This is a genomic window from Spirillospora sp. CA-108201 (assembly GCF_050936235.1).
Classification (GTDB): domain Bacteria; phylum Actinomycetota; class Actinomycetes; order Streptosporangiales; family Streptosporangiaceae; genus Spirillospora.
In genome coordinates, this window is the sequence record NZ_JBNJNE010000001.1 from 1,574,563 (window position 1) to 1,627,254 (window position 52,692).

A 52,692-nucleotide genomic window follows, 5' to 3' on the forward strand; every position below is an offset into this window, starting at 1 on the left:
ACGCGGAACGTGCGGATCTCCCCGCTGCGGTGGTCGTGGCCCGTGACGTACCAGCGTCCGGAGTGGAAGACCAGGCCGTAGGGGTCCAGGTCCCGCTCGGTCTCGGCGCCCTGCCAGGACCGGTAGCGCATCCGGACGCGGCGTTTCTCCCTGGCCGCCGCCGCGAGAGTCAGGACGGCGCCGGTGTCGGGCGCGGCGGAGTCCCGGGCGGCGAGAGTGAACCCGAGCGTGTCCCGCAGCGCCTGGACGCGTTCGCGCAGGGCCGCGGGCAGGACGCGCTGCACCTTGGCCAGCGCGCTCTCGGTGGCCTGCCCGGGCAGCCCCAGCCGCCGTCCGGCCAGCAGCCCCAGCACCACGGCGGTGGCCTCGTCGTCGGTGAGCATGAGCGGCGGCAGCTTGTAGCCGGGCATGAGCCGGTAGCCGCCGTAGCGGCCGCGTTCGGCGACGACGGGGACGCCGAGATCGTCCAGGCGGGCGGCGTAGCGGCGGACGGTCCGCTCGTCCACGCCGAGACGCCGCGCCAGCTCCGCCCCGCCCATGCGGGGGTTGGCCTGCAGCAGCTCCAGCATGGCCAGGACGCGGGTCGTCGGATGGGACGGCGCGGGGTGTGGCACGGGTCACTCGCTTAATCCGGGCGGTTCCTGTCCGGTATCGACCCTAGCGTGGGATCACATCCACCGAGAGGACGGCTGAACATGGCAGCTGGCAAGGCGACGTTCGTACTGGTCCCGGGGCACTGGCTCGGCGCCTGGGCGTGGGACGAGGTGGCGGCCGACCTTCGGGCCGCGGGCCACGAGGTGCGCGCGGTGACGCCGGCCGGGCAGGCCGAGCGGGCCGTCGAAGCCGCGCCCGGGACCGACGTCGGCGCGCAGGTCGACGACCTGGTGCGGCTCATCGAGGACGACGACCTGACCGGAGTCGTGCTCGTCGCGCACAGCGGCGCGAACATGGCGGTCACCGGCGCCGCCGACCGGATCCCCGAGCGCGTCGCCCGGATCGTCTATGTCGACACCGGCCCGATGCCGTCCGGCCTGGCCGGCATCGACTTCCACGACCCCGCCTCGCGCGAGGAACTGGAGAATGCCGTCGCCGAGCACGGCGACGGCTGGACGATCCCGGTGCCGGCGTTCGACCCGGATCAGGACCCGGCCAACCTCGCCGGCCTGAACGAAGAGCACCTGGCCGCGATGCGCGAGCGCGGGACGCCCCAGCCGTTCGGCACCGTGACGCAGGCGCTCACCCGCCCCGACCCGGTGCCCGCCACGCCCCGGACGCTCATCGCCTCCACGATCCCGCTGGCCGCGGTCAGGCGGATGGGCGAAGGCGGGCACCCGGTGTTCTCGATGATGACCGGGCCCGGCTGGACCTACCACGAACTGCCCACCGGGCACTGGCCGATGCTCTCCCGCCCCCGCGATCTGGCCGCGCTGCTGGCCGGAACCGCCGCCGGCGGGGCGTGAATCACTCACTTCCCCACAGCCGCGCGGTGAAATCTTGTCACCGGCCCACGTAGATCATTTCAGTGGGGACGAGGACACTCTGCGGAAGTCGCACGGCCGCGGGGGTCGGGCCTGAGCCGCGAGGTGAGCCTTGCACACGACACCGACCGTCCGCCGCCGGCCGCACCGGGTGACCTGGCGGCGCTCGCTGGCCTCCGGGGCGATCACCGCCGTCCTGGCGGCCGGCCTCGGCGCGGTCGGCACCGGGCCCGCGCAGGCGCTCGCCGGGCCGGTCAGGGCGGACGACGGGGCGCGCATCACCGCGGAGAAGAAGATCGCCTCCAACGAGGTCGACATCGCGATCGACTCGCCCGCCCTGGGCAAGGCGGTCAAGACCCGCATCCTGCTGCCGAAGAACTGGACGCGGAACGCGACGGCGACGTGGCCGGTGCTGTACGCTTTCCACGGCGGCCAGGACAACTACACGTCCTGGACGCGCAACACCGACATCGAGGCGTGGGCGGCCAAGTACAACGTCATCGTCGTCATGCCGGAGGGCGCGGACGGCTCCTACACCGACTGGTACAACTACGGCAAGGGCGGGACCCCCAAGTGGGAGACCTTCCACACCGCCGAGGTGCGCCAGCTGATGGAGCGCAACTACCACGCGGGCGCGCTGCGCGCGGTGATCGGCAACTCCTCCGGCGGCGCCGGCGCGATGTCGTACGCGGCGCGTCACCCGGGGATGTTCAAGTACGCGGCGTCGCTGAGCGGGATCGTGTCGATGCGCTCGATCGGGATGCCGGCGCTGCTGATGTTCACCAACGCGGGCAACGGGCAGGACCCGTTCGCGATCTGGGGCGTCCCGTGGTCCGACGACGCCAACTGGGCGGCGCACGACCCGTACTCGCTGGCGCCCAAGCTGCGCGGCACCGGCCTGTTCTTCTCCGCCGGCACGTCCGGGCGGCCCGGCCCCGGCGACCCGGACGTGGCGCCGTGGGACATCGGCCTGCTCAGCGAGATCGCGGTCGGCGCGAACAACAAGGACTTCCAGAAGCGTCTCGACCAGCTGAACATCCCCTACACCGCCCACATCTACGGCGACGGCCGGCACAACTGGCCGGCGTGGGTGCGTGAGGCGGGCGCGGTGTGGCCGACGCTGATGAAGTCGGTCGGCGCCCGCAGGGTCTGACGCGCGCCCCCGCGTCCCTCGGCACGGATCCGGCCCGGTTCCGGTGCGGCTGCGGCTGCCGTCCCGGAACCGGGCCGCCGCGCGTGCGGCCCGGCGGGTCAGTACCCCAGGCCGTGCCCGAACGGGTAGAGGACGGTGCCCGGCTCGTCGCGGGCGGGGATGGCGACGGGCAGCCGCCCGCGCGGGTCCAGCTCGCCGAACAGGACCTTGGCGGCCGACCGCAGCGCCTCGCTCGTGTAGGAGTAGGTCGCCAGGTAGGTGGTCGTCTCGGGGAACCAGGCGATGTCGTAGGGGTCCCGGACGGCGACGACGACGACCGGCCTGCCGGTGGCGACCAGCGCCTTCACGAGGTTCATCTGCCCGGGCCCGTTGTGGCCGGGTTCCTGCTTGACGTCCCAGGCGCGGTTGGTGACGGCGACGACCAGGTCCTGCTCCCGGGCGGCGGCCACGGCCTCGTCGATCTGGGCCTGGGCGGGGCTGATGCCGGTCTGCCGGATGGTGGCGGTGGCGCCGCGGCGGGCGATCTCCGTGCCGAGGGACGCGGTGGTGGACACGCCCCACCCGGTGACCAGGACCCTGCGGGCGCCCGGGCGCAGCGGCAGGACGCCGGCGCCGTTCCTGACCAGGGTGGTGGTGCGGTCGGCGGCGCGCTGCGCGGCGGCCAGGTGGCCGGGGGTCCCGACGACCCGGCCGATCCTCGACTCGTCGGCGTAGGGGTCGCGGAACAGGCCGCGGCGCTGCTTCAGCTCCAGGATCCGGTAGACCGACTCGTCGATGCGCTGCTCGGTCAGCTCGCCGGACTTGACGGCGTTGACGACGGCGGCGAGCTGGCGGGGGAACACGCCGTCGCCCTGGGCGTCGGCGGGCGGCTTCAGCAGGACGTCCACGCCGGCCTTGAGGGCCAGGACGGGGATGTTCTCGTCGCCGTACTTGTCGCGGACGCCCTGCATGTCCAGGGCGTCGGTGACGACGACGCCGCGGTAGTGGAGGCGGTCGCGCAGGATGCCGGTGAGGATGGGCCGCGACAGGGTGGCGGGGTCGCCGGAGGGGTCCAGCGACGGCACGACGATGTGCGCGGTCATGATGGAGTCGACGCGCTGCTTGATCGCGGCGCGGAACGGGGGCAGGTCGAGCCGCTCCCACTCGGCGCGGGTGTGGCCGATCCGCGGGACGCCGGTGTGGCTGTCGGTGGTGGTGTCGCCGTGCCCGGGGAAGTGCTTGACGGTCGGGGTCACTCCCCCGGCCCGGTAGCCGCCGATCTGCGCGGTCACCATGTCCGACACCAGGGCGGGGTCGGAGCCGAAGGACCGGACGCCGATGACGGGGTTGGCCGGGTTGACGTTGACGTCGGCGTCGGGCGCGTAGTCCTGGTTGACGCCGACGGCGCGCAGCTCGCTCCCCGTGATGCGGGCGAGCTCGCGGGCGTCGGCGGGGCGGCGCCCGGCGGCCAGGGCCATGCTGCCGGGCGACTGCGTGGCGGGCGGCTGGACGCGGGCGACGATGCCGCCCTCCTGGTCGATGGCGATCGTGGCGGGGACGCGCAGCGGCTGCGCGGCGGCGGCGCGCTGGATGCCGTTGGAGAACGCGGCGAGCTGCCGCGGGTCGGTGACGTTGTCGCCGTAGTAGATGAAGCCGCCGGGGTGGTAGCGGGCGACGACCTGCGCGGCGTTGTCGACCCCGTACAGCCTGCGGTTGGCGGCGACGTCGGCCGGTTCCGCGGTGGTGGCGCTCTTGCCGTAGACCTGCAGGACGAACAGCTGCGCGGCCTTGTCCTGCAGCGACATCGACCGCAGGATCCGCGTCAGCCGCGGGTCCTTGCCGGCGTGCGGCGCGGCCTGCGCGGTGGACGCGTCCACGGCGCCGAGGCCGGTCACCGCGAGCGCTCCGGCCGCGAGGCCGGCGAGCCACCTGCGGCGGCGCGTGCGGGGACGGTACATGACGGCTCCCTCCCGCCCCCGAGCTGGTTGATGATCAAAGTTCCTCCCGGCACGGTAGCCGCGGGGCGCGGCCCCCGTCCACGGCAATGCTCGACGATCCGTCCTCGAACCGTCCCCGTTCCGGTAAAGCGTCACCCGCGGTGCAGCCACCGCCACCAGCGGCTCGGGGGCGTGTCCTGCTCGGTCAAAGGGTGCTCCTCCACCTCGTAGCGGCGCACGTAGGCGGAGACGAACGCCTGGAGGCTGGCGCCGAGCGGGATCGCCAGCAGGATCCCGACGGGCCCGGCGACGGCGGCGCCGGCCAGGACGAGCCCGAACGCGACCGCGGGGTGCATGTCCAGGGTCCGGGCGGTGATGCGCGGCTGCAGCAGATAGTTCTCCAGTTGCTGGTAGGCGATGATGAACAGCAGGATCCACAGGGCCGTGCTCGGCGACTTGGTGAGCGCGATGACCACCGGCACGGCGCCGGCCAGGTAGGTGCCGACGGCGGGGATGAACTGCGAGACCACTCCGACCCACAGCGCCAGGGCCGCCGCGTACGGGACGCCGAGCCCGGCCATGGCGGCGTAGTGGGCGATGCCGGAGATGAGGGCGAGCAGTCCCCGGGAGTAGATGTAGCCGCCGGTCTTGTCGACGGCGATCTCCCAGGCGCGCAGGACCTCGCGCTGGCGGTGCGGCGGGAGGAGGGAGCACACCGTCCGGCGGAACCGGGGGCCCTCGGCGGACAGGTAGAAGGTGAACAGCAGGACGCCGAGAGTGTTGAAGACGACGCCCAAGGCGGTGGTGCCGAACCCCCACACGTTCGCGGCGAGGTCCGACACGTGCCGTGACAGCGCGCCGGTGATGGTGGGGAGCCGCTGGAAGACGGTCCGCTCCGACAGGTGCGTCCCGAACGTGGAGTTCACCCATTCGACGAACCGGCGGACGTAGCCGGGGAATCCGCTGACCAGGTTGGTGGCCTGGGCGGCGAGCAGCGACCCGATGCCGCCGAGGAACCCGGCCAGCAGCAGCGCCACGACCACGAACATCGCCGCGGTCGCCAGGCCGCGGCGCCATCCGCGCGCGGCGAGCCAGTTCACGGCCGGTTCGATCGCGAAGGCCAGGAACAGCGAGATCAGCAGGAGCAGCAGCAGTTCCCGCAGCCGCTCCAGCAGCCACAGGCCCGCCAGGAACGCCAGCACGCTCCCCCCGGCGAGCGCGAACGCCTTGGGCAGCCACGGCGGCATCTGCCGCGACCGTCCGGCGTCCTGCCCGGGGGCGCCCGGCGGGACGCCGTCCGGTTCATCGGCGGGCGCGTCGCCGGGCGGCTCGCCGGGCGTCTGCGGCATTCCAGCACGTTAACGGCGTCCCGGTGGGCATTCCGGGCGTCCCGCACCGCCCAGGGCCAAGCTTTGCCGGGATTTCAGCCCCCGCCGCGTACGGTCCGGTGGCGCCGCCGGGCTTTGGCGGTCGGGTCGGTTGCCGGTCAGGGGGAAACGCCGACGGTAGACACCATGAACGCACAATCCAAAGAAATTGACCCGACGACTCCTGTGGACGTCGTCCTGACCGCGACCGGCAGCTGGGCACCGCACCAACTGGCCGAGCTGGCCCGCGAGCACGACCTGGTGGTGACCGAAGACGGCTACGACGTGCCGTCCCTGTTCCCGCACGGCGGCAGGGGCCACAAGATGCCGTGCACGCTCATCATCGGCACCGCCGTCCCCTACAGCATCGCGCGCCGCTTCGTGGACAAGTGGCGGGAGGTCGCGAGGGATCTGGGGCGAAACAGCTCGCTGCTGATCCTGCGTGACGGCCGCCCCCTCCGCCACGTCGCCATCATGACGTAGCCGGGAGGCCGCCACCACTCACCTGCCCCCGAGCGGGGCTCCGACCTGTCGGCGGCGCGGGATCTCCCGCGCCGCCGAACTCTTCTCCGCTCGATCGGGGGATGCCCGGCCCCCTAAGTGTTCGCTCTCAGGGGGCGAAGGCGCGGAGTGCGACGTCGACGAGCGCGTCGGCGTACTCGGGGGTGAGCGGCCCTGAGCGGTGCAGCCAGCGCTGGTAGAGCGGGGCGTACAGCACCTCCAGCACCAGGTCGAGGTCGGCGTCCTCGCGCAGCTGGCCCGCCTGCTGGGCGGTGCGCAGCCGTTCCTTCTTGGCCTGGTCGAGGGGGTCGGCCAGCTTCTCGCGGTACAGGGCGGCCAGGTCGGGGTCGTCGATGATCTGCGTGTTGAGCGCCCGGAGGGGCGCCTCGAACGCCGGGTCGGCGAACTCGGCGACCGTCGCCCGCATGACGGTCCTGAGGTCGGCCTCGACGTCGCCGGTGTCGGGCAGGCGGACGCCCTCCTCCCCCTCGCTGAGCGCCAGGAACGCATCGAAGATCACCGCCCCCTTGGACGGCCACCAGCGGTAGATCGTCTGCTTGCCGACGCCCGCCCGCGCGGCGACGGCCTCGATCGTGACCTTGGCGTACCCGAGTTCGGAGACCAGTTCGCGCGCGGCCGCGAGGACGGCCTGCCGGGATCGCTCGCTGCGCCGCGCGGGGTTCGGAGTTCCGGTGCTGGACACGGCACGGAGTATACCCCTAACGAGACGAGACGGTTCGTCTTGACTCAACGTCGGCGCACCCGCATACTCCTTCTCAACGAGACGAACCGTCTCGTCTCATATTTGGGGGTGTGTATGACGACCGCACGCGTATGGTTCATCACCGGCGCGTCCAGGGGCCTGGGCAGGGCGTTCGCCGAGGCGGCGCTCGCCGCCGGGGACCGCGTCGTGGCCGCCGCGCGCGATCTCGCCCCGCTCGACGGCCTGGCCGCCGGCCACCCGGACCGCCTCGCGCGCCTCACGCTGGACGTCCGCGACCGCGCCGCGGTGCGGACGGTGGTCGACCGGGCCGCGGCGGAGTTCGGGCGGCTGGACGTCGTGGTCAACAACGCCGGCGCCATGCTGCTCGGCATGGTGGAGGAGGCGACCGAGGACCAGGTCCGCGCCCAGTTCGACGTCAACTTCTTCGGCGCGGTCTGGGTGGCCCAGGCGGCGGTGCCGCACCTGCGCAGGCAGGGCTCCGGCCACATCCTGCAGGTCACCACGATGGGGACCGGCGGCGGTGTCGCGTCGGCCGGGTTCTACGCGGCGAGCAAGAGCGCGCTGGACTCGTTGAGCCAGGCGCTGGCGATGGAGGTGGCGCCTTTCGGGATCAAAGTGACGATCGTGCAGCCCGGCGGGTACGGAACGGACCTGTTCACGCGCGGCACCACCGCGACCAGGCCGCTCCCGGAGTACGGGCCGCTGCGCGTCCGGCTGGCCGAGATGTGGGGCGAGGACGCCGGCCCCGATCCGCGCACCGCCGCTCCGGTGGTCATGGAGCTCGCCGGTCTGGACGATCCGCCGCTGCGGCTGGTCGTCGGCTCCGCCTCCTACGACATGGTCCAGCAGATGGACCGGGCCCGCGCCGAGGAGTACCGGGCCTGGGAGCACCTCAGCCGCAAGGCCCCGGGCTGACCCGGGTCCCCGTCCGTATCGACGAGAAGGAGGTGGCGTTCTGCGCGCCCCTGCCCAACTGGCACTCGACCAGATCACCAAGCGTCACGGCGCCCGCGTCGTCCTGGACCGGGTCTCGCTCACCGTCAGGCCCGGCGAGCGGCTCGGTGTGATCGGCGACAACGGGTCCGGCAAGACCGGATTGTGACACTTCTTCCCCGTTGGGCTGACCTGCGCTGTTGTGGGGAGCCGGGTGCGGGCTTGGGTGGGGCGGCGGGCTGCTAGCCTCGCGCGGCTCCGGGCTGCCGCACGGCTGCCCACGTCAGGCCGGGGGCGGCCCGCCGGAGGGGTCCCCGCCCAAGCCCGCACCCGGCGTCCCGTCACCTGCCCCCGGTTCCATGGGTCTGCACGGGTGCCCACGTTGTCCAATTGGCGCGACGGCGGCTTAGCGCGCTGACCGGGGCGCACGCGCTCTTATGGGTAGAGCCCTACGCCGGAGGCGGGTCGTTGCAAGGGGTGGGGGTCGGGGTTGGTTGGGAACCGAAGAACCTGAACCTTGCGCTCCTGCTGGGGCGCTGAGCGGATGCCCGGGTATGTGCGGTCTGCCGACCGGTTAGCCGCCGGTAGCCCTCGCCCTACCGGCGTCACCGGAAACGGTTCCCTACGAGCCAGACGAGCAAGATCCACGGCCATCCGTGCTTGGGACGGCGTCGGCCGAACGACGGAGGGGCCCGACATGGCCGGGCCCCTCAGTGTGCCGTTCCGGTGGCCTACGCCTGGTGGCGGGTCACGGTTCCGGCGTCGGTGCGCAGTCGAGCGTTGCTCTCCGGCACGCCGTGCGTGGTGATGTCGCCGCCTTTGAGGCGGACGTTGATCTTGAGGTCGAGGGGGATCCTGAGGGTGACCGTCAGGTGGCCTTCGACCTTGGCCGGAGCCGGGGTAGCGTCTCCGATGTTGACTCGGCCGCCATCGAGCGTCACCGGGCCGTTGATGACGGCGGCGGCGATGCTGCTCTGGTCGGCTGAGATAGTGAAGTTGCCGTGCACGTTCAGGCCCGCCGGGAGCCCGCCGGAGCGGGTCACCATCGGGAAGAGCCCCAGTTCGAGTTCGTTCGCGCACGGGATCAGCTCGGCGCGGTTGGCCTCGGTCTCGAACTCGCTGCCGATGGCCTCGATGCGAGCTTCGAGGCCATCGCGGCCCTCTTCGGCGTGGACGACGACGTCGATGGCCTGGCCAAGCACCATCAGCAGGTCGATGCCGTCGAGTTCTGCGGTGAGGCGGCGTTCCATGGCGCGCTCCTTAGGGATCTAGTTTTCGCGTCTGTTCATGCCGACGTGCGACACATGGGAGACCGTCCCGGCGGCTCGCCTGTCTGCAAGTCGCGGGCAGCAAGTGTCGGCTGCGGCTTGCCGACCGGTTCGGGTGGGTGCCACCGGGTGTGGTCGGGGGCTGGTCCACGGGGAACGGGGTGTTCATGGCTCAGGTCCGGGTGACTTTCGAGGGTCCGCAGACCTTCGGTGCGATCACGGTGACGGACATGACGGTGGAAGCTGATCAGCTGGTGTTACTCAAGGGCGGTACTGCGGTGCTGAACGTGGCGGCCGATGTGGTCCGGTCGGCGGAGGGCGTCAACGGTGGACGGCTGGCGCAGTTGCGGGCGCGGCGGATCTGAGTGAGCATTTCGGGCGTAGTCGTGGGGCGGTGCGGTCGGCATTGCACCGGCTGGGCTTGGCGGAACGGGCCTCGGTGCCGCGTCAGGGCTGACCTGCGGTAGGGCGGCCGGGGCTGCTGAGCAGCCGGCGGCCGTGCTCGCGTGCCGGGGCTGAGGCTGATCGGGGTGAAAGCACGGCTGCCGGTCGCGGAACTTCGCGGGGTTCGCCGATGGGAGCGGGCCGGGGCGCGCTGGGTGGCGCGTGGCGGCGGACAGGTCGGCGGAAGGGCCGTCACGGCGTCGGCGGGCCGAGCCAAGCGGCCGAAGGCCGTCTTGGTCTCGTGCCCGCCCGCACGTCCGGTAATGGTCCCGACCCCGCCGGAACCTGTTCTGTCCCGTCAACGAGACCCGAGGCGATTCCGAACCGGCGTGCGTCGGCTCACCATGCGCGAAGGCGCGCGGCGACGGGCCGCGCGCCTTGACCTACGTAGGGACCTACGTAGGGAAAATCCTCACACACGAGGAATCCCGCCCCAGCGCTACGAGTAACAGAACCTCTACCAGAGATCGAAGGGGCGGACTCGCACTCCCTTGGTTTCCCACGGTTCTGGAGAGGTGCCAGACGAGAGACGGTCGAGCCATCGGAGTTGCTCGACGAAGTAGGCATGCGACGACGTGCCCTCGTTGAAAACGATCACGGGGCCGTGGGTCCCTCTCCGGCCGTGGCCGTACATCATCACCCGCACGACTTGGTCAACTTCCTCCATCGCAAAGGAGCACGGGAAGTTGAAGAGGTAGAGCCTGAGCCGTGGTGCCGAATCGGATGCCGCGCGGAGTGGGCGAAGGATCTCCCGCACGTAGCGTTCCGGGTCCTCCATCGCAGCATCCGCCGGTTCGATCCTGTACCTGTCCTTGCGGGACTCGCAGTAGGGGTCCATGACGTACACGTTGACGTCCATCGTCCGGGCCTTCTCCTGGAGGAGCCCTAGGACGGTGTCGCTTGCGTAGTAGGAACGCGTGAGACCGAAGAGATTGATCCGTTCGCGAGCTTGTGACAGCCGGTCGACCAAGTCCTGTTCGGATTCGTCGCTCGTGAATGGGAACGCGTCGATTATGCCTGCGCGCTGAAGATGGCTCACGTCTCCGGGGCTGTGGTCGTTTCCGAAGCCGAGCCGATCGGGCCTGGTCCTGTAGAGGCGGCAGAAGTAGTCGATCCGTTCGTCGCTTGGGCGGCGGTCTCCCAACTCCCAGCGGCACAGTACGGCCGCGTCTATGTGGGGCGGTTGGAGCCCATCCGCGACGTACAGAGCGTCGAGGCGCGCGGAGACCTCTGAGCGGTCGTAGCCGTTGGCGAGCCGCCACGCCTCTAGCGGGGTTACCTCCTGAATCTTCCGAATGATCCGCTCCGCTATGGCCTCGGTCGTCAACCCGCGACGGAAGCCATCCAATCGGATGTCGTTCGCTTCGCGTTCGAGCTTGCGACGGCGCTGTGCGTTTGCCCTGCTCGCAGCCATGCTCACCTCACCATTGCCGTTCAGCGGCAATCCAATTGCCGAGAAGGTCCATTGGATTGATTGTCGCTTGGCGACAACCTAGTACCGAGTCTAGGCGGTCACGCCAACGGAGGAAAGGAGCAGAACGTGTTGCGAGAAGTCGACCCACGCCTGAACGGCGCGATGGGTGAGCGTCGCCTGCATCTGGCTGCGTTGGACGCGGTGGTGTCGGAGTGGGGCGGGCCGCTGCGGTGCGGTCTGGTGAGCCGGGACGGCGTGCCGATGCTGCGTGTGGTGAGCACGGTGGATGAGTCGCGGTGGATGGATGTCGACTGCGAGCCGGTCGGCGGGGTGTGGTGGTTCCTGCGGGCGGGCTGCGGTGAGGGCATCGTGCCGGTGGCCGAGGTGGCGGACGCTCCTGCGGTGCTGGTGCGTGTGGTCAAGCGTCATGCGGGTGGCGCTGGCGGGTCGGGGGTGGGTCGGTGACGGCGCGGCGGCCTGAGGCGTCGGGTGGTGGGCCTGACGGCTGGGGTGGTGGTCCGGTGGATTCGGCGTTGGCGCGGATTCTGGCGGGTGAGGGGCTGGACGAGCCTGTCTACGGTGCGGACGGGGTGTGGGATCCGGGGGTGCCGTCTCCGGCGCGGATGTACGACGTGTTCCTGGGCGGCAAGGACAACGTGGAGGTTGACCGGCGGGCTGCTGAGCGGGTGGCGGCGGCTGCGCCGTCGATTCCGCAGGCCGCGCGGGACAACCGGGCGTTCATGCATCGGGTGGTGGAGTGGGCGGCGCGGCGCGGGATCGATCAGTTCGTGGATGTGGGGACCGGTATCCCGACCGAGCCGAACGCTCATGAGGTCGCGCGGAGGTTCCAGCCGGATGCGCTGGTGGTGGGGGTCGACAACGATCCGCTGGTTTTGGCGCATGACCGGGCGTTGCTGGAGGGGATGCCGATCGTGCGGGGGGACGCGCGTGAGGTGGACGCGCTGATCGGTGATCTGGACGCGTGGGTGGACTGGGACCGGCCGGTGGCGGTGCTGCTGATCGCGGTCCTGCACTTCGTGACCGATGACCATGACCCGGCCGGGATCGTGCGGGCGTTCACGGGTCGGATGGTGCCGGGGTCGGTGGTGGCGGTGTCGCACGTGTGCTCCGACGGTGCGGACCCGGTGGCGGTGGCGCAGGTGGAGGAGGTCTACCGGGGCGCTACCGAGCCGGGGGTGTTCCGCACTGGTGAACAGATCGCGGCGCTGTTCGGTCGGCGGCTGGAGGTGGCCGCGCCGGGGGTGGTTCCGGTGCAGCACTGGCCGGGTGTGTGCGGTGAGGTGACGCCGGTTCCGATCCTGGGCGGTGCCGGGGTGGTGCCCGATCCGCTGGCGGGCCCGGTGGCTGCCCCGGTGGCGGGTGGCCGGTGACCGGCGGCGGCAAGACCGCTTCTGACAGTCGAGAGAGCAGAGAGGGCAGGAAGCATTGAGCATCGAGCAGGCTGCGCACCCGGACTTCCCTGGTGCGAGATGGCGGAAGAGCAGTCACTCGTCCGGATCGGACGCCAGTGACAAGCATGTCTGTGTCGAGGTCGCCCCGGTCGGTGACGCCGGACATGCGATCCGCGACTCCACGGACCCGCAGGGAGCCGTGCTGCGTCTGGGCCCGGGGGGCCTGAGGAGCTTGATCGCCAAGTTGAAGTGATGCGGTGGCCGGTGGTGGGACGGGTCAGGGTGCGGAAGGGGATTGCGGTGCGGGGCGTGCGTGAGGTGTTCGGCGGGGTCGGCGGGGTCGGCGGGGTGCTGTCGGGTGCGGTGGATCAGGTGGAGCGGGGTGTGCTGCGGGGGCGTGATCTGGCGGGGGTGCGGGCGCGGGTGCGGTATCTGGACCTTTTGGCGGTGTCGCTGGGCCGGTTGGGGTGGGGGTGTGTGCCGCTGTACCGGTTGCCGGTGCGTCCGCTGCCGGTGCGGTGTCCGGTGCTGTGGGTGCACAGCCGGGCGGGTGATGCGGGTGATGCGGGTCTGCCGGTGACGGTGCTGGCCACGTGTGCGGGCTGGTCGTATGTGGATGCCAGTGACCGGGAGGCGCGGTGGGTGGGGTGGTGCTGGGACCGGCCGGGGGCGGTCGCGGCGGTGGACGTGCGGTTGATGGCGCAGGTCTCCGCGCAGGAGGGGCCTGCGGTGCCGCTGCGGTTCGGGGGCGGGCGGTGACGGGGGCGGAGGCGAGTGGACCGGTGGCGCTGGATGAGGGTCTGGAGGGGCTTCACCGGCAGGTGGAGGCGGCGCGTGTGGTGGTGGAGCGCAGGGGGGATTGGCTGTCGCTGGAGGAGACGGCCGATGTGATGGAGGCGGCCGTGGTCGTGCTGGATGCGCTGCTGGCCATCGTCAAGACGGTGGAGGAGCGGACCTCCGTGATCCATGAGCGGGAGTTGATGGAGCGGCGGGGCTCGTCGGCGTTTGATGTGCTGGATCAGGCCCGGCTGCACCTGGGTTACGGCCGGGAGGTCGTTGAGGGTGGCCGTCACCTGCTGGGCATGGGGTGGGGTGAGGTGCTGCGGGTGACGCGCGGCGAGGTGTAGGCGCGTCGCGTTGCGGGGGCCATGTGGGTGTAGGGCCGCGGCCCCCTTTTCGTGTGACGTGAGGGGCTGGGCCGGCGGATATGGCCGCCAGGCCACCCCGTAGGGGCGACCGTGAGGGAGTTCGGCCGGCGCAGGCCCGTCCCTGGGCACCTTCCGTCTGAGTTGGTGTCGGTGTGGGGGCCGCTGCCCGGCTCGGGCGTGTGGTTGTGCGGGGGCTTGTTGAGTTTCGGTGATGGTGACGGGTCGCCCTGGGCGGTGGCCGGGAAGGAACGGACAGCACGATGACGCGGCTGCGGATGAGCTATGTGAATGTCGAGCACGGCGGCAGGGCCGAGGCGGGGTATTCGGGCTACTCCGGCGACGGCGGCCTGCACGACTACCGCAAGGTCACCGGGATGTTCCACGATGCCGACTGGCCCGACATAGCCGTGGTGGGTGAGGGTGACCGGTACGAGCTGAACGGGTTGGAGGGCGCGCACGAGGCGGCTGCGGCGCTGCGTGAGGCGGGCGGCCCGGCCTACGTGCCGTATCCGTGTTCGCTTCCGCGTGAGGGCGGGTTGTTCGCGCCGGTGATCTACATCGATCCGGGCAAGGTGGTGGTGCGCCGTTTCTACGGTCATCGGCTGCCGGACTTCGCCTCCCGCAACCGCAACCTGATGGTGTTCACCCTGCCCGGCCGTAGCGACCCGGTGCGGCTGGTGGCCTGGCACGGCGACATCTACAGCGGGGATGAGCGGCTGGCCGACGCGCGCCGGTTCGACCGGTTCTCGGCTCCGGGCATTCCGTGCGCGCTGCTGGGCGATTGGAACACCGTCCCCAGCGGCCCGCTGTTCGAACCGGCCGACATGAACACGCCGGGTGTGCACAACCCGCGCCAGATCAACTACCGCGTCCAGTGGAAGGGCGGGCCGTCGCTGGCGGGGCCGCACCTGTACGACACGCGGGCGCTGGACGCGCTGTGCGGCTGGTGGAACCCCTCGACGCACAAGCGGGAGGGCGGCCTGGGGTTCAGCCATTCGGCGGAGTTGGCGGGGGACTACACCCCGACGCAGGTCGAGCGGCCCAACGGACGCCAGTGCTTGCCGATCGACGCGATCCTGCTGAACGAGCCTCTGGCCGCCGCTTATGTGGCGGGCTCCTACCGCGTCCACGGCTTCCGCGACCCCGACCGCCCCGACTCCGACCACAAGCGCATATCGCTCACGGTCGACATCTGAGCAAACCCGGAGGGTCGGCCCCCTGCGGCGGGGCAAGCGGGTTCATCGAGGAGAAGGCGAGTGGGTCATGGGTCGGCGTAGGCGTGCGCAGAATTGGGATGGCCGGAGTGCCAGTGGGCGGCGGGTGGACCGGTCTGCGGCGTGCCGTAAGAAGCCGTTCGCGACGCGGGAGGAGGCCGAGGCGGAGATGCGGCGGAAGTTGGAGCGCAAGGACAACGCGGAGGGGTTCGCGCGGTTGCCGTCGCGGGTTCAGGAGTGCGCGCAGTGCGGGGCGTTCCACATCACGGGGGCGTCTGCCAAGCCTGCTCCGGCGGGGAGGCTGCGGCGGCGGCGTAAGGGCGGGATGGGCTGGAAGTAGCGGCGCGGGGCCCTGGCCCGTGCCCTGCCCGGTGCGGGTGGTGGTGCGGGTCGGGTCCGGTCGGTCAGGTGAGGGGGACTTCGCCTGCGATGGTGGTGGCTTCGGGCCAGACCGACACGGTGTGGTCGATGGGTGCGCCGGTGGTGTCGGCGGCGGTGGTGGTGGCGCGGGTGAGGACGCAGGTGCCGGGCGGGAGTTGCAGGGCGGCGTCGTGGGGGGTCGCGGGCCGGGCGTTGATGCGGACGGTTGCGGTGGCTGGCTGGCTGCGGGTGTGGGCGGTGGGGTTGTCCAGCCAGGTGCCGGGTAGCGGGTCGGGCCCGGTGAGGGGGCTGTGCTCGGTGACGCCGGGGGTGTAGCTGGTGCGCAGTTCGCCTATGCGCACGGACGCCGGGGCAGCGCCGGCGAGCACGCGGAGGCCCTGCTCGCCCTGGGCCTGTTCCGCCCGTCGGACCTGGGGCTGCGCCTCGGGGAGCTGTCCCACGGGCAGCGGGGCCGGGGCGAGCTGGCGCGGCTGGTGAGCGAGCCCCGCGACCTGCTGCTGCTCGACGAGCCGACCAACCACCTGTCGCCCGTGTTCACGGAGCAGTTGGAGGAGGCGCTGGCGTCCTACCAGGGCGCGCTGGTGGTGGTCACGCACGACCGCCGCCTGCGCGCCGCGGTCACCGGCGCCCACCTCGAACTGGCCGGGGGACGCGCGGCCTCGCCGGTCAGGTCAGGCCGTCCCGGACGATCGTGAGCAGGCGGCGGACCTGGCCGGGGTCGGTGCGGGAGGCGCCGATGGCATGGGCCAGCGTCAGGACCTCGGTCACGGTGAGGTCGTCTCGGACGGCGCCCGCCTGCTGCGCCCGCGCGAGGAGCCGCTCCGCCGTGCCGGTCAGGGCGGAGTGCCAGCGCGCGAACAGCTCGGTGCGCCGCGCGTCGTCGCCGTCCGCGCCGGCGAAGGCGGGGGCCCGCCCGGTCGCGACCTGGACGGCGAAGGCCTCCAGCCAGGTGTGGAGCGCCCCGCCGGCGTCGGCCTCGGCCAGCAGGCCGGCGCCGCGGTCGCAGAGGGCGGCGACCTCGTCGGCGTAGACGGCGGCGAGCAGGTCGTCGCGCGCCGGGAAGTGCCGGTAGAGGGTCGCGTTGCCGACGCCCGCGCGCTTGGCGATCTCGTCCAGGGGCGCGCCGGGGCCCCGCTCGTCGAACAGCTCCCTGGCTGCCGCGACGAGCAGCCGCGCGTTGCGTTCGGCGTCGGCGCGGCGCGCCCGGCCGGGGGCGGTCATGGCGGCTCCCTGGTTGTCGAACGGGGACGTCCCCGGTTAGCCTAGCGAGAGACTAAACGGGGACTTCCCCACTTACTGGCTCCGGCCGCCCCGAGGAGGAGCGATGGCGTTCACCGCCGACGACCGCACCGAGATCACCGACCTGATCTCCATGCACGGCCACCTGTGCGACAGCGGGGACCTGGACCGGCTGGAGGAGCTGTTCACGCCCGACGTCGTCTACGACGTCTCCGACCTCGGGCAGGAGCCCCTGATCGGCGTGGCGGCCTGCGCCGAGGCCGCGCGTGCGCTGGGCGAACTCAACCCCGTCGGGCATCACGTCACCAACGTCGTCCTCGCCGAGGCCGCCGGCGGCCGGGTGCACGCGCGCTCCAAGGGGCTCGGCGTCAACGCCGACGGCACCGTCGGCAGCGCGACCTACGAGGACACCGTCGTCCGCACCCCGCGCGGCTGGCGCATCAGCCACCGGACGATCCGCGCGCACCGCACTCCCCTGGGCGGACGCCTGTGACCCGCCGGCGCGCCCAGAGGTAGAGGCGATCCATCGGGAGGTCGCGAGACGTGAGGCGGTGGCGCAGCAGGTCCACCGTGGGCGCGGTCCGGTTCAGTCCGTGTGGGCCGGCCCGGCCCCGATGTCGTCCAGCTCGGCCAGGTCCTCACGGGAGAGCGAGAGTCCCGCGCCGGCGATGTTCTCGCGCAGGTGCGCCGTCGATGACGTGCCGGGGATGAGCAGGATGTTCGGTGATCGCCGCAGCAGCCAGGCCAGCGCGACGGACATCGGGGTCGTCTCGCGCCGGGCGGCGACCGCCGAGAGCGCCGAGGACTGGAGCGGGGTGAAGCCCCCGAGGGGGAAGAAGGGCACGTACGCGACACCGTCGGCGGCGAGCCGGTCGACGAGCTCGTCGTCGCGGCGGTGGGCGAGGTTGTACATGTTCTGCACGCACGCGATCGGGGCGATGCCCCGTGCCTCGGAAACCTGCTCCTCGGTGGCGTTGCTGACCCCGAGATGGCGGATCAGGCCCTCCCGCTGGAGTTCGACGAGCGTCCCGAACGCCTCGGCGAGCGAGCCGGGCCGGGGGCCTTCGGCGTCGCCGAGCCGGAGGTTGACCAGGTCGAGGACGTCGAGCCGGAGGGAGGTGAGGTTGTCGTGGACCTGACGGCGCAGATCATCGGGTCGCCGGGCCGGGGGCCAGCCGCCCTGTTCGTCCCGGGTCGCGCCGACCTTGGTCACGATGTGAAGCGACCCGGGATAGGGGTGCAGCGCCTCGCGGATCAGCGCGTTGGTGGCCCGCGGCCCGTAGGCGTCGCTGGTGTCGATGTGGGTGATACCGAGGTCGACCGCTTCGCGGAGAACGGCCAGGGCGCCCTCGCGATCGGCGGGCGGTCCCATGACCCCGGGCCCGGCAAGTTGCATGGACCCGTAACCGAATCGGGTGACGGTCAGGTCTCCAAGAGTCCAGTCGCCACCGGGAAGGGCGAGGGAAGGTGTGCTCATCTTCGTGCCTTTCGTCGTGCACAGGGGGCGACTGCCGCCCCTGGCATCAGCATTGGAGAGAAGCACTCCGATGGGAAGTAGGTACCTTGAAGTGCGTAACCCCCTCATTGGAAGGTCGCGCAGTGACGACGATGAAGGCGGCCCAGAAGCGGGCTCAGGCCAAGGTGGAGTTCAACGCGTTCCTGGCGGGATGCCCCAGCCGGCAGCTCCTCGACCGGATCTCGGACAAGTGGGTCGTCCTGATTCTCTGTGGGCTGGGCGGCGACAGCGGCCCCGGCCAGTCCGATGACGCACACGCAGACGCTCCGAAAGCGATGCGCTACTCCGAGATCTCTCGTCTGGTGGCCGGGGTCAGCCAGAAGATGCTGACCCAGACGCTGCGGTCGCTGGAGCGCGACGGCCTGGTCACCCGTACCGTTACGCCGACCGTCCCTGTCACCGTCTCCTACGGGCTGACCGACCTCGGCCTGTCGCTCCACCACATGACGCGCGGGCTCAGGGGCTGGGCGCAGGCGCACATGACCCAGGTCCTCGCAAACCGCGAGGACTACGACGCCCGTCCCTCCTGACGCCCAATCCGAGCGGCCGCCGGGAGTGTCCGGTGAGGTTCGGACTTTTGCCGGAACCGCAAGGTTTCGTGCCGGGTCGCGGTGCGCCTGCGAAGACTGTTCGCAGACGACCGCGCCCGCCGTCCGGCGAAGAAGGAGATCACCGTGCCCAGCACCACGCGCCGCGCCCGCCGCCGCGACACCCCGCCGCCCCGCACCGGAGGCGGCGAGGCCGAGACCCTGCGCGGGTTCCTCGACTACCTGCGGACCTCCGTCGCCGCGAAGGTCGAGGGCGCGCCCGAACCGCACGTCCGGGCGGCCGGGGTGCCGTCGGGCACGAACCTGCTCGGCCTGCTCCACCACCTGACCTTCGTCGAACGCTCGATGTTCCTCGGGGACGAGGTCACCGACTGGCAGGCGACGTTCCACGCCGCGCCCGGGGACGGCGTCGAGGAGGTCGTGGCCCGCTACCGGGAGGCGGTCGAGCGCGCGAACGAGGTGCTCGACGGCTGCGCCGACCTCGGCGCGCCCCTCCCCCGGCCGGGCCGCCCCGCCCCCAGCGTCCGCTGGGCACTGACCCACATGATCGAGGAGACCGGCCGCCACGCGGGCCACGCCGACATCCTCCGCGAGCAGATCGACGGCGCGACCGGGCGCTGACGTCCCGCCGGTGGCGGCACAGGTCCGTACGGCGTCGGACGCTCCACCGTCCACCGCATCGTTCACGGTCCGGGGGACGATCAGAGCTGACCAGCGCGTGGTCCGCGCCTCCCCTGGGATCAGAGCCGCATGAGCTTGCTGACCAGAGCGGTGAGCTGGGCGCGTTCACCGGTGGAGAGAGGGGCGAATGTCTCCTCCAGGTATGAGGGGACGGTGCTCTCGGCCGCGGCGAGGCGTTCGCGGCCCTCGTCGGTGATGGTGACGGCGTAAGAGCGGCGGTCGCGGGGGTTGCGTTCGCGGCGGACGAATCCGGACTGCTCCAGGTCGTCGCACACGTTCACCATGACGCTGCGGTCGATGCGCAGTTCCTCGCTGAGCACCTGCTGGGAGCAGGGACCGACGGTGTCGAGCATCTTCAGCACCAGGTGCTGGCCGACGCCGAGGCCGTGCCGGGCGGCGTGGGCGTCGGCGGCGCGGGCCAGGTACGCCGAGGCGCGGCACATCGCGACGTCCAGGCGTTCGGCCGCGAGTGCCGGAAAGTACGCCGGGCGGGCGGTCTTGGGCGGCATGGGTCTCCTGCTCTGTCGAGAGCTCGGAGGCTACCAGAACCATCTTTCGGACGATTGTTTGACTACAGATCATTGAAGCCCATACGGTCTCGATCGTCTGTTCACAGATAGTCTGCTCAAAGACGGAGTGTTGCCGCGATGACCCTCGACCTGACCCCCGACGAACTTCTGTCCACGACCCGCGCCGTCCGTAAGCGGCTCGACCTCGACCGGCCCGTCCCGCGCCGGCTCATCGAAGAATGCGTCGACCTGGCCACCCAGGCGCCCACCGGACGCAACCGGCAACGCTGGCACTTCATCGTGGTCACCGAGCCGCGCCTGCGCCGCAAGGTGGGCGACCTCTTCCGCCGCGCGCTGGCCGCCGCGGAGGGTCAACCACTGAACGAACACGACATCCGCCGCATGAACCATGCTCCGCGCTCCACCCAGGGCGTGTTCGACGGGCTACGGCACCTGACCGACAACATCCACCGCGTCCCGGCGTTCGTCATCCCCGCCATCGAAGGGCGCACCGACCGCGCCTCGGCCGCCGTCCAATCCGGCACTTGGGGATCGATCCTGCCCGCGACCTGGAGCTTCATGCTGGCCGCCCGTGCCCGCGGCCTCGGCACCACGTGGACCACCGCCCAAGGACCCCTCGAACGCGAACTCGCCGCCACACTGGGCGTCCCCTACAACGAGGTCATGCTCGCCGCGTTCATCCCGCTCGCCTACACGATCGGCACCGACTTCAAGCCCGCGCCCCGCATCCCACGCGACCAGGTCCTGCACTGGGAGCGGTGGTGAACGCCCGACCGCCCCCCGACACCCGAGCCGAACACTCGGGCGTCCTTGCGTCCCCACTCCAGCCAGCCACACGGGCGCTCACGGGAGTCCATAACGCAAACCGGCGGACGGTTCGCCGAGACGTCGCGGAACGGGGACCGGCCTCGGAGGGCCAGGTGTCGCCGAGCAGCCAGTCCTCGCCGCGCGCGGCGAGGCTCGCCGGGTGATCGGCCAAATGGAGATGGTCGCGCAGCAACTCGGGCACGAGCTCGCAGCGGTCTCGATCTCGGCATGCGTCGTGCGGATCGTCGCCGATCGTCCAGCGGCGGCGCTTTCGCATACGGCTATGTATGCGGATACGGTGATGTATGTTGAAGGCATGGCACGGGAGACGCGCGCCGAACGGCGGCAGCGCACGCGGGAGGAGCTGGTGGCGTCGGCGATGCGGCTGTTCGCCGAGCGCGGGGTCGCCGCGACCTCGGTCGAGGCGATCGCGGAGACCGCCGGGTACAGCCGCGGCGCCTACCACGGCAACTTCGAGACCAGGGAGGAGATCCTCGACGCGGTCGTCGCCCGGGTGGTCGGGGATCTGGGGCCGGAGCTGGTCGCCGTGCTGCGCGGTGAGGGCGGTGTCCTGGACCGGCTCGCGGCCTATGTCCGCGGCTTCCTTCTGTACTGCGCGCGGCAGCCGGTGGAGACGCGCGCCCTGGTCGCGGTCGTCGCGCACCGCACCGCGGCGGCGGCCGACGCCTATGACGAGCTCGTGGCGGCGTCGCTCACCGACGTCGTCGCGCTGCTGGAGGAGGGGCAGCGCGGCGGCGAGCTGCGCGCCTTCGACGTCGTCATGATGGCCTCGATGCTCCGCCGCACCCTCGACGCCGAAGGACTGCGCGTCGCCCGCGGCGCTCCCGTGGACGCCGTCAGCGACGAACTGGTCGCCACTTTCGACCGAGCCACACGCTCGGCCCCCTGATCGAGAGGCCGGAGTCATGCCCGTGCGGACCTTCCGCCAGTTGGTGCTTCGCGAACGTCCCGCCGGCGGCATCGCCCCTGGCACGTTCGCCGAGCGGCGCAGCCCCATGCCGGACCTCGACGACGGCGAGGCTCTGGTCGAGGTCGTCTGGCTCGGCATCGACGCCACCCAGCGCACGTGGCTCAACCCCGGCGCCACCTACACGGCACCGGTCGGGGTGGGCGAGGTGATGCGCGGCAGCGGCGTCGGGCGTGTGGTGGCCTCCCGGAACCCGGCGCTGCCGGAGGGGCGGTGGGTCTACGGCGACCTCGGTTGGCGGGAGTACGTCGTGGCGCGCGAGGGCGGCCTGTTCGGGGTCAACCCGGTGCCGGAGGGAATCGACCCGCGTCACATGCTCACCGTCTTCGGCGTGAGCGGGCTGACGGCGTTCATCGGGATGTCCGCCGTGCTCGGCGTCACCGAGGCGGACACGGTGCTGGTCACCGGCGCGGCGGGAAGCGTCGGCTCCCTGGCCGGGCAGATCGCGCGGCTTCTGGGCGCCCGGGTGATCGGCACCGCCGGCTCGGCCGAGAAGGTCGCCTGGGTGAAGGACGTCGCGAAGTTCGACGCCTGCGCCGACTACCGCGCCGACAGCGTTCCGGACGCGTTGCGCGAGTTCGCGCCCGACGGGCTCACCGCCGTCTTCGACAATGTGGGCGGGGTGCTGCTGGAGAACGCGCTCGACCGGCTCGCCGTCCACGCGCGCATCGCGCTGTGCGGGTCGATCTCGTCCGGCTACACGGCCGCGGGATTCGGCGCGGGCCCCGCCAACTACATGCAGCTCGCGTTCCGGCGGGCGCGCATGGAGGGGTTCATATTCTTCGACCATCAGTCCCTCTTTCCCCAGGCGCTCTCTCGTCTCGCCGACTGGGTGTCGGCAGGCGACCTGCGCTGGGCCGAGGACGTCGTCGACGGCCTCCCCAACGCCCCCGCCGCGTTGCAGCGCCTCTTCGACGGCGCCAACCTCGGCAAGCAGCTGGTCAGGGTGAACCCGATCGAAACGAAGGAGGATGAATGACCGAGGTCAAGCAGGTGCTCCAGCAGCAGCTGTCCACCGCTTGGGCGCTGCTCGACTACCACATGCAGCAGTGGAGCGACGACGACCTGTTCTGGGAGCCGGCACCGTCGCACTGGACCATGCGCCGGGTCGAGGACGGCTGGGCCCCCGACTTCGCCGACGTCGAGCCCACTCCTGTCCCGGCCCCCACGATCGCCTGGCTGATCTGGCACATCGGCTGGTGGTGGAGCACAGCGCTCGCTCATCTGAAGCAGACCGACATCCCGGCACGCGAAGACGTCGTATGGCCGGACACCTGCACGTCGATCACCGAATGGCTGGGTGGCGTCCATGAGGCGTGGCGGACGGCGCTGTCGGCCACCGACCGCCTCGACGACCGATCGGCGTTCCCCTGGCCCGAGGAGGCGGGCCACACCGTCGCCGACATGTGCGCGTGGGTGAACATCGAGCTCATGAAGAACGTCTCCGAGATCGGTCAACTGCTGATCATCCGACGCGCACAACAGTGACCGGCGCACCGGCCACCTTGCTGACACCTCGATGAGCGAGGACGGGAGCCGGGCCGGGCGCTGATCCCGCACATCGCTGAGGGGCGGCGGTGAAGCCTGGACGCCTCACCGCGCGGCAGGGCGCCCCCGGCCCTGCTGCCGCTGCCCCGGAGCGTCATGAGCTCCCCGCTCGACGCCTTCCTCAGCGCCCCGCGGGGCAAGTCGGCCAGAACACGGTGAGCCCGCGCGGTCACCGGGTGCCAGGCGGGTGGGGACGCGTTCGGAAGCGAAGGCCGCGAGGAGGTGGGCGACGTGCTCGTTGAGGGTGGCCTGGTCGGCCGCCTCGACGAGTAAGGCGCCGTGGGGCGCGGAGGGCCAGGGCACCAGTGCCCACCAGCGGCCGGTCGCCCTGCCGTACCAGGTGATGACGCGGGGACGGCGCGAGGCGGCGACCTCCCGGCGGTCGTAGGTCATGTCCGTCCGCCCGCGTGACCGGGCCGCCGTGTTCATGGCGCGACCGTTCGCAGGACGTGCACGATGCGGTCGGCGACGCCGGCGATGTCGTCGGCCGGTCCGGCTTCCTGACCCCACGTCCACCGGAAGGCGCGCCCGTCGCAGGTGACGGCGTCGGCGAGGCGGGGTGCGTCGGGGTTGGCGATCGTCAGGGTTCCGGCGCGCAGGACCGTCCGCCATCCGCGCGCGTCGAGCTCGGCGGCCAGCAGCCGCAGTGCGTTCGTCGTCTCCATGACCACGGAATGTAAGGAGAGTAGAACTCTCTGCGTTCACCGATGTGAACACGTCTCGCTTGGGTGAGACCGCACATGCGGTTGCGGTCTCCCACCTGCGGCGAGTCAGTGGGGCAGGCCCATGCGGGCGGCCATGCCGCGCAGTTCGCGGCCGCCGGCACCGGTGCGGGCCTGGCTGAGCAGGACGGCGACCGATTCCCGTACCGGCGTGTTGTTGCGGATCCACTGGGGGGCGGTGTGCTCGGCTCGGCGGAGCCAGCGGATCGCCTGGTCCTTGGTTTTGCGGTCGCGGGCCAGGCCGCGTCCGACGTCGGCGAGGAAGGCGGCGTGCCTGCCCTTCCTTCCGCTGAGCTTGGACTCGTCGACGTCGCGGGCGAGGTCGAGGACGGCCCCTCCTCGCTCGCCGCATTCGACGTTGACGGCGACGTTCCACACGCCGACGTTGCTGGCCGAGAAGCTCATCCAGTTCTGGTCGGGGGCGTCGGGCATCGTCCGGGCGAGGCGGGCGGCTTCGGCCGTCCAGTCGTTGGCGCGTGCGGCGTTGTGAGTGACGGCCGCCGCGAGGGCGGCGGACAGTGTGAGCATGCCGAGTACCTGGGCGCCGAGTTCGCTGCCGGCGTGCGGTTCCAGGCGGTCTGCCGAGCGTTCTGTGGCGCGCAGGGTCCGGTCCCATGAGCCCGCGCGGGGCATGGTGTGAATGCGTAGGAAGTCGGCCTGGCCGCGTCGGACGGGGTCGTCCAGGACGGTCGCCGCCTGCTCGGCGCGGACGGCCGCCAGGTGGGCCAGGTCGGGGTAGCCGAGGTCCTTGGCGGTGAAGGTGGCCGCGGCGCAGGCGTCGACAAGGGTCTCCAGCGCGGTGCGGTGGGCCGCTTCGTCAGCGGGGTCGGCGGCGTGCAGGTGCAGCTCGTCCAGCAGGCCGGGCAGTGTGCGGCCGACGCGCACGTAGTCGCAGGCCTGGTGGTGGGGCTCGACGCGGGCCATCTCGGCGACCAGTTCGGGCAGTGGGCGGGCGCGCTCGACGGCGGGGTCGCTCAGGTCGTTGGTCTGGAGGGCGAGCCTGATCGGGGGGATGACGGCGTGCGGGTCGGACTGCCCGTGGTCGGGGCCGAGGTGGGGGCCGCCGACGAGGTCGGTTTCGGAGACGCGGAGGGCGTCGGCGAGGGCGGCGATGTGGGAGCGGCGGTCGAGGCTGCGCTGCCCGCGTTCGGCCATGGACAGGAAGGATTTGGATAAGCCCGCCAGCCCGGCGAGTTGGTCGAGGGTCATGCCGCGCCAGCGGCGCAGGGCGCGCAGTCGGGCGCCGATGGTGGTCTCCTGGTGCATCGCCGCACCTCCTCGTGAGGCTCCCGCCTCCAGGCTACGGCGCGGCGCGGACGTGCGGCGGGGATTCAGCCACGGGTGCCGGCGAGGAGGCGTCTGCGCTCGGGGGTGTAGTGCCACCAGGGGCGGGCGGGTTTTCCCTCGGCCTGGTCGACGGCGGACATGACGGTGTCGAGCAGGCAGGGGTCGAGGCGGCGTCCGTGGGCGGCCGACATGCGCTCGTACAGTTCGACGGGGTCCTGGCCCTGGAGCTGGGCGATGGTGGTGACGCCGATGCGGTCGAAGTAGGCGGCGACGGCCGGTCCCACGTTGGCCAGCTCGGAGAGTTCGCTGTTCATAGGGCCAACGTAGGACGGGCGGCGCGGCGCGGTCTTGTAGGAATCGGTCAGGGGACGGCGAGGTCGAGGGCGGCGAGGCGGGCGGGGTCGGCGATCATCTCGTAGCCGGTGACGCGGCCGTCGTGGACGGTGACGGCGATGGCGAGCAGGAGGCGGCCGTGCGGGGCGACGACGGCGCCGACCGTCCCGTCGATGAGGGCGGGTGCTGCGTAGCGGGCGCGGCGGCCGAACAGCTGCATCTCGCGGGCGACGGGGCCGGCGCCGCGCAGGACGGCGGGGCGGCCGGGGGCGAGGACGGCGCGGTCGGCGCGGCGGACGACGTCGGGGGCCAGCACGCCGAGGAGGTCGTCGAGGTCGCCGCTGCGGGCGGCGGCGAGGAAAGCCTCGACGACGCGGCGCTGTTCGGCTCTTTCGGGGGCGGGAGGGGCGGCGGCGCCGCGGACGCGGCGGCGGGCGCGGCTGGCGAGTTTCTTGGCGGTGGCGGGGGTGCGTTCGACGATGGGGGCGATCTGGTCGAAGGGGACGGCGAACACGTCGTGCAGGACGAACGCGACGCGTTCGGCGGGTCCGAGGGCGTCCAGGACGACGAGCATGGCGCGGCCGACCGATTCGATGAGGACGGCCTCGGTCTCGGGGTCGCCGTCGTCGGTCTGGACGGGTGAGCGCCATCCGTAGGGTTCCTCGCGCCGGGAGGTGCGGGCGCGGAGCATGTCGAGGCAGACGCGGGCCACGACGGTGCGCAGCCACGCCTCCAGGTCGTCGATTCCGGCGGGGCCGTGGCGGGTGAGCCGCAGCCACGCCTCCTGGACGGCGTCGTCGGTCTCGGCGGGGTTGCCGAGCATCCGGTAGGCCACCGCGCGCAGGTTGGGGCGGTGCGCCTCGAATCTTTCGGCGAGCTGGTCGTGCATCGGTCACCTTTCCGTGCCGCGTTCCGTCTGCTTCGTGGCATCCGAGAGACGGCGACGGCGGGAGGACGGATGAACCGACATGACGAGGGTAGCGAGCCGGGCGGGCAGGCGCTGCTGCGGCCGGTGGCGCTCGGGGACCTGGAGCTGCCCAACCGGGTGGTGATGGCCCCGTTGACGCGGTCGCGCGCGTCCGGTCCCGGTCTGGCGCCGACGGACCTGCACGCCGCCTACTACGGGCAGCGCGCCACGGCCGGGTTGATCGTCGCCGAGGGGGCGTGGGTCGGCGAGGGGGCGGCCGGGTTCCCGGGCGTCCCCGGCGTGTACGGCGAGCGGCAGGTGGAGGGCTGGCGCCGCGTCACCGACGTCGTCCACGCGCTGGGCGGGCGCATCGTGCTCCAGTTGTGGCACGCGGGCGCCCACTCCCATCCCGATCACCGGGGCGGGGCGCGGCCGGCGGGGCCGTCGGCGGTCGACCCGGGCGAGGTGTGCTGGACGGCGTCGGGCCCCAAGGCGACGGTCACGCCCGTGGAGATGACGCGGGCGCAGATCGAGGAGACCGTCGCCGAGTACGGCGCGGCGTCCGCGCGGGCGCGGCGGGCGGGGTTCGACGGTGTGGAGGTCGCCGCGAACGGCACGTTCCTGATCGCGCAGTTCCTCAACCCGCGCCTGAACCGCCGCGCCGACGCCTACGGCGCCGACCGGGGCCGCCTGCTGCTGGAGGTCGTGGACGCGGTGGCGGCGGCGTGGGACGGGCGCCGCGCCGGGGTCCGGCTGTCGCCGTACTGGACGGTGCGCGACACCTCGCCCGAGGCGCGCCGCGCCGGCTACCCCTACACCGCCGACGAGGCGGCGCTCGCCGCCTACGACGCCCTGGTCGCGGAGCTGGGCACCCGTCCCCTGGCCTACCTCCACCTGCGCGGACGAGCGTTGGAGGGACCGGCCGCGGTGCCGGACTCCGACGAGTTCGCCCGCTACCGCAAGCTGTTCGACGGCGCCCTGGTCGCCAATCACGGGTTCGGGCGGGAGTCGGGGAACGCGGTGGTCGAGGCGGGGATCGCCGACGCGGTGTCGTTCGGGCGGCCGTTCATCGCCAACCCCGATCTGGTCGCCCGGTTCGCGCTGGGCCATGCCGTGGCGCGCGGCGACGCGAGCACCCACTACGGCGGCGGCGCGCGCGGCTACGTCGACTATCCGATCTGGTCGGGGTCCTAGGCGCCGGTCGCGGGGGGCGTCACGAACTCGGGCTGGTCCAGGACGCGCAGCCAGCTGCCGTCGGGCTGGCGGCGGACGACCTGCGCGCGGGCGCCCGCGCCGTCCCTGGGCGGGGTGGAGGTGAGGGCGAGGTCGCCGCTGATCAGGGTGGGCAGGGGCTCTTCGGGCGTGAAGCGGGGGCCCGCGGCCAGGACCTTCTCCCACAGTTCGCGGATGGCCTGGCGTCCCACGGTCTGGGAGCCGGGCGGGTAGGCGAGCACCGCGTTCTCCTCGTAGAGGGCGGCGACTCCCGCGGCGTCGCCCGCGTTGGAGCGCTCGACGAACAGGCGGGTGATGTCCTCGGGCCGCATGGCCTTCTCGTATTGCGTCATGGCTTCCCCCAGGTTGTCCGTGCTGTCACCTCCCATCGTGGTCGCCGAGGAGCGAGAAGTCCAAGAGATGCTTCTTCTACCTAGTAGAAGCAATGCTTATGGAGCACGCGGGCGCGCCTGAGGGCGTGTTGGAGCGCGGTCGCCGCCGACCTGCGTCCCGGAAAAGTTCTCGAAGAAATCCGGGTGGGCGGTGTCGGGTCGGGGCGGTGGCGTTCGTGGCAGGGGTGAGGCCGCCCCCGGGGGGGGCGGCGCCGGGGCGGGGAACCGCGATCGTGAAGCCGCAGGTGCGCGGCGGTGGCATCCTGACCCGGTGGCTGCCGGAGAACGGGCCGGTCGACGAGACGACAGAGGAGATGATCTTCAGATGCGGTACCTGGTCTCGGTGATCGACGACAAGGACGATCCCGGCAGCACGGACCGGCAGCCCGCCATCAGCGCGTTCAACGAACGGCTGATGGCCGAGGGCCACTGGGTCTTCGCGGGCGGGCTCGCGGACACCGGCGCGGCCACGGTCGTCGACAACCGGGGCGAGCAGGCGGTGTTCAGCGACGGGCCCTTCGTGGAGTCGAAGGAGTACCTGGCCGGGGTCTGGGTGTGGGAGGCCCCCGATCTGGACGTGGCGCTGAGGCTCGCCGCCGAGGCGTCGAGGGTCTGCGATCGCAAGATCGAGGTGCGGCCGTTCCGGTGAGCGACGCGCAGGAGGCGGTCACCCGGGTCCACCGCGAGGAGTGGGCCCGGGTGGTCGCCTCCCTGACCAGGCGGTTCGGTGATCTCGACATCGCCGAGGAGGCGGCCGCGGAGGCGTTCGCGACCGCCGTGCAGCGGTGGCCGGCCGACGGCGTGCCGCCCAACCCGGGCGCCTGGCTGACCACCACCGCCAACCGCAAGGCCATCGACCGGATCCGGCGCGAGAACAAGCGCGACGACAAGCACAAGGAGGCTCAGATGGTGCACGACGCCGGCCCGCCCGAGCCGGTCGGCGCCATCGACGACGACCGGCTCCGGCTGATCTTCACCTGCTGCCACCCGGCGCTGGCGGCGCAGACCCGCGTGGCGCTGACGCTGCGCATGGTCGGCGGTCTGACCGTGCCCGAGATCGCCCGCGCCTTCCTGGTGGCCGAGACCGCCATGGAGCGGCGGATCACCCGCGCGAAGGCCAAGATCAAGGCGGCCCGCATCCCCTACCGGGTGCCGTCCGCCGAGGATCTCCCGGCACGCGTCACCGGCGTTCTCGCCGTCCTGTTCCTGGTGTTCAACGAGGGCTACCTGGCGACCGGCCCCGGCACCGATCCCCTGCGCCACGACCTGACCGCCGAGGCGATCCGGCTCACCCGCCTGATCCGCGGCCTGCTGCCCGGCGACGGCGAGGCGGCCGGGCTGCTGGCGCTGATGCTGCTCATCGAGGCCCGCCGCGCCGCCCGGGTGTCGGACGGCGGTGAACTGGTCCCGCTGGCCGAGCAGGACCGCGGGGCGTGGGACGCGGCGCTGATCGCCGAGGGGCACCGGCTGGTGCGCGAGCGCCTCGCCGCGGCGGCCGCCGGGACGGCCCCGGGGCGCTACCAGATCCTCGCGGCGATCAACGCCGTGCACACCTCCGCCCGCGACATCCGCGACACCGACTGGTCGCAGATCGTCGCCCTCTACGACCAGCTCGTCCGCCTCGACGCCTCCCCGGTCATCGTCCTCAACCGGGCCGTCGCGGTCGCCGAGCTCGACGGCCCGGAGGTGGCGCTGGCGGACGTCGACCGCCTCGCGGGCGCGCTGGCCGGCTATCACGCCTACCACGCCACCCGCGCCGACCTGCTGCGCCGGCTGCACCGCGGCGGCGAGGCGCGCGCGGCCTACGACAGGGCCATCGAGCTGGCCGGCAACACCGCCGAGACCGCCTACCTCACCCGCCGCCGCGACCAGCTGGGGTAGCGCTCACGGGTCCCGCTCCGCCCGGGCTTCGGATGCCGTCCGGCGCGCACCTGCCCGCCGGGCGGCTCCTGCCGATCAAGCGGCACCCGGCGGCCCCGCCGCTCCGTCAAGTTCGGAGAGAAAGTTCGCGGGGCCGTGTCGGGGCGGGGCGGGGGCGTTCGTAGCAGGGGCGTGAGGCCGCCCACGAGGGGGCCGGCCCCGAAGAGCAGGGAATCGTGATCATGAAAATGGCGACCGTGACGCAGGTGCCGCGATGACCACCATGACGACGACCATGACGGCGACCCGTCCGGCGTCCTCCCGGTCGATGTGGGCGATCCTGGCGCTGGTGCTGCTCGCCGACGCCCTGGACGTGATCGACGCGACGGTGACCAGCATCGCCGCTCCCGCCATCGCCGGGGATCTGCACGGCGGCCAGGGGCTGATCACGTGGCTGGGCACGGCGTACATGCTCGCCATGGGCGTGCTGCTCATGGTCGGCGGCCGGCTGGGCGACAGGTACGGGCAGCGCAGGCTGTTCCTGGTCGGGATGGCCGGCTTCACGGTCGCCTCGGCATCGGCGGGCCTGTCCCCCGACCCGGCGCTGCTGATCGCGGCGCGGGCGGCGCAGGGGGCGTTCGGCGCCCTGCTGATCCCGCAGGGCATGGGGATCATGACGAGGACGTTCTCGCGCGAGATGCTCACCAGGGCGTTCGGCCTGTTCGGCCCGCTGCTGGGGGCGGCCACCGTCGGCGGCCCGATGCTGGCCGGCCTCATCATCAGCGCCGACCTGTTCGGCCTGTCCTGGCGCCCGATCTTCTTGATCAACGTGGTCCTGGGCGTGGTGGGCCTGGCGGTGGCCGTCAGGATCCTGCCCCGCGACGGCGGCGACCGTTCCACGGTCGTCGACGGGCGGGGCTCGGGCCTGCTCGCCGCCGCGATGTCCGGCCTGCTGTACGGCCTGATCGAGGGCTCGGTCAGCGGCTGGACCGCGATCCCGATCGCCTCGGTCGCCGCGGGCCTGGTCTTCTTCGCCGCGTTCGCGCACCGCCAGTCGACCGCCGCCGACCCGCTGCTCAAGCCGTCCCTGCTGCGGAACCGGGGCTTCACCTCCGGCCTGCTCGCCGGGCTCGCCGTCTTCGCCTCCACGATCGGCCTGGTGTACGTGCTGTCGCTGTTCCTGCAAGAGGGCCTGCACGCCTCACCGCGCGGCGCGGCGCTGGCCTTGCTGCCGCTGACCCTGGGCACCATCGGGTCCGCGTTCGCCGCCATGGGCGGCCTTGTCGCCAAGCTCGGCCGCACCCTGGTGTTCATCGGGCTGGCGCTGGTCCTGGCCGGCTGCGGCTGGGTGCTCGCCCTGGTCGTCGCCTCGGGCGCCGGCCTCGGCCCGTAGGCGCTCACGCCGGCGTTCTTCGTGATCGGTCTCGGGCTGGGCTGCTCCTACAGCCCGATCTTCGACATCGCGCTGGGCGGCATCGACCCCGACGAGGCCGGCAGCGCCAGCGGCTCGCTGAGCTCGATCCAGCAGCTCGCCTCCGGGTTGGGTTCGGCGGCGGTCACCTCGGTCTTCTTCGAGACCGCGGGCTCGGGCTTCGACCACGCCGTGAGGATCAGCCTGATCGTCGTCATGGGCCTGGTCGCCCTCAGCGTCCCGCTCGTCGTCCTGATGCCCCGCAGGGCCCCGGCGGCCCCGGAGGAGACCCGGCACTGAGCACCGCCCCCCGCCACCGGCGTGACAGCGTGTCTGATCTGCCGGAAAGGATCGGGGCGGGCCACCGGATGAGACGCCCTCATCCGGTGGCCCGCCCGCGGGACGGCGGGCGGGGTGTGAGGCCGCTGCGCTGTCGGCACCGTTCCCAGACGGCGTCGCAGGCGGCTTCGTCCAGGACGCCGGCGGGCCAGGGGGTGCGTTCGACCTTGGCGTTGACGTAGACGCCGGTGACGCCTTGCATTTCGGCGCTGGAAGCCAGGTAGAGGCTGGATCGGGTGGGCCTGGTCAGATCGTTCAGCAGCCGGGGGCCCAGCAGGCGCAGGAGCGGCGCCAGGGGCCGGTAGGCGTAGGGGAACGCGGCGGCGGTCAGGGCCTGGTTGCCGGGGGTGGAGGCGTGGCCGGGGTAGGCGACGTTGACGGTGACCGCTTCGTCCGCGAGGTGGGCGGCGAAGCGGCGGCTCATCGCCATCAGCGCGGTCTTGGCGTGGTTGTACTGGGAGAACGTCCAGCCGAGGTGGCGCTTTTCGGCTTCCAGGTTGGCGGGGTCGATCGGGCCGCCGGGGATGCCGCCGGTGAGGTTGACGACGCGCGCGGCCGGGGCGGCGCGCAGCAGGGGCAGCAGCAGGCAGGTCAGGGTGTAGGGCGCCAGGACGTTGGCGGCGAACGTGGTCTCGACGCCGTCGCCGGTCAGGGTCCGCGACGCGGTCATGCCGCCGAAGTTGTTGATCAGCACGTCGAGGCGGCCGTGCCGGGCGCCCACCTCGTCGGCGAGGGCGCGCAGGCCCGCCTGCCGGGACAGGTCCGCGGTGAACGCGCTCACCGCGGCGCCGCCGGGTCCGCCGCCGAGTTCGCGGGCGGCGGCTTCGGCGCGGGCGCCGTCGCGTCCCACCAGCAGGACGTGCGCGCCCATCGCCGCGAGTGCCCGCGCGGTCTCCTTGCCGATGCCGCCGGTGCCGCCCGTCACCAGGACGGTCTTGCCGCTCATCGTCATCGTCCGCCTCCCTGCGTCGGCTCCCTCGCCCGCCACGTTATGACACCGAGTGTCATCTACGCTATCCGATGCCACAAAGTATTCTCGATGCGTGGAAAATGGAGATCGGTCGGGACTGCGGGCGCGGACCAGGCGGGCGGTGCGGGCCGAGTTGGCCGGGCTGGCGCTGGGGTTGTTCATCGAGCGCGGTTACGAGGAGACGACGGTCGACGACATCGCGGCGGCGGCGGGGCTGTCCAAGCGCAGCTTCTTCCGCTACTTCCCGTCCAAGGAGGACGTGGTGTTCGGCGACGTCGAGGACCTGGCCGGGCAGGTCGCCGACGCCGTCGGGGCCCGGCCGGAGGGCGAGGCGCCGTGGGCGGTGCTGCACGCCGTCCTCGGCGAGTGGGAGGAGCGGATCCACTCCGCGCAGCCGGATCCGGCGGTGCTGCGGCTGATCGAGTCGACTCCGGCGCTGCGCGCACGGCTCCACCAGAAGCGCGACGGGATGCGGCAGCTGGTCACGGCCGCGCTGCGGGAACGCCCCGGCGCCGAGCTCGACGCGTTCACGGCCGACCTCCTCACGGCCTGCGCCGCGGCGGCCCTGGACGCCGCGGCGCGCGAATGGCTCCGCACCGACGGCGCGATCGACCGGAGCGAACTGATCGACCGCGCGTTCGCCGCTCTGGCCCCCGGGCCCCGACCCGGGGCCGTCGCGCCGCGGCCGCGCCCCACCCGGGTTTGATGGAATGGCCGGGCGGGGGTGGGCGATGGTGTCGCGGCGCTGGAACCGGAGCGGGCCCGGTGCGGGCGGGCCGCCCGCGGGGGGTGACCGGCTGGCGCGTCGGCTGGGCACCGGGGACGCGGTGCTGATCGGGCTCGGGTCGATGGTCGGGGCGGGGGTGTTCGCCGTGTTCGGGCCCGCGGCGCGGGCGGCGGGCACGGGCCTTCTGGTGGGGCTGGTGGTCGCGGCGGCGGTCGCGTACTGCAACGCGGTCGCCTCGGCGCAGTTGGCGGCGGTGTATCCGTCGTCCGGCGGCACCTACGTGTACGGCCGCGAGCGGCTGGGCCGGTGGTGGGGGTTCGCGGCGGGGTGGGGTTTCGTGGTGGGCAAGACGGCCTCGTGCGCCGCGATGGCGCTCACGTTCGCCTCCTACGCGGTGCCGGGGCCGGGGTGGGTCCGCCGTGTGGTCGCGGCGGCGGCCGTGGTGGCGCTGGCGTCGTTGAACTACCGGGGCGTGACCAGGACGGCGCTGCTCACGCGGGTGCTGGTGGTCGCCGCCCTGGCGTCGCTGGCCGTGGTGGTGGCGGGGATCGCGGCGGGCGGGCAGGCGGGCGCGGAGCGTCTGGGCGGGTGGGAGGCGGTGGGCGAGGGCGGCGCCTACGGCGTCCTGCAGGCCGCGGGACTGCTGTTCTTCGCGTTCGCCGGCTATGCCCGCGTCGCGACGATGGGCGAGGAGGTGCGGGACCCGGCGCGCACGATCCCCCGGGCGATCCAGGCGGCGCTGTTCATCGCGGTGGCGGTGTACCTGGTGGTGGGGGCGGCGGCGCTGCTGGCGGCGGGTCCGCGGGTGCTGGCGGAGGCGGCCGCGCCGCTGGCGGCCGCGGTGGAGGCGGCGGGGGCCGGGGCGCTGGCGCCGGTGGTGCGGGCGGGCGCGGCGCTGGCGTCGCTGGGCGCGCTGCTGGCTCTGATCGCGGGGATCGGCCGCACGGCGCTGGCGATGGCGCGGCACCGCGACCTGCCGGGGTGGCTGGCGGCCGTGCATCCGCGGCACCGGGTTCCGCACCACGCCGAGGTCGCCGTGGCGGTCGTGGTGTGCGCCCTGGTGTTGGCGGCGGACCTGCGCGGGGTGATCGGGTTCTCCTCGTTCGGCGTGCTGGTGTACTACGCGGTCGCCAACGTGTGCGCGTTCACCCAGCCGGCGGCCGATCGCCGCTGGCCGCGGGCGCTGAACGTGCTCGGCGCCGCGGGGTGCGTGGTGCTGGTGGCGGCGTTGCCGTGGACGTCGGTGCTGGCGGGGTCGGTGATGTTCGCCGTGGGGCTGGGCGGCCGGTGGCTGGTGCTGCGGCGGCGGGGCCCACACGGCAGCGTGCACAATGCCGGGTATGAGTGAGGTCTTCACGCATCGGTTGCGGGTCAGGTACAGCGAGTGCGATCAGCAGGGCGTGGTGTTCAACGGCCACTACCTGTTCTTCTACGACGTGGCGTTGACGGAGATGTGGCGGGCGCTGTTCGGCGACTACGCGCAGATGGTGGAGCAGGGCTACGACCTGGTGGTGGCCGAGGCGCGGATCCGTTTCCGGGAGGGCGCGCGGTTCGACGAGATGCTGGAGGTGTCGATGCCGGTGGCGCATCTGGGGACGACCAGCGTGATCGTGCGGCCGGTGTTCCGGGTGGGAGGGCGCCTCATCGCCGACGGGGAGGTGCGGCACGTGTTCATCGACCCGGCGGCCAAGTCCAAGAAGGAGATGCCGCCGCAGGTGAGGTCGGTTCTGGAGCCCTACCTGGACGGAGTGGCGGGACAGGCGGCCGGCGCGCCGTCAGGTTCACAATCGCTTTGACGATGTCTCGAGCATCGCGCGTTTTCCCAGATGTGGAATCAGGGTTTCGGCCTGACGTGCCCGGCACAGTTCCCGCGGTTCTGATTCAACCGGGCGCCGCGCCCCGGGGGCAACCCCTTATTTCTCGGGGATGCCGCCCGGGGGCGGGGTGTCAGCGGGCGAACAGGGACGCGTAGACGGTGCGGTCGCCGTCGGTGACGATCTGCCCGGCCAGGTGGGGGGCGGTGACGGTGGACAGCCGCAGGTCCAGGTAGCGCTCCTCCTCGTGGAGTTCGACGGGGCCGGTGGGGGCGTCGGCGAGCCAGCCGCCGATCTCGGTGAGGCGGGCGGAGCGGTCGCGGTCCAGGGCGGCGCGCAGCCCGGCGAGCCCGGCCGCGGGAAACGGCGTCCCCTCGTCCGGGGCCCCCTCGTGCCGCTCGTGCCGTGTCCCGTCGTAGGGGGCGGCGTCCGGGCCGGGCGGTGCGGGTTCGGCGTGCCAGGCGGCGACGCCGTAGGCGAAGCAGACCAGCGCGGTCCACATCTCGGCGAAGTAGCGGGGGTCGGGTGCGATCTCCAGGCCGGCGAAGCGGCCGGAGACGAAGAACAGGGCGCCGAGCTGGCCGGGCTGCGGTTCCAGGCGGGACTGGAACTGGGTCAGGACGGCCCGTTTGCGGGACAGGATCTGCTCCAGGTGGCCGCGGCGGGGCAGGCCGTGGCGGGCGTTGAGGGCGGTGATGTCGTCCCACAGCTTGCTGTAGCCGGTGACGCCGCGCAGGTCCAGGGCGCGGGCGCGCAGTTCCAGCGGCAGGACGAAGAACCACTGGTCGCGTTCGCTGAGGTAGCCGCCCTGGCTCTCCTGGACGCAGCAGGCGTCGTCGAAGCGCAGGGTCTGCCCGGCGGCCAGGAACGCCGAGCGGCACAGGGCGTGGTTCTGGGCGCGGTCCTGGATGTAGCCGATGTGCAGGGGGACGATGGCGACGCCGGAGTCGGCGCTGTTGGCGAGTTCGACCTGCCCGTAGCCGACGACGCGGCTCAGTTTGAGTCCGGTGCGGGGCGGCGCGAAGCCGGGGAGGGCGGGCCCGGAGATCGGGACCATGGTGAGCGCGCCGGCCTGCTGGGGGGTGCCCAGGCGGTGCCCGGCGAGGCTGAGGGGTCCGGGGACGAGGGTGTCGAGCGCCGTCATCCGGGTCATGCGGTGCTCCCTTCGGGTGGTGGGGGCGTGCGTCGGGTGGGCGTGCGTCGGGTGGTGTGGGCCGTTCGGGGTGCGGGGGCCGGTTCAGGCGGCGACGCGGGCGGTGAGGGCGTCGGCCTGCCGGTCGAGGGCGTCGAGGCGGTCGTGCAGGGCGGCGCGCAGCCAGGGCTTGCCGGCGTCGCAGTGCCCGAACATCCAGGGCAGCAGTTCGGCGAAGTCGTCCTGGTGCCAGAAGCCGCGCTGCGGCAGGGACGGGGCGGGGCGGCGGAGCGTCAGGTCGTCGCCGCCGGTGAACAGGGCGTGGCAGAAGACCACGGGGGTGGTGACGCCGGCGTCCGGCAGGCTCGCCACGACCCGGGCCAGGTCGCCGGGGAAGACGTTCTCGTAGCCGTCGGAGACGACGGCGACCAGGTCGGGGTCGGCGCCCAGGGCGTCCAGGACGCCGGTGGCCAGGTCGGTGGCGCCGCGGGGGGCGCGCTCGTCGCCGCCGGTCTCGATGACCTCCAGCCGGTCGCACACCTGTGACAGCACCATGCGCAGCGCGGCGGTCTGGGACAGCGCGGCCCATTCGCGGTCGCCGTAGCCGCGCATGGACGCCGAGGCGTCCAGGACCAGGGCGAGGGTTCCGGTGAAGCGGGGGAACGCCGCGGCGGCGGCGCCGACGTAGCGGCCGAGGGCGGCGTAGAGGTCTTCGGCGGGCCCGCCCCGGTACAGGTGGACGAGGGTGGCGGCGATGTCGCCGCGGTTGGTGGCGGTGACGGTGGCGGGCCGTTCGCGGACGGTGTCGACGGGCAGCGGCGGCTCCCCCGCGGCGGCGGGGCCGCGTGCGGTGTTCGCGGTGGCGGCGTCGCCCGCGCCGTAGAGGGCCCGGACGCGGGCGGGCGCGGCGGCGGGGTCGGTGAGGAAGCGCAGCAGGCGCCGCTGGAGGTAGTCCGAGGCGGTGTCGCCGCCGGCGATGCGCGCGGCGCAGCCGCGGGCGGTGGCGGTGCCGAGGGCGTGCTCGAAGCAGTCGCGCAGGGCGGGGCGGCGCGCGGCGATGAGCGCGTCGGCGTCGGGGTGCTCCAGGACGAACCGCAGCGCGGTGCGGGTGGTGTGCTTGTGGTTGGCGCGCAGCCGCCGCAGCGCGAGCAGGACGGTGATGACGTGGGCGGGCGGCAGGCCCAGGGTCAGGACGCGGGCGACGCGGGCCTGCACGGTGCGGGCGCGGTCGTCCAGGCCGGCCTGGGACGCGGCGAGGATCTGCAGGAGCACGCGGGCGCGCTGCCAGGGCCGCGCGCCGGGGGTCAGGCCGAGCAGGGCGTAGCCCTCGGGGTCGCCGGCGTGGGCGGCGCGGTGCAGGTCCGCGTCGTCCCAGCGCAGGCAGGCGCCCCGGGGCAGGCTCAGGGCGGTGTCGTGGTGGTGCAGGTGGGCGAAAAGCGTGGGGGTGTCCATGGTTGTTGGCCTCCGCAACCATGGAGTCTAGGAATGATCTGCGGTGGGCCGACACTCAATTTTCGGTGGCCGTGCCTCCGGCGGCGGGGTCGGCCGCGGTGCCGGCCGCGCCGGCGGCGGGTGCGGCGGCGTAGCCGCCGAGGCCGTGTTCGAGCAGGTCGAAGGCGCGGGCGGCGGTGGCGTAGACGTCTTCGGCCATCTCCTGCAGGGTCTCCCCCGCGGCCTTGCGGTCGGCGATCTGCTCGACGAGCGTGTTCTGCACGGCGAAGATCATGGCGGCGGCGGCGCGGGGGGCGATGTCGTCGGGGCCGGCGCCGGTGGCCTCGGCGAGCAGGTCGGCGAGGCGGTCCTGGGCCTGGCGGCCGATCTCGCGCTGGCGGGCCATGAGGGCGGGGCTGGCGCGGACGGTGCGGGTCCACACCTCCGACCCCTCGTGGAAGGCGGTCTGGTAGGAGCGGGCGTCCAGGCCCTCGAAGAAGCGGCGGCGGAACAGCGCCACGGCGCCCTCGCCGGGGCGGCGGTCGCGGAAGTCGCGCCCGGCGGCCTCGATGATCTCGTCCTGCCGGTCGAAGAACAGGTCTTCCTTGGTCCTGAAGTAGTTGAAGACGGTGTTGACCGACACGTCGGCGGTGCGGGCGACGTCGGCGATGGTGACCTCGTCGAACCCGCGGGTCATGAACAGGCCGGTGGCGATGTCGGCGAGGCGGCGCCGCGTCTCGCGCTTCTTGCGTTCCCGCAGTCCCAGTTCCGGTTCGACGTCGGGGACGTGCTCCTCACCCATGCACGGAAATATACCTTCCCTGGTGTCACTGAAAAGTTGGGGTGACTGCAATTTTGGGGTTACGCTAGCGGCCGTCGCTCTCAAGGAGGTTGAACGTGATCGAGGCTCGCGGGCTCGCCCGCACCTTCACCGGCGGGCACGGGGCGGTCGAGGCCGTCCGAGGCGTGGACCTGTCGGTCGCGCCCGGCGAGGTGGTCGGGTTCCTCGGCCCCAACGGGGCCGGCAAGACCACGACGCTGCGGATGCTGACGACGCTGCTGGCGCCGACCGCGGGGACCGCGACCGTCGCGGGCCGCGACCTGCGCGCCGACCCGGCGGGCGTGCGGCGCCGCATCGGCTACGTCGCGCAGGGCGGCGGCACCGATCCGGGCGTCCCGGTCGCCGAGGAGCTGGACCTGCAGGCCCGCCTCTACGGGGTGCGCGACCGGTCCGCGCGGATCGCGGAGCTGTGCGCGCAGCTGGACCTGGAGGGCCTGGGGCGGCGGCCGGCCGGGGCGCTGTCGGGCGGGCAGCGCCGCCGCCTGGACGTCGCGCTCGGGCTGGTGCACCGGCCGGCGCTGCTGTTCCTGGACGAGCCGACCGCGGGCCTGGACCCGCAGAGCCGCGGCAACCTGTGGGACCACATCCGCGCCATGCGCGACCGGGACGGCGCGACGGTGTTCCTGACCACGCACTACCTGGACGAGGCCGACGCGCTGTGCGACCGGCTGCTGATCATCGACCGGGGCCGCATCGTGGCCGAGGGCACGCCGGCCGAGCTCAAGCGCCGCGTCGCCGGGGACGTCGTCACGGTGGAGCTGGCGGAGGCCGCGGGCGTCGAGGGCGTCGAGGGCGCCCGCGCGGCGCTGGCGGCGCACCCGGCCGTCCGGGAGGCGGCCGTGTCCGGCGGGACGATGCGGCTGACCGTCGAGGACGGCGAGACCGCGCTGATGTCCCTGATCCGCGCGCTGGACGTCGCGGGGGTGGAACTGGCGTCGCTGAACCTGGCCCGTCCCACGCTGGACGACGTGTTCTTCACCGTCACCGGCCGCTCGCTGCGCGACGCGGCCTAGAGAATTCGAGGAGTCTCCCCCATGTCTCTTGAACAGACCGCCGTGCAGACCGCCGCGGGGAGCGCCGCGAACGCCCCGGGGTCCGGGCGGGTCGCCGCGCTCGGGCGGGTCGCGTCCGACACCCGCCTGGTCTTCCTGCGGTACATGCGGCAGACGCTGCGCAGCAAGGTCGCGGTGGTGTTCGGCGCGGTACAGCCGCTGCTGTACCTGGTGCTGTTCGGGCCGCTGCTGTCGGACCTGGTCGACGTGCGCGGGTTCGGCGCGGGCAGCGCCTGGCAGGTGTTCGTGCCCGGGGTGCTGGTCCAGCTGGCGCTGTTCGGCGCCGGGTTCGCGGGGTTCGGGCTGATCGCGGACCTGCGGTCGGGGGTGGTGGACCGGCTGCGGGTCACTCCGGCCAGCCGGACCGCGCTGCTGCTCGGGCGGGTCCTGCGCGACACGGTCGTGGTCGCGTTCCAGGGCGCGGTGGTGGTGGCGGCCGGGCTGGCGCTGGGGCTGCGGGCCCCGGTGGCCGGGATCGCCGTCGGGCTGGCGCTGGCGGTGGCGCTGGCGGTGAGCGTGGCGTCGCTGTCCTACGTGGTGGCGCTGCGCGCGCGCAGCGAGGACGCGTTCGCGCCGGTCCTGACGTCGGTGACGCTGCCGCTGATGCTGCTGTCGGGGATCCTGCTGCCGATGAGCCTGGCGCCGGGGTGGCTGGACGCGGTGTCGCGGTTCACGCCGTTCCGGTACCTGGTGGACGCCGCGCGGGCGGCGTTCCTGGGCGAGTACGCGACGGCGACGGTCGCGGAGGGGACGCTGGTGGCGGTCGCGCTGCTGGCGGCGTCGGTGGCGCTGGGCGCGCGCCGGTTCCAGCGCGAGAACGCCTGACCCGGCCGGGTCACCGGCGCACGGCGGCGGTGCGGGGCGGCGGGCCCGTCCCGCCGTCCTGCCCGCCGGCGGGCGCCGGGAGGTCCGCGGGAGCGGCGTGGTTCAGGATCTCGGGGTGGGCGGCGGTGGCGCGCTGGGCGATGTAGGCGCCCGCCAGCACGATCGCGCCGCCGATCATCTGCGCGGCGGTGAGGCGCTCCCCGAGGGCGGCCCAGGCGATGAGGGCGGCGGCGACCGCCTCGGTGTAACAGATGGCGCCGCCGACCTGCGCCGACAGCCGCTGCAGCCCGGCGACTCCGGCCAGGTAGGCCAGGACGGTGCTGACCAGCCCGATCCAGGCGACCAGCGCCCAGCCGGGCGCGGCGTGCCCGGCGACGGGCACCGGGTCGGGCAGCACCTGCCAGGGCAGCGCCCACGGCGCGGCCAGCGCGGTGAGGGCGAGGGCGGCGACGACGCTGCCGGCGGAGGTGATGACGACGGGGTCGACCTTCCCGGTCAGGCGGTCGACGATGAGGAAGTAGCTGGCCTGGCAGGCGGCGGCGCCGAGCCCGGCGGCCAGGCCGACCGGGTCGAGCGACAGGCCCGTCCACACCTGGACGACCAGGGCGAGGCCGGCCATGGCGGTCGCGACGCCGACGGCGGCGGTGCGGTGCACGGGGACGCGGCGCACCAGCCGCAGCCACGCCAGCACGATGACCGGGCCGCTGAACTCCAGCAGGATCGCCACGCCGACGGGCAGGCGGGAGGCGGCGACGAAGTAGAAGGCCTGGCAGCCGGCGACGCCGGTCAGGCCGTACAGGGCCAGGGCGGGCAGGTGGGGGCGCAGGCCCCGGACGGCGGCCCGGCCGCGCAGCAGGAACGGCAGCGGCGCCAGGACCAGCGCGGCGACGGTGATGCGCAGCCACACCGCCTGGAGGGGGCTGAGCCCGGCCTCGATGAGGGCCTTGCCGAACGGCCCGGACGCGCCGAAGCACACCGAGGACAGCACGGCCAGGGTCAGGCCCCAGGCGCGGGTCCGTGCGGCGCCGTCCATCCTCACCCCCCGGGTTCGCGTGGTGTGCCGCCGTGCCCGCTCCCGGCGGGCTAATGAGCATCCTCCTATAACACTCCTTACACGTCGATGGCGGGATACCAGCCCGTAATCCAGGCGATGCCGGACGTGACGCCTGCTGCTACTACTATTCGCCGGATGAGCTGGCAGGCGGCCGGGGCGGGGCCCGGCGGAACCGGAGGGGGCCCGAGCGGCGACCTGTTCGCCTCGGTCGAGGGCAACGTGCGCGAACTGGTGGCCTCACCGTGGTGGCAGGGCGCCCAACCGGCCGACCGGGCGGCGCAGATCGCCGCGCGGATGCTGTGGGGCGCCGGCGAGTGGTGGCTGTACGGCGCGTGGGGGCGCTGGTACCGGTGCGGGCTGGACGGCACCTGGCACCCCTGCCCGCCCCCCGCGCAGTTCGAGGACCGCCGCGTCGCGGTCCCCGCGCCCCAGGGCGCCGGGACGCCTCCCGTCCCGCCGCAGCTGTTCCCCACCGGCCCGGACCTGTCGGCCGGGCGCGTGGCGCCGCTGGGGTTCCTCGGGCCCGTCCCCGACACCGCCGTCGTCGCCCGCATCTCCCAGGCCCTGACCACCGCGCTGGCGGTCAACCCGCAGCAGTTCGCCCAGCGCGACCCGATGTTCCAGCCGGGCACGCCCAGCACCGTCGCCGCCGCCTGGGGCGCGCTGCTGTGGTGCGCGGGATCGCCGGTGGTGCTGACCGAGCACCCGCTGATCGAGTCGTTCATCCCGTTCCTGACCACCTCGGCCGAGCACCTGCACTGGATGATGCCGCCGGACTTCGCCACCCTGGCCGGCTACTACGTCCACCGGCTCGGCGCCGGCGACGGCGGCGGCGCCGCGCACATCGCCCGCGTCATGTACGAGGTCGCGGCCGGGCTCCAGGCCGACCCGCGGTTCCGTCCCGGCGCCGACGCGCTGGCCGCGGTGACGGCGGCGTCGCTGCGGATGGTCAACCAGGACATGGCCACCGTCCGGTACGGGCCCGAGGCGATCCTGCAGGAGTGGCGGCGCCGCTGCCCCGCCGAGTTCGCCACCCCGATGGTCCGCGACACCGCGCCCGGGGAGTACCTGCGCCTGGCCCTGTACGACCTGCAGGAGATCGTGGCGGGGCTGACCGGGCCGCGCCCGGCGGCGGCGGGACGCAGCCACGACGAGGTCCGCCGCGCCGGGATCGCGGTGCTGGCCGCCGACCTGCAGGCCGCGCCGGGCGCGCTGCCGGCGCTGCGGCAGTGGCTGGACGCCGACAACGCCCGCACGCTGCAGGCGGTGCTGAGCGACCCGGCCAACCCGCTGCGGGCGCTGTGGCCGCGCGACGGGCGGCTCCCCGACGCGCTGCGCACCGACGACTCCGACGCCCTGGCCGCGCTGCTGGCCACCAGCTACACCCTCGGGCTGACGTGGTGCCGGCTGGCGCAGGTGCCGCCGCCGGCGACGGGCTTCGCGGTGCCGCAGGCGGTCGCGGCGGAGCTGACGTCCCCGGCGATGCACACCCCGCCCTCCACCGACGAGCTGTCGGCGTGGGACATCATCAAGGCCGCCCGCGCCCACATGGCCGCCGAGCGCGCCTCATCCGGCGCCGACCTGCCGGTCGCGCCGGTTCCCGAGCCGGCGCAGGAGGCGCCGGGCCCGCCGCCCGCGGTGGCGCCCGCCCCTCCGCCGGCCGCCCCGCCGGTCCCCGCGCCGGTCCCCGCGCCCGAGCCGCCCGCCCGATCGCCGCTGGAACCGCCCTTCCAGTACGCGCCCCCTCCCCCGCCCGGGACGCCGCCCTCGCCCTCGCCGGCGTCGCCGCCGGAGCCGAACGCCCACCACGAGCAGGCGCCCGATCAGCCCCACGGCGGGCCGCCCTACGGCGAGCAGAGCCGCCCCGAGCCCGCCGCGCCGCCGCCGGCGCCCTCGCCGGACCCGTTCGGCTCGGACATGCCGCCGCCGCGGATCGCGCCTCCCCCGCCTCCCCCGCCTCCCCTGCCGGTCCCCGCGCCCGAGCCCCCCGCCCCGTCCCAGGCGCAGGCGGGCGAGCCGTCGCCGGAGCCGGTGTGGCCGTCGGAGCCGCACGAGACGCAGCTGGACACCGACGCGTTCCGCACCCAGCTGGATCCGGGCCCGGCGTGGCCCGGCGCGGACGCGACGCAGGCCCCCGCGCGGCCGTCCCCCGTCCCGCCGCCCGCGCCGCACGCGGATCTGCCGCCGCCCCGGCGCCGGTGCCCGAGCCGCCGCCCCCGCTGCGGCCCGCGCCCGTGGGCGAGCAGGCCCCGCAGGTCGCCGAGGCCTACGGGATCCGGTTCCTGTGCGGCGCCGACGACATCGAGCGGGTCGTCACCGAGGTGCGGCGGCGCGGCAAGTGGGCGCGCCGGCTGCGCGGGCAGGAGGTGTCGAGCGCGTCGTCGCCGGCGCTGCTGCTGATCGGCGCGCCCTCCAGCGGGCAGCGGCGGCTGGCGCGGATGGTGGCCCGGGCGCTGGCGGAGGTGGAGGCCTCCAGCGGCGAGGTCCACGCCGTCCACGCCGAGGACCTGCGCGAGCACGGCCCCGACGGGCTGCGCGCGATGCTGGAGGAGCACGCGGGCCACGTCCTGCTGCTGGACGGCCTGGACGGGCTGATCCTGGACGAGTCGCAGGGCCCGGCCTACGCCTCGATGCTGTACCGGGCGCGGCTGGAGGGCGTGAACGACACGGCGCTGCTCGGCACGTGCGAGCCGGACCGGGTCGGGGAGCTGTCGGCGGCGTCGCCGGAGCTGGTGACCGACCTGCGGGCGGTGCGGCTGCCGGACCTGTCGGGGACGCCGGCGCGCGCGGAGCTGGTGCGGCTGCTGGCCGAGGAGCGCAGCCTGCGGCTCGGGTCGGACGCGTGGGCGGTGGTGAACCGCGAGGTGGGTTCGCTGCGCCCGCGGGGCCGGCTGACCGGGGCGCGGCTCGTGGAGGCCTACCTGGACCGCGCCGCGACGCGGCATCTGGGCAGCGCGGAGGCCACGCAGGCGATCGGCAGCGCGCTGTCGCTGACGGCGGCCGACTTCCAGGGCCTGGCGGTGGAGCTGTCGGGCCGCTGACCCCGCGCCGGGCCGCCGCTCGGGGGGCGGCCCGGCGGCCGCGGGCCTGTCGCGCGGGCCGCCGCAGGGCCCGAAACCCCGCGCCGGTAAGGGTTTTAAGCCCCTGCGGGAGGGTGATTCGCGGGCGGGCGGGGTCACGATGGGTGCGTGGACCGCGTGGATCGGCTGCTGGTGCTCGTCGCGGAGCTGCGGGCGGCCTCGCCCGAGCCGCTGGACCCGGCGGTGCTGTCGGCGCGGCTGGGGGTCAGCGAGCGGACCGTCCGCCGCGACCTGGAGCTGCTGACGCACGGCGGGCTGCCGGTGGAGGCGCGCAAGGGCCGCGGGTACGCGCTGCCCGCCCCCGCCGCGCGCGAGCCGCTGAGCGAGGTGGGGTCGCTGATGGGGCCGGTGCACGACGCGCTCGCCGAGGCCGTCCGCGGCCGCCGGGTGGTGCGGCTGGCCTACACCGATCAGGCGGGGGCGCGCAGCTTCCGCGACGTGGAGGCGCACGGCCTGGTCGTGGCCCCCTACGGGGAGTACCTGGTGGGGTGGTGCCGCATGCGCGACGGACCGCGGATGTTCCGCCTCGACCGGATCGGCGCGGCGGTGCTGTCGGGGCGGGGCGCGCAGGTGCGGGAGCTGGACGACCTGCTGGCGGCGCTGCGGGTGCCGCTGCCGCGCCCGGAGTACGGGGCGGGCCGGCGGGGCCCGGCGGGCGCCGCGCGGGCGCGGGCGTGGACGCTGGACCGGCTGGGGTCCGTGCGGGCGCGGCTGCGGGATGCGGCCGCGGAGGTCCGGAGCGGCGGCGACGGCGCGGCGGCGCTGCGGGGGGTGCTGGGGCATCTGGCGGAGTGGACGCGGTGGCAGGCGGCCGCGATCCGGTCGGCGGCGACGGGCGAGGAGCCGGTGCTGGAGGGCCGCCCTCCGGCGTTCCCGCCGGCGTTCGGGCGGGACCTGCCCTACGACGCGCGGGAGCGGATGATCCAGGACGCGATGGCGCTGCGGTCGCTGGGCGATCTGGCGCGGGACCTGCAGCAGGTGCTGGAGGCGGTGGCGCACTGGGCCGCCGACTGCGACGACGCGCTGTGGGAGGCCGAGTCGCCCGACCCGCGCCCCTACGGGCCGCCGGGGCCGCCGCGCCCGCTGGCGGACCTGCTGGCGGGGTGGCGCGGCCCGCTCGCCCACGTCGAGTGGCATCTGGACCGGCTCACCGACGAGCCGCCGCTGCCGCCGGGGGGCGGCGGCGAGGAGGACGTGTGGGTGGTGGACCGCTGCCCCCTGCAGGCCTGACCTCTGCCCGGCGCGCCGGGCCGGGGGTCAGCGGGCCCAAGGTCAGCGGGCAGGTGCGCCGGGGGCGAGGGCGGGGGTGTCCAGGGGGTCGAGGTCGCGGGTGAACCAGATGGTCTTGCCGGGCGGCGCGGGCCGGGCGCCGAACTCGGTGGCCAGGGAGGCGACCAGGAGGAGGCCGCGTCCGGCCTCGGACCAGTCCAGGACGGGGGGCGGCCCGGCGGGCGCTCCGGGCGCGCGGGGGTCGGCGTCGCCGACCTCGCCGACGAGGCGGACCCCGGCCCGGGCGGCCTCCAGGCGCAGGGCCAGGTGGACGGGCCCGGCGCCGTGCACGACGGCGTTGGTGACCAGTTCGTCCACGATGAGGACGACGTCGTGGACGTCGTCGGGGCCGGTGACGCGCCATCGGCGCAGCGACCGGCGGGTGAGCGCGCGGGCCTGTGCCGCGGCGCGGGTGTCGGCGGCCAGGTCCCAGGCCGCGGCCCAGGCCGCGGCCTGCGCGCCGCCGTCGTCGCTGCCGGTGGATCCGCCGCCCGCTGGCCTGGTGGTCCCCGTCCCCGTGGTGCGCACTGCCGCGTCTCCTCATCTGTGCGGGTCTGGCCGCCGGTTCGTGTGGGTCGGGTGCGGGGCCCCCGCGCGGTGACCGTCCGGGTCTCCTCGCATTCCCCCGCATCGACTCATATTCGTGGACGCTTCTCCCGGCGGGGTGGTGCACGGCCGCAGGCAACCCTCACCGCGGGGTGAGGTGAACTTCACGTGCGGGGTGGCGGTGGAGGAGGCATCGGCGCGGAGCCGCTAGAGTGGGGGGCGTCGGTGTGGCATGTGTCCCCCGGGCTCTAATTGATGCCTTCGGGGAATACCGCCGGTCCCATGCGGTCCGGGCTGGAGCTTCGTTGTGCCTTTCGCCGTGAGGCGACCACCACACCGGCTTGAACGCCAAGGCCCCGGCGGGTTCATCTCGCCGGGGTCTTGGCGTTCGCGCGTCCTGGGGGTCGTCGTCCCGGCGCGTCCGGCCTGCCCCCTCCCCTGATCTCCTGCCGCGTGCGGCGCCGGGCGCCGTACCGTCCAAAGTATTCCTTGACACGAATATTCGTTCTGCAGAATACTTCTTGGCATGGAGGAACTCCTCAGCGCACTGGCCGATCCGGCCCGGTGGCGGCTCGTGGCCCTGCTGGCCGAGCGGCCCCGCCCGGTCGGCGTCCTGGCGCGGCTGGCCCGCGCGCGCCAGCCGCAGACGACCAAGCACCTGCAGACGCTGGAGCGCGCCGGCGTCGTCACCTCCCAGCGCGCCGGCCAGCGCCGCGTCTACGCGCTGCGGCCCGGTCCCCTGCGGGACCTGGCGGCGGTGCTCGGCCGCCTCGCCGACGACGCCGAGCGGCCCGGCGGCGCGCGCGAGTCCTTCGAGCGCTACGGGGAGAGCCTGGGCGCCGAGCGGCTCGCCGCACGGGAGGCGGGGTGGGCCGACGGCCGCACGTTCGCCTTCGCCCGGTCGCTGCCGCGCGGCCCCGAGCTGGTCTGGCGCCACCTCACCGAGCCGTCGCTGCTGGCGGACTGGTGGGCGCCGGACGACCTGCGGGTGTCCGCGCTCGTCTTCGAGGCGCGGCCGGGCGGCAGGGTCGTCCTGGAGTACCGGGACGCCGAGGACGCCGAGGACGCCGGCGGGGCGGACGCGGTCGCCGGGCGCGCCGAGGGCGTCGTCGACGAGGCGCTCCCGGGCGAGCGCCTGCGCTACCGGTCCTCCCCGGTGCTTCCGGGCGGGGAGCCGGCCTTCACCGCCCACGTCGACCTTGCTCTGCGCTCCGACGGCGGCGGCACCGGCCTGGACGCCCGGATCCGGATCACCGGCAGCACGGTCGAGTCCGCGGACTTCGTCGCGGGCATCGAGATCGGCTTCGGGCAGAGCCTGGACAAGCTCGCCGCGGTCCTCGCCGCGGCGCCCTCGAACGACACCGAAGACCACGACACCGAAGACCACGACACCGAACGCGACGATGACGCCGATGACATAAGGAGCACGACGTGAACGCCACCACCGACCGCAAGGTGACCGCGAACCTGGCCCTCACCCTCGACGGCCGCTACCGCGGCCCCGGCGGCCCCAGCGATTTCGGCATGTTCGTTCCGTATGTGACCAGCGAGGCCGCCCGGGACCACCTGACCCGCATCCACCAGGGCGCCACGACGGCGCTGCTCGGGAGGGTCAACGCCGAGGGGTTCATGGGGTTCTGGCCGACGGTCGCCGGCAACGCCGACGCTGATCCGCGCGACCGCGGATACGCCAAGTGGCTGGTCGACACCGAGAAGGTGGTGCTGTCCACCACCTTGGCCGAGGCGCCGTGGGAACGCACCCGCGTGGTGAACGCGCCCGCCGCCGACGTCGTCGCGGGGCTGCGGTCCGAGGGCGGCGGCGACATCCTGGTCAACAGCAGCCCCAGCGTCATCAGGCCGCTGCTGGCCGCCGACCTCGTCGACCGGCTGTACCTGCTGGTCATTCCGCAGATCGCCGGGGGCGGGGGGCGGCTGTTCGACGACGGCCTGCCGGCCACCGGGTGGGCGCTCGCCCGCCAGGAGACCGGGGAGCTGGGCGAGCTGGCGCTGGTCTACGACCGCGTCCGCTGACCCGGCCGGGCGCGGGTGACCGGGGTGACCGGGGGGCGGCTCGAGCGCGCTCCCCGGTCACCCCGCTGCGTGAGAGGCCTCCGTGCCCGGCCGGCGGGGTGCGGGCGGGCTGCTGTCAGAGGATCGCGGCGGCGATTCCGGCGCCGACCGCGGCCAGGACGATGACGACCGCGACCGCGGCGAGGATGATCGTGCGGGCGCGGCGGCGGCGGGGGGTGCCGAGGCGGGCGAGGCGCTGGGCCAGCCGCGGGTCGTCCTCTCTCAGGCGGATCTCGATCTGGCCGAGGATCCGCTGCTCCTCCATCGACAGCGCCATGCTTCATACCTCCGGGGGGTGGTCAGGTGTGAGATTCCTCCCCACGGAGCATGATCATTATCCCTCGGGGGCGGTGGCCGTTGCGCCGCGGCCGGGACGGCTCTCGTGGTGGAGGCGGTCCAGGGCGGTGACGGTGTAGGTGTAGGAGCGGCCGGGCTTGGCCGTGGGGTCGATGATGCCGCCGCCGCGGACGTCGGCGATGAGGCGGCGGGGGTCGACGGGCGCGCAGCCGGGCTTGGCGCCCTCGACGCGGTAGACGGCGTAGGAGGCGGCGCCCTGCGAGGCGCGCCAGGTGACCTTCACGCCCTTGGCGCCCTTGCCGGTGGCGGGGGCGGGGGCGGCGGCGGTGCCCTGGACGGGCGGTGGCGCCTGCCCGCCGCGCCGGGCGGGGACGGGCGGGACGGCGGGGCGCTGGTAGTGGTCGTCGCGGAGGCGGGCGGCGAAGCCGCGCCGGTTGGCGGCGATGTCGGAGGCGCTGAAGAACACGTCGCCGGCGATCTGCGGGTACTTGGCGTTCAGGGTGAGGTGGCGCGACAGTTCGGCGGGTTTGCGCCAGGCGGCGTCCTCGCCGACGCGGTAGGCGGCCTGCCCGATGGTCAGCTGGACGCCGGTGCCCTTGACCTGCCGGGCCCACCAGGGGGCGAGTTCGGCGTAGTCGGCGCGGGCGTCGCCGATGGGCCAGTACAGCTGGGGGGTGACGTAGTCGAGCCATCCCTGCCGGATCCATTTGCGGGTGTCGGCGTAGATGTCGTCGTAGCTCTGCAGGGCGGCGGTGGCCGACCCGTCGGGGTCGCTGCTCTTGTTGCGCCACACGCCGAAGGGGCTGATGCCGAACCGGACCCAGGGTTTGGCGGCGTGGATGCGGCCCGACAGCGACTCCACGAGGGTGTCGACGTTGCGGCGGCGCCAGTCGGCGCGTTTCATTCCCTTGCCGTAGGTCTTGAAGGCGGCGCCGTCGGGGAATTCGCCGTCCTCGGGGTAGGGGTAGAAGTAGTCGTCGAAGTGGACGGCGTCGATGTCGTACTTGGTGACGACGTCCATGACGGCCTTGGTGGCCAGGTCGCGGACCTGCGGCAGGCCCGGGTCGTACCACAGGCCCTTGCCGTACTTGCGGACCCAGTCGGGGTGCTGCCGGGCGGGGCTCTTGGGCGACAGCTTCTTCAGGTCGTCCTGGCGGGACACGCGGTAGGGGTTGAACCAGGCGTGGAACTCCAGGTTGCGGGCGTGGGCCTCCTTGAGCATGAACGCCAGGACGTCGTATCCGGGGTCCTTGCCCTGGGTGCCGGTGAGCCACTGCGACCACGGCTCGTACGGGGAGTCGTAGAACGCGTCGGAGTTGGGGCGGATCTGGACGAACACCGCGTTCATGTTCATCGCGGCGGCGGTGTCGAGCAGGCGGGTGAACTGCCTGCGCTGGTCGCCGGCGGAGGCGCGGGGGTCCCGGGGCCAGTCGGTGTTGCCGACGCTGGTGATCCACATGCCGCGCAGCTGGCGCCCCTTGGCGCCGTCGGGGGCGGGGACGCCGGGGCACTCGGCCTTGGCGCCCGGCGGGTCCTCGCGCCCGGTCGTGCCGCCGAAGGCGGTGATGCCGCAGGCGGCGAGCGCGCCCGTCGACGCTCCCGCCGCCAACGCCGCCGCCACTTGCCGGGTCCTGGATCGCCATGCCATAGCGGCCCATTGTTACGCACGCGCCGGGGTGCCACGCACGAAACGCCGACGCCCGTGTGATCCCTCACTGTCCTGTTTCGCCTGATCCAGGCGTTGCGATCTTCGAACACGCGTTCCATACTGGCCGGACGAATCGTCGCTCACATGTTCGAGGAGGTGGGGGTGCGCTGGGATCATCTCCGGCTGGACGGGGGCGAGGGCCCCGCGCAGCCGCTGGTCGAGCGCGGCGCGGTGGCGCGCACGTTCGACACTCCGGAGTTCCGCGGCATGACCTTCTACGAGGTGCGCGCCCGGACGGTCGTCAACAAGGTCCCCGAGTCCTCCAGCGTCCCGTTCCGCTGGACGGTCAACCCCTATCGGGGCTGCACCCATGCCTGCAATTACTGTTTCGCCCGGAAAAGTCACGAGTATCTGGATTTGGATGCGGGGGCGGACTTCGACTCGCGGATCGTGGTGAAGGTGAACGCCGCCGAGCGGGTCCGGGCGGAGCTGGCGGCGCCGCGGTGGCGGGGCGAGCACATCGCGATGGGCACCAACGTCGACTGCTACCAGCGGGCCGAGGGCCGCTACCGGCTGATGCCGGGGATCATCACGGCGCTGGCGGAGGCGGCCAACCCGTTCTCGATCCTGACCAAGGGCTCGCTGATCCTGCGCGACCTGCCGCTGCTGCGGGAGGCGGCGTCCCGCGCGCGGGTGAGCACGGCGGTGTCGGTGGGGTCGCTCGACCGCGACCTCGGGCGGGCGGTGGAGCCGGGCGCGCCGCCGCCGCGGCGGCGGCTGGAGGTGTGCGCGGCGCTGAACGAGGCGGGCGTGGGCTGCGGGGTGCTGATGGGCCCGGTCCTGCCCTACCTGTCGGACTCCCCCGCCCAGCTGGAGGCGGCGGTCCGGCAGATCGCCGAGGCGGGCGCGACGTCGGTGTCGGCGATCACGCTGCACCTGCGGCCCGGGGCGCGCGAGTGGTTCCTGTCCTGGCTGCGCGAGCACCACCCCGAGCTCGTCGTGCCGTACGCGCGCCTGTACCGCGGCGGCGCCTACGCGCCCCGCGAGTACCAGGAGCGGATCGCGGGGCGGGTCCGCGACCTGGCGGCCGAGTACGGGGTGGGCGGCCGCGCGACGCACCGCCCCGCGCCCGCCCCTCCCGCGCCGCCGCCCGGCCCGCAGCAGCTCGCCCTGATGTGACCGCTTGTCCGCGGTCGCCGACGGGGACATGTGGTGGCCGACGGGGTCATGTCGGGTGCCTGGCCGGGAGGGGGCGGTCGGGCTGTACCGGATTCCGGCACGTCGTGGCCGCCTGCCCGGGCGCGGTGCCGCGGTGGATGGCGGGGCCGGTGCGGCCGGGGGCCAGGTGGGGGCGCAGGGTGAGGTCGGCGGTGTAGTCGCCGCCGTGCTCGGCCCGGTACGGGATGGGGTCGGCGGTGGGCAGGGCGCGCAGGCGGGCGGCCAGGGCGTCGGCGGCCGCGGCGCGGTCGGCCTCGGTGGCGCGGTCCGCGCCGGTGATGACCAGGGGCGGCAGGACGTCCATGCCGGTGTAGAACAGCGTGCCGTGCAGGAGGGGGAAAAGGAGGTCCTCGGCGGCGCCGTGCACGCCGCGGGGGCCCAGGCCGGTGGAGCGGGCGCCGGCGGTGGTGACGACCAGGGCGCGGCGCCCGGCCAGGCCCCCGTCGCCGTAGCGCAGGGTGCCCCCGGTGCCGTCGGTGACGCCGAACGCGAACCCCTGGACGAACACGCGGTCGAACCAGCCCTTCAGGATGGCGGGCATCCCGTACCACCACAGGGGGAACTGCACGACCAGCGCGTCCGCCCAGGCGATCTTGTCGTGTTCGGCGCGGATGTCGGGGGCCAGGGCGCCGGCGGCGTGGGCGCGTTCGGACGCGGCGCCGACGACGAGGCGGTCGGCGGGGTCGTGGCCGAAGTCGGCCGGGCCGACCAGGGGGTTCCAGCCCATCGCGTACAGGTCGGAGTGGCGGACGCGGTGGCCGTCGCGGCGCAGGGTGGCGGCGCCGCGGTCGCGCAGGGCGCCGTTGAGGGAGCGGCCCTCGGGGTGGGCGAAGATCCATAGGACGTTCACGGCGCTGTCTCCCTTTCCCGGTATGCGGGTTGTCGTGGTGCCGGTTGTCGTGGTGCGGGTCGGTCTGGTGTCGATGCTGCCGGGCGGGCGGCGGCGGTGGTGAGTGGCCGGTGGGCCATGGTGTGCAAGGATCGGGCCATGGCGGGCGGGGTCCACCGGGTGGCGGTGCTGGTGCGCGAGGGTGTGCTGCCGATG

60 protein-coding genes and 2 pseudogenes (2 of these 62 cut by a window edge) are annotated in these 52,692 nt (G+C 73.6%); 37 read left to right on the forward strand and 25 right to left on the reverse strand.

The annotated features are described in order from the left end of the window. Window positions 1-614, reverse strand: partial view of a helix-turn-helix transcriptional regulator gene (locus ACQEU6_RS07685; RefSeq protein WP_499330076.1) — the 5' portion only. 349 nt of this gene lie to the left of the window's left edge; only the first 614 of its 963 coding nucleotides appear in the window; it begins with the start codon at window positions 612-614; the stop codon falls past the left edge of the window. Window positions 615-695: 81 nt separating this feature from the next. On the opposite strand from ACQEU6_RS07685, the gene ACQEU6_RS07690 reads away from it, so the two are divergent. Further along, entirely contained in the window at window positions 696-1,460 is a 765-nt protein-coding gene (locus ACQEU6_RS07690; RefSeq protein ID WP_499330077.1) for an alpha/beta fold hydrolase, read from the forward strand. Between the two features lie 130 nt (window positions 1,461-1,590). Further along, window positions 1,591-2,631: an alpha/beta hydrolase gene (locus tag ACQEU6_RS07695; RefSeq protein ID WP_499330079.1), complete on the forward strand. Its 1,041-nt coding sequence runs from the start codon at window positions 1,591-1,593 to the stop codon at window positions 2,629-2,631. Window positions 2,632-2,729: 98 nt separating this feature from the next. Here ACQEU6_RS07695 and ACQEU6_RS07700 read toward each other — a convergent pair whose 3' ends face one another. Together ACQEU6_RS07700 and ACQEU6_RS07705 are read right to left on the reverse strand one after the other, a co-directional pair. Beyond that, on the reverse strand, window positions 2,730-4,568 hold the full coding sequence (locus ACQEU6_RS07700) for a glycoside hydrolase family 3 protein (RefSeq protein WP_499330080.1): 1,839 nt from the start codon (window positions 4,566-4,568) through the stop codon (window positions 2,730-2,732). 131 nt (window positions 4,569-4,699) lie between these two features. Next, window positions 4,700-5,896 (reverse strand): AI-2E family transporter, encoded by a 1,197-nt coding sequence (locus ACQEU6_RS07705; RefSeq protein WP_499330082.1) that lies wholly within the window; start codon window positions 5,894-5,896, stop codon window positions 4,700-4,702. Between the two features lie 165 nt (window positions 5,897-6,061). Between ACQEU6_RS07705 and ACQEU6_RS07710 the strand changes: the two genes are divergently transcribed. Next, window positions 6,062-6,397 (forward strand): hypothetical protein, encoded by a 336-nt coding sequence (locus ACQEU6_RS07710; RefSeq protein WP_499330084.1) that lies wholly within the window; start codon window positions 6,062-6,064, stop codon window positions 6,395-6,397. Window positions 6,398-6,524: 127 nt separating this feature from the next. Here ACQEU6_RS07710 and ACQEU6_RS07715 read toward each other — a convergent pair whose 3' ends face one another. Next, complete coding sequence (locus ACQEU6_RS07715) at window positions 6,525-7,118, reverse strand: TetR/AcrR family transcriptional regulator (RefSeq protein ID WP_499330086.1); 594 nt, start codon at window positions 7,116-7,118, stop codon at window positions 6,525-6,527. A gap of 114 nt (window positions 7,119-7,232) precedes the next feature. On the opposite strand from ACQEU6_RS07715, the gene ACQEU6_RS07720 reads away from it, so the two are divergent. Further along, window positions 7,233-8,054: an SDR family NAD(P)-dependent oxidoreductase gene (locus ACQEU6_RS07720; RefSeq protein WP_499330088.1), complete on the forward strand. Its 822-nt coding sequence runs from the start codon at window positions 7,233-7,235 to the stop codon at window positions 8,052-8,054. A 40-nt stretch (window positions 8,055-8,094) separates the two neighbouring features. Further along, window positions 8,095-8,238 (forward strand): annotated as a pseudogene (locus tag ACQEU6_RS07725) (ATP-binding cassette domain-containing protein); the annotation flags it as partial. A 565-nt stretch (window positions 8,239-8,803) separates the two neighbouring features. On the opposite strand, the gene ACQEU6_RS07730 reads toward ACQEU6_RS07725, so the two are convergent. Further along, the gene (locus tag ACQEU6_RS07730) at window positions 8,804-9,322 is read right to left on the reverse strand and encodes a hypothetical protein (RefSeq protein ID WP_499330089.1); all 519 of its coding nucleotides are present in this window, start codon (window positions 9,320-9,322) and stop codon (window positions 8,804-8,806) included. Between the two features lie 185 nt (window positions 9,323-9,507). Here ACQEU6_RS07730 and ACQEU6_RS07735 point away from each other — a divergent pair, with 185 nt between their 5' ends. Continuing rightward, window positions 9,508-9,705 carry a hypothetical protein gene (locus ACQEU6_RS07735; RefSeq protein WP_499330091.1) on the forward strand — a complete coding sequence of 66 codons (198 nt, stop codon included), beginning with the start codon at window positions 9,508-9,510 and terminating at the stop codon, window positions 9,703-9,705. Between the two features lie 536 nt (window positions 9,706-10,241). Here the strand turns inward: ACQEU6_RS07735 and ACQEU6_RS07740 are convergent. Then, window positions 10,242-11,198, reverse strand: a complete 957-nt coding sequence (locus ACQEU6_RS07740) for a hypothetical protein (protein ID WP_499330092.1) — start codon at window positions 11,196-11,198, stop codon at window positions 10,242-10,244. A gap of 126 nt (window positions 11,199-11,324) precedes the next feature. Here ACQEU6_RS07740 and ACQEU6_RS07745 point away from each other — a divergent pair, with 126 nt between their 5' ends. From ACQEU6_RS07745 to ACQEU6_RS07775, 7 genes are all read left to right on the forward strand, one after another. Next, window positions 11,325-11,663 carry a hypothetical protein gene (locus ACQEU6_RS07745; RefSeq protein WP_499330094.1) on the forward strand — a complete coding sequence of 113 codons (339 nt, stop codon included), beginning with the start codon at window positions 11,325-11,327 and terminating at the stop codon, window positions 11,661-11,663. Window positions 11,664-11,719: 56 nt separating this feature from the next. After that, on the forward strand, window positions 11,720-12,589 hold the full coding sequence (locus ACQEU6_RS07750) for an SAM-dependent methyltransferase (protein WP_499330096.1): 870 nt from the start codon (window positions 11,720-11,722) through the stop codon (window positions 12,587-12,589). A 55-nt stretch (window positions 12,590-12,644) separates the two neighbouring features. After that, window positions 12,645-12,863, forward strand: a complete 219-nt coding sequence (locus ACQEU6_RS07755; RefSeq protein ID WP_499330097.1) for a DUF397 domain-containing protein — start codon at window positions 12,645-12,647, stop codon at window positions 12,861-12,863. Between the two features lie 56 nt (window positions 12,864-12,919). After that, on the forward strand, window positions 12,920-13,369 hold the full coding sequence (locus tag ACQEU6_RS07760) for a hypothetical protein (RefSeq protein ID WP_499330099.1): 450 nt from the start codon (window positions 12,920-12,922) through the stop codon (window positions 13,367-13,369). A gap of 23 nt (window positions 13,370-13,392) precedes the next feature. Then, window positions 13,393-13,737 carry a hypothetical protein gene (locus ACQEU6_RS07765; RefSeq protein WP_499330101.1) on the forward strand — a complete coding sequence of 115 codons (345 nt, stop codon included), beginning with the start codon at window positions 13,393-13,395 and terminating at the stop codon, window positions 13,735-13,737. 296 nt (window positions 13,738-14,033) lie between these two features. Continuing rightward, window positions 14,034-14,954 (forward strand): endonuclease/exonuclease/phosphatase family protein, encoded by a 921-nt coding sequence (locus ACQEU6_RS07770; RefSeq protein ID WP_499330102.1) that lies wholly within the window; start codon window positions 14,034-14,036, stop codon window positions 14,952-14,954. A gap of 124 nt (window positions 14,955-15,078) precedes the next feature. After that, complete coding sequence (locus ACQEU6_RS07775) at window positions 15,079-15,312, forward strand: hypothetical protein (protein ID WP_499330103.1); 234 nt, start codon at window positions 15,079-15,081, stop codon at window positions 15,310-15,312. Between the two features lie 64 nt (window positions 15,313-15,376). On the opposite strand, the gene ACQEU6_RS07780 is transcribed toward ACQEU6_RS07775, so the two are convergent. Next, complete coding sequence (locus ACQEU6_RS07780; RefSeq protein WP_499340586.1) at window positions 15,377-15,793, reverse strand: hypothetical protein; 417 nt, start codon at window positions 15,791-15,793, stop codon at window positions 15,377-15,379. Here ACQEU6_RS07780 and ACQEU6_RS07785 point away from each other — a divergent pair. Beyond that, window positions 15,683-16,048: pseudogene (locus ACQEU6_RS07785) on the forward strand (ATP-binding cassette domain-containing protein); the annotation flags it as partial. The gene ACQEU6_RS07780 and the pseudogene ACQEU6_RS07785 sit on opposite strands and share 111 nt — an antisense overlap. On the opposite strand, the gene ACQEU6_RS07790 reads toward ACQEU6_RS07785, so the two are convergent. Next, window positions 16,020-16,574, reverse strand: a complete 555-nt coding sequence (locus ACQEU6_RS07790; RefSeq protein ID WP_499330104.1) for a TetR/AcrR family transcriptional regulator — start codon at window positions 16,572-16,574, stop codon at window positions 16,020-16,022. The pseudogene ACQEU6_RS07785 and the gene ACQEU6_RS07790 sit on opposite strands and share 29 nt — an antisense overlap. 103 nt (window positions 16,575-16,677) lie before the next feature. On the opposite strand from ACQEU6_RS07790, the gene ACQEU6_RS07795 reads away from it, so the two are divergent. Further along, window positions 16,678-17,085: a nuclear transport factor 2 family protein gene (locus ACQEU6_RS07795; RefSeq protein ID WP_499330106.1), complete on the forward strand. Its 408-nt coding sequence runs from the start codon at window positions 16,678-16,680 to the stop codon at window positions 17,083-17,085. Between the two features lie 93 nt (window positions 17,086-17,178). Here ACQEU6_RS07795 and ACQEU6_RS07800 read toward each other — a convergent pair whose 3' ends face one another. Beyond that, window positions 17,179-18,069 (reverse strand): aldo/keto reductase family oxidoreductase, encoded by an 891-nt coding sequence (locus ACQEU6_RS07800; protein ID WP_499330107.1) that lies wholly within the window; start codon window positions 18,067-18,069, stop codon window positions 17,179-17,181. A gap of 131 nt (window positions 18,070-18,200) precedes the next feature. Here ACQEU6_RS07800 and ACQEU6_RS07805 point away from each other — a divergent pair, with 131 nt between their 5' ends. Next, entirely contained in the window at window positions 18,201-18,638 is a 438-nt protein-coding gene (locus tag ACQEU6_RS07805; RefSeq protein WP_499340114.1) for a winged helix-turn-helix transcriptional regulator, read from the forward strand. A 144-nt stretch (window positions 18,639-18,782) separates the two neighbouring features. Next, window positions 18,783-19,277: a DinB family protein gene (locus tag ACQEU6_RS07810; protein WP_499330108.1), complete on the forward strand. Its 495-nt coding sequence runs from the start codon at window positions 18,783-18,785 to the stop codon at window positions 19,275-19,277. A gap of 119 nt (window positions 19,278-19,396) precedes the next feature. Here the strand turns inward: ACQEU6_RS07810 and ACQEU6_RS07815 are convergent, their stop codons facing one another. Continuing rightward, window positions 19,397-19,846 (reverse strand): MarR family winged helix-turn-helix transcriptional regulator, encoded by a 450-nt coding sequence (locus ACQEU6_RS07815; protein WP_499330109.1) that lies wholly within the window; start codon window positions 19,844-19,846, stop codon window positions 19,397-19,399. A 138-nt stretch (window positions 19,847-19,984) separates the two neighbouring features. Here ACQEU6_RS07815 and ACQEU6_RS07820 point away from each other — a divergent pair, with 138 nt between their 5' ends. The 4 genes from ACQEU6_RS07820 (at window position 19,985) to ACQEU6_RS07835 (ending at window position 23,150) form a co-directional block, all read left to right on the forward strand. Then, complete coding sequence (locus ACQEU6_RS07820) at window positions 19,985-20,632, forward strand: nitroreductase family protein (protein ID WP_499330112.1); 648 nt, start codon at window positions 19,985-19,987, stop codon at window positions 20,630-20,632. Between the two features lie 358 nt (window positions 20,633-20,990). After that, entirely contained in the window at window positions 20,991-21,584 is a 594-nt protein-coding gene (locus ACQEU6_RS07825) for a TetR/AcrR family transcriptional regulator (RefSeq protein WP_499330114.1), read from the forward strand. 16 nt (window positions 21,585-21,600) lie between these two features. After that, the gene (locus ACQEU6_RS07830) at window positions 21,601-22,641 is read left to right on the forward strand and encodes an NADP-dependent oxidoreductase (protein ID WP_499330117.1); all 1,041 of its coding nucleotides are present in this window, start codon (window positions 21,601-21,603) and stop codon (window positions 22,639-22,641) included. Continuing rightward, on the forward strand, window positions 22,638-23,150 hold the full coding sequence (locus ACQEU6_RS07835; RefSeq protein WP_499330118.1) for a DinB family protein: 513 nt from the start codon (window positions 22,638-22,640) through the stop codon (window positions 23,148-23,150). Before ACQEU6_RS07830 ends, ACQEU6_RS07835 begins: the two co-directional genes overlap by 4 nt. Before the next feature lie 105 nt (window positions 23,151-23,255). Here ACQEU6_RS07835 and ACQEU6_RS07840 read toward each other — a convergent pair whose 3' ends face one another. The 5 genes from ACQEU6_RS07840 to ACQEU6_RS07860 all read right to left on the reverse strand — a co-directional run bounded on the left by ACQEU6_RS07840 (window position 23,256) and on the right by ACQEU6_RS07860 (window position 26,441). Further along, window positions 23,256-23,639 (reverse strand): hypothetical protein, encoded by a 384-nt coding sequence (locus ACQEU6_RS07840; RefSeq protein ID WP_499330119.1) that lies wholly within the window; start codon window positions 23,637-23,639, stop codon window positions 23,256-23,258. Then, complete coding sequence (locus tag ACQEU6_RS07845; protein WP_499330121.1) at window positions 23,636-23,875, reverse strand: hypothetical protein; 240 nt, start codon at window positions 23,873-23,875, stop codon at window positions 23,636-23,638. Before ACQEU6_RS07845 ends, ACQEU6_RS07840 begins: the two co-directional genes overlap by 4 nt. A 105-nt stretch (window positions 23,876-23,980) precedes the next feature. Next, the gene (locus ACQEU6_RS07850; protein WP_499330122.1) at window positions 23,981-25,198 is read right to left on the reverse strand and encodes a helix-turn-helix domain-containing protein; all 1,218 of its coding nucleotides are present in this window, start codon (window positions 25,196-25,198) and stop codon (window positions 23,981-23,983) included. 65 nt (window positions 25,199-25,263) lie between these two features. Next, entirely contained in the window at window positions 25,264-25,533 is a 270-nt protein-coding gene (locus ACQEU6_RS07855; RefSeq protein WP_499330124.1) for a helix-hairpin-helix domain-containing protein, read from the reverse strand. Between the two features lie 47 nt (window positions 25,534-25,580). Next, on the reverse strand, window positions 25,581-26,441 hold the full coding sequence (locus ACQEU6_RS07860; RefSeq protein ID WP_499330126.1) for a sigma-70 family RNA polymerase sigma factor: 861 nt from the start codon (window positions 26,439-26,441) through the stop codon (window positions 25,581-25,583). A 69-nt stretch (window positions 26,442-26,510) separates the two neighbouring features. Between ACQEU6_RS07860 and ACQEU6_RS07865 the strand changes: the two genes are divergently transcribed. Continuing rightward, complete coding sequence (locus ACQEU6_RS07865) at window positions 26,511-27,653, forward strand: oxidoreductase (RefSeq protein ID WP_499330128.1); 1,143 nt, start codon at window positions 26,511-26,513, stop codon at window positions 27,651-27,653. Here ACQEU6_RS07865 and ACQEU6_RS07870 read toward each other — a convergent pair. Then, complete coding sequence (locus ACQEU6_RS07870; RefSeq protein ID WP_499330129.1) at window positions 27,650-28,024, reverse strand: YybH family protein; 375 nt, start codon at window positions 28,022-28,024, stop codon at window positions 27,650-27,652. The genes ACQEU6_RS07865 and ACQEU6_RS07870 overlap by 4 nt on opposite strands. Window positions 28,025-28,388: 364 nt before the next feature. Between ACQEU6_RS07870 and ACQEU6_RS07875 the strand changes: the two genes are divergently transcribed. The 4 genes from ACQEU6_RS07875 to ACQEU6_RS07890 all read left to right on the forward strand — a co-directional run bounded on the left by ACQEU6_RS07875 (window position 28,389) and on the right by ACQEU6_RS07890 (window position 31,634). Beyond that, window positions 28,389-28,712 carry a YciI family protein gene (locus ACQEU6_RS07875; protein WP_499330130.1) on the forward strand — a complete coding sequence of 108 codons (324 nt, stop codon included), beginning with the start codon at window positions 28,389-28,391 and terminating at the stop codon, window positions 28,710-28,712. Continuing rightward, complete coding sequence (locus ACQEU6_RS07880) at window positions 28,709-29,944, forward strand: RNA polymerase sigma factor (protein ID WP_499330131.1); 1,236 nt, start codon at window positions 28,709-28,711, stop codon at window positions 29,942-29,944. The genes ACQEU6_RS07875 and ACQEU6_RS07880 overlap by 4 nt, the downstream gene beginning before the upstream one ends. A 253-nt stretch (window positions 29,945-30,197) precedes the next feature. Further along, window positions 30,198-31,316, forward strand: coding sequence for an MFS transporter (locus ACQEU6_RS07885; protein WP_499330132.1), 1,119 nt, complete (start codon window positions 30,198-30,200; stop codon window positions 31,314-31,316). 21 nt (window positions 31,317-31,337) lie between these two features. Continuing rightward, window positions 31,338-31,634: a hypothetical protein gene (locus ACQEU6_RS07890; RefSeq protein ID WP_499330134.1), complete on the forward strand. Its 297-nt coding sequence runs from the start codon at window positions 31,338-31,340 to the stop codon at window positions 31,632-31,634. A 79-nt stretch (window positions 31,635-31,713) separates the two neighbouring features. Here ACQEU6_RS07890 and ACQEU6_RS07895 read toward each other — a convergent pair whose 3' ends face one another. Next, window positions 31,714-32,625 (reverse strand): SDR family NAD(P)-dependent oxidoreductase, encoded by a 912-nt coding sequence (locus tag ACQEU6_RS07895; protein ID WP_499330135.1) that lies wholly within the window; start codon window positions 32,623-32,625, stop codon window positions 31,714-31,716. Between the two features lie 91 nt (window positions 32,626-32,716). Here ACQEU6_RS07895 and ACQEU6_RS07900 point away from each other — a divergent pair, with 91 nt between their 5' ends. Genes ACQEU6_RS07900 through ACQEU6_RS07910 form a run of 3 tightly spaced genes read left to right on the forward strand, consistent with a single transcriptional unit; the run spans window position 32,717 to window position 35,166 of the window. Next, entirely contained in the window at window positions 32,717-33,349 is a 633-nt protein-coding gene (locus ACQEU6_RS07900; protein WP_499330136.1) for a TetR family transcriptional regulator, read from the forward strand. A gap of 4 nt (window positions 33,350-33,353) precedes the next feature. Beyond that, window positions 33,354-34,718 carry an APC family permease gene (locus ACQEU6_RS07905; RefSeq protein ID WP_499330138.1) on the forward strand — a complete coding sequence of 455 codons (1,365 nt, stop codon included), beginning with the start codon at window positions 33,354-33,356 and terminating at the stop codon, window positions 34,716-34,718. Beyond that, on the forward strand, window positions 34,711-35,166 hold the full coding sequence (locus tag ACQEU6_RS07910) for an acyl-CoA thioesterase (RefSeq protein WP_499330139.1): 456 nt from the start codon (window positions 34,711-34,713) through the stop codon (window positions 35,164-35,166). The genes ACQEU6_RS07905 and ACQEU6_RS07910 overlap by 8 nt, the downstream gene beginning before the upstream one ends. Before the next feature lie 151 nt (window positions 35,167-35,317). Here ACQEU6_RS07910 and ACQEU6_RS07915 read toward each other — a convergent pair whose 3' ends face one another. The 3 genes from ACQEU6_RS07915 to ACQEU6_RS07925 all read right to left on the reverse strand — a co-directional run bounded on the left by ACQEU6_RS07915 (window position 35,318) and on the right by ACQEU6_RS07925 (window position 38,549). Continuing rightward, on the reverse strand, window positions 35,318-36,337 hold the full coding sequence (locus tag ACQEU6_RS07915) for an ARPP-1 family domain-containing protein (RefSeq protein WP_499330140.1): 1,020 nt from the start codon (window positions 36,335-36,337) through the stop codon (window positions 35,318-35,320). A gap of 84 nt (window positions 36,338-36,421) precedes the next feature. Continuing rightward, entirely contained in the window at window positions 36,422-37,768 is a 1,347-nt protein-coding gene (locus ACQEU6_RS07920) for a hypothetical protein (RefSeq protein WP_499330142.1), read from the reverse strand. Window positions 37,769-37,823: 55 nt separating this feature from the next. Beyond that, window positions 37,824-38,549, reverse strand: a complete 726-nt coding sequence (locus ACQEU6_RS07925; RefSeq protein WP_499330144.1) for a TetR/AcrR family transcriptional regulator — start codon at window positions 38,547-38,549, stop codon at window positions 37,824-37,826. Window positions 38,550-38,644: 95 nt separating this feature from the next. On the opposite strand from ACQEU6_RS07925, the gene ACQEU6_RS07930 reads away from it, so the two are divergent. Then, the gene (locus ACQEU6_RS07930; RefSeq protein WP_499330146.1) at window positions 38,645-39,601 is read left to right on the forward strand and encodes an ATP-binding cassette domain-containing protein; all 957 of its coding nucleotides are present in this window, start codon (window positions 38,645-38,647) and stop codon (window positions 39,599-39,601) included. A gap of 21 nt (window positions 39,602-39,622) precedes the next feature. After that, the gene (locus ACQEU6_RS07935; RefSeq protein ID WP_499330149.1) at window positions 39,623-40,465 is read left to right on the forward strand and encodes an ABC transporter permease; all 843 of its coding nucleotides are present in this window, start codon (window positions 39,623-39,625) and stop codon (window positions 40,463-40,465) included. 10 nt (window positions 40,466-40,475) lie between these two features. Here ACQEU6_RS07935 and ACQEU6_RS07940 read toward each other — a convergent pair whose 3' ends face one another. Then, window positions 40,476-41,498, reverse strand: coding sequence for an EamA family transporter (locus ACQEU6_RS07940; RefSeq protein WP_499330150.1), 1,023 nt, complete (start codon window positions 41,496-41,498; stop codon window positions 40,476-40,478). Window positions 41,499-41,654: 156 nt separating this feature from the next. Here ACQEU6_RS07940 and ACQEU6_RS07945 point away from each other — a divergent pair, with 156 nt between their 5' ends. Continuing rightward, complete coding sequence (locus tag ACQEU6_RS07945; protein WP_499330152.1) at window positions 41,655-43,919, forward strand: hypothetical protein; 2,265 nt, start codon at window positions 41,655-41,657, stop codon at window positions 43,917-43,919. 788 nt (window positions 43,920-44,707) lie between these two features. After that, complete coding sequence (locus ACQEU6_RS07950) at window positions 44,708-45,829, forward strand: helix-turn-helix transcriptional regulator (RefSeq protein ID WP_499330153.1); 1,122 nt, start codon at window positions 44,708-44,710, stop codon at window positions 45,827-45,829. 42 nt (window positions 45,830-45,871) lie between these two features. Here ACQEU6_RS07950 and ACQEU6_RS07955 read toward each other — a convergent pair whose 3' ends face one another. Continuing rightward, window positions 45,872-46,396 (reverse strand): ATP-binding protein, encoded by a 525-nt coding sequence (locus ACQEU6_RS07955; protein ID WP_499330155.1) that lies wholly within the window; start codon window positions 46,394-46,396, stop codon window positions 45,872-45,874. A 544-nt stretch (window positions 46,397-46,940) separates the two neighbouring features. Here ACQEU6_RS07955 and ACQEU6_RS07960 point away from each other — a divergent pair. Both ACQEU6_RS07960 and ACQEU6_RS07965 read left to right on the forward strand, forming a co-directional pair. After that, window positions 46,941-47,849: a metalloregulator ArsR/SmtB family transcription factor gene (locus ACQEU6_RS07960; RefSeq protein WP_499330157.1), complete on the forward strand. Its 909-nt coding sequence runs from the start codon at window positions 46,941-46,943 to the stop codon at window positions 47,847-47,849. Beyond that, window positions 47,846-48,445, forward strand: a complete 600-nt coding sequence (locus tag ACQEU6_RS07965) for a dihydrofolate reductase family protein (RefSeq protein ID WP_499330158.1) — start codon at window positions 47,846-47,848, stop codon at window positions 48,443-48,445. Before ACQEU6_RS07960 ends, ACQEU6_RS07965 begins: the two co-directional genes overlap by 4 nt. Before the next feature lie 115 nt (window positions 48,446-48,560). Here the strand turns inward: ACQEU6_RS07965 and ACQEU6_RS07970 are convergent, their stop codons facing one another. Together ACQEU6_RS07970 and ACQEU6_RS07975 are read right to left on the reverse strand one after the other, a co-directional pair. Next, on the reverse strand, window positions 48,561-48,761 hold the full coding sequence (locus tag ACQEU6_RS07970) for a DUF3040 domain-containing protein (protein ID WP_499330160.1): 201 nt from the start codon (window positions 48,759-48,761) through the stop codon (window positions 48,561-48,563). Between the two features lie 57 nt (window positions 48,762-48,818). Continuing rightward, window positions 48,819-50,402 carry a glycoside hydrolase family 10-like protein gene (locus ACQEU6_RS07975; RefSeq protein ID WP_499330162.1) on the reverse strand — a complete coding sequence of 528 codons (1,584 nt, stop codon included), beginning with the start codon at window positions 50,400-50,402 and terminating at the stop codon, window positions 48,819-48,821. A gap of 189 nt (window positions 50,403-50,591) precedes the next feature. On the opposite strand from ACQEU6_RS07975, the gene ACQEU6_RS07980 reads away from it, so the two are divergent. Next, window positions 50,592-51,608 carry an Rv2578c family radical SAM protein gene (locus ACQEU6_RS07980; RefSeq protein ID WP_499340115.1) on the forward strand — a complete coding sequence of 339 codons (1,017 nt, stop codon included), beginning with the start codon at window positions 50,592-50,594 and terminating at the stop codon, window positions 51,606-51,608. Between the two features lie 46 nt (window positions 51,609-51,654). Here the strand turns inward: ACQEU6_RS07980 and ACQEU6_RS07985 are convergent, their stop codons facing one another. Beyond that, window positions 51,655-52,497, reverse strand: coding sequence for an NAD(P)H-dependent oxidoreductase (locus ACQEU6_RS07985; RefSeq protein ID WP_499330164.1), 843 nt, complete (start codon window positions 52,495-52,497; stop codon window positions 51,655-51,657). A gap of 138 nt (window positions 52,498-52,635) precedes the next feature. On the opposite strand from ACQEU6_RS07985, the gene ACQEU6_RS07990 reads away from it, so the two are divergent. Further along, window positions 52,636-52,692, forward strand: partial view of a GlxA family transcriptional regulator gene (locus tag ACQEU6_RS07990; RefSeq protein WP_499330167.1) — the 5' end (the start) only. It continues 918 nt past the right edge of the window; 57 of the gene's 975 nt are visible here — the first part of the coding sequence; it begins with the start codon at window positions 52,636-52,638; the stop codon falls past the right edge of the window.

What these genes read in the sequence shown, in the direction of transcription:
- ACQEU6_RS07915 (WP_499330140.1), bottom strand. Translation starts at nt 36,337, where the DNA reads ATGACCCGGATGACGGCGCTCGACACCCTCGTCCCCGGACCCCTCAGC.
- ACQEU6_RS07690 (WP_499330077.1), top strand. Translation starts at nt 696, where the DNA reads ATGGCAGCTGGCAAGGCGACGTTCGTACTGGTCCCGGGGCACTGGCTC.
- ACQEU6_RS07815 (WP_499330109.1), bottom strand. Translation starts at nt 19,846, where the DNA reads ATGCCGCCCAAGACCGCCCGCCCGGCGTACTTTCCGGCACTCGCGGCC.
- ACQEU6_RS07800 (WP_499330107.1), bottom strand. Translation starts at nt 18,069, where the DNA reads ATGAGCACACCTTCCCTCGCCCTTCCCGGTGGCGACTGGACTCTTGGA.
- ACQEU6_RS07845 (WP_499330121.1), bottom strand. Translation starts at nt 23,875, where the DNA reads ATGGAGACGACGAACGCACTGCGGCTGCTGGCCGCCGAGCTCGACGCG.
- ACQEU6_RS07830 (WP_499330117.1), top strand. Translation starts at nt 21,601, where the DNA reads ATGCCCGTGCGGACCTTCCGCCAGTTGGTGCTTCGCGAACGTCCCGCC.
- ACQEU6_RS07920 (WP_499330142.1), bottom strand. Translation starts at nt 37,768, where the DNA reads ATGGACACCCCCACGCTTTTCGCCCACCTGCACCACCACGACACCGCC.
- ACQEU6_RS07735 (WP_499330091.1), top strand. Translation starts at nt 9,508, where the DNA reads ATGGCTCAGGTCCGGGTGACTTTCGAGGGTCCGCAGACCTTCGGTGCG.
- ACQEU6_RS07795 (WP_499330106.1), top strand. Translation starts at nt 16,678, where the DNA reads ATGGCGTTCACCGCCGACGACCGCACCGAGATCACCGACCTGATCTCC.
- ACQEU6_RS07825 (WP_499330114.1), top strand. Translation starts at nt 20,991, where the DNA reads ATGGCACGGGAGACGCGCGCCGAACGGCGGCAGCGCACGCGGGAGGAG.
- ACQEU6_RS07940 (WP_499330150.1), bottom strand. Translation starts at nt 41,498, where the DNA reads ATGGACGGCGCCGCACGGACCCGCGCCTGGGGCCTGACCCTGGCCGTG.
- ACQEU6_RS07935 (WP_499330149.1), top strand. Translation starts at nt 39,623, where the DNA reads ATGTCTCTTGAACAGACCGCCGTGCAGACCGCCGCGGGGAGCGCCGCG.
- ACQEU6_RS07885 (WP_499330132.1), top strand. Translation starts at nt 30,198, where the DNA reads ATGACCACCATGACGACGACCATGACGGCGACCCGTCCGGCGTCCTCC.
- ACQEU6_RS07905 (WP_499330138.1), top strand. Translation starts at nt 33,354, where the DNA reads ATGGCCGGGCGGGGGTGGGCGATGGTGTCGCGGCGCTGGAACCGGAGC.
- ACQEU6_RS07840 (WP_499330119.1), bottom strand. Translation starts at nt 23,639, where the DNA reads ATGAACACGGCGGCCCGGTCACGCGGGCGGACGGACATGACCTACGAC.
- ACQEU6_RS07790 (WP_499330104.1), bottom strand. Translation starts at nt 16,574, where the DNA reads ATGACCGCCCCCGGCCGGGCGCGCCGCGCCGACGCCGAACGCAACGCG.
- ACQEU6_RS07870 (WP_499330129.1), bottom strand. Translation starts at nt 28,024, where the DNA reads ATGACGCAATACGAGAAGGCCATGCGGCCCGAGGACATCACCCGCCTG.
- ACQEU6_RS07730 (WP_499330089.1), bottom strand. Translation starts at nt 9,322, where the DNA reads ATGGAACGCCGCCTCACCGCAGAACTCGACGGCATCGACCTGCTGATG.
- ACQEU6_RS07710 (WP_499330084.1), top strand. Translation starts at nt 6,062, where the DNA reads ATGAACGCACAATCCAAAGAAATTGACCCGACGACTCCTGTGGACGTC.
- ACQEU6_RS07865 (WP_499330128.1), top strand. Translation starts at nt 26,511, where the DNA reads ATGAACCGACATGACGAGGGTAGCGAGCCGGGCGGGCAGGCGCTGCTG.
- ACQEU6_RS07970 (WP_499330160.1), bottom strand. Translation starts at nt 48,761, where the DNA reads ATGGCGCTGTCGATGGAGGAGCAGCGGATCCTCGGCCAGATCGAGATC.
- ACQEU6_RS07820 (WP_499330112.1), top strand. Translation starts at nt 19,985, where the DNA reads ATGACCCTCGACCTGACCCCCGACGAACTTCTGTCCACGACCCGCGCC.
- ACQEU6_RS07740 (WP_499330092.1), bottom strand. Translation starts at nt 11,198, where the DNA reads ATGGCTGCGAGCAGGGCAAACGCACAGCGCCGTCGCAAGCTCGAACGC.
- ACQEU6_RS07700 (WP_499330080.1), bottom strand. Translation starts at nt 4,568, where the DNA reads ATGTACCGTCCCCGCACGCGCCGCCGCAGGTGGCTCGCCGGCCTCGCG.
- ACQEU6_RS07720 (WP_499330088.1), top strand. Translation starts at nt 7,233, where the DNA reads ATGACGACCGCACGCGTATGGTTCATCACCGGCGCGTCCAGGGGCCTG.
- ACQEU6_RS07855 (WP_499330124.1), bottom strand. Translation starts at nt 25,533, where the DNA reads ATGAACAGCGAACTCTCCGAGCTGGCCAACGTGGGACCGGCCGTCGCC.
- ACQEU6_RS07805 (WP_499340114.1), top strand. Translation starts at nt 18,201, where the DNA reads ATGAAGGCGGCCCAGAAGCGGGCTCAGGCCAAGGTGGAGTTCAACGCG.
- ACQEU6_RS07945 (WP_499330152.1), top strand. Translation starts at nt 41,655, where the DNA reads ATGAGCTGGCAGGCGGCCGGGGCGGGGCCCGGCGGAACCGGAGGGGGC.
- ACQEU6_RS07770 (WP_499330102.1), top strand. Translation starts at nt 14,034, where the DNA reads ATGAGCTATGTGAATGTCGAGCACGGCGGCAGGGCCGAGGCGGGGTAT.
- ACQEU6_RS07860 (WP_499330126.1), bottom strand. Translation starts at nt 26,441, where the DNA reads ATGCACGACCAGCTCGCCGAAAGATTCGAGGCGCACCGCCCCAACCTG.
- ACQEU6_RS07925 (WP_499330144.1), bottom strand. Translation starts at nt 38,549, where the DNA reads ATGGGTGAGGAGCACGTCCCCGACGTCGAACCGGAACTGGGACTGCGG.
- ACQEU6_RS07910 (WP_499330139.1), top strand. Translation starts at nt 34,711, where the DNA reads ATGAGTGAGGTCTTCACGCATCGGTTGCGGGTCAGGTACAGCGAGTGC.
- ACQEU6_RS07835 (WP_499330118.1), top strand. Translation starts at nt 22,638, where the DNA reads ATGACCGAGGTCAAGCAGGTGCTCCAGCAGCAGCTGTCCACCGCTTGG.
- ACQEU6_RS07705 (WP_499330082.1), bottom strand. Translation starts at nt 5,896, where the DNA reads ATGCCGCAGACGCCCGGCGAGCCGCCCGGCGACGCGCCCGCCGATGAA.
- ACQEU6_RS07875 (WP_499330130.1), top strand. Translation starts at nt 28,389, where the DNA reads ATGCGGTACCTGGTCTCGGTGATCGACGACAAGGACGATCCCGGCAGC.
- ACQEU6_RS07850 (WP_499330122.1), bottom strand. Translation starts at nt 25,198, where the DNA reads ATGCACCAGGAGACCACCATCGGCGCCCGACTGCGCGCCCTGCGCCGC.
- ACQEU6_RS07895 (WP_499330135.1), bottom strand. Translation starts at nt 32,625, where the DNA reads ATGACGATGAGCGGCAAGACCGTCCTGGTGACGGGCGGCACCGGCGGC.
- ACQEU6_RS07960 (WP_499330157.1), top strand. Translation starts at nt 46,941, where the DNA reads ATGGAGGAACTCCTCAGCGCACTGGCCGATCCGGCCCGGTGGCGGCTC.